This is a genomic window from Isoptericola croceus (assembly GCF_029382255.1).
GTDB lineage: Bacteria > Actinomycetota > Actinomycetes > Actinomycetales > Cellulomonadaceae > Isoptericola > Isoptericola croceus.
Map to the genome: position 1 here is coordinate 853,002 of NZ_JARLLG010000001.1, position 55,573 is coordinate 908,574.

Below are 55,573 nucleotides of genomic sequence, written 5' to 3' on the forward strand. Positions count from 1 at the left end.
AACTCCCAGCTGCGGGACATGGCCGCCGAGCGGTGTGCCGCCGCGGGCATCGACCTGCGCATCCCCCCGATCCGCTACTGCACGGACAACGGGGCGATGATCGCCGCGCTCGGCTCCGCCGTCGTGCGGGCCGGTGTGGCGCCGTCGGACCTGGACATCGGGGTCGACTCCTCGATGCCGCTGACGGCCATCACGGTCTGAGCACATGCGGGCGCTGTACGTGGAGGTCGTCGTCCGCACGACGCTGGACCGGCTCTGGGCACTGACCCAGGACCCCGAGCAGCACGTGCGCTGGGACCTCCGGTTCAGCCGGATCGTGCCCACCGGCGAGCTTCCCGGTGGAGGCACCCGGTTCAGGTACGAACGCGCGATCGGTCCCCGCACGATCCGCGGCACCGGCACGTCCCTGGGCGAACGGCACGCCCCCGACGGCACGTGCACGTCCGCGTTGCGCTTCGACACCGACGACCGCACGTCACCCCTGCGCGACGGGCGCGGGTACTGGCGGTACACCCCGGTCGACGGCGGGGTCCGCTTCGTGACCGGCTACGACTACACGCCGGGGTTCGGCCGCGCGGCCGACCGGTTGCTGCGTCCGGTCGTGCTGTGGATGACGGCGTGGAGCTTCGACCGGCTGCGGATCTGGGCCGAGACCGGTACCCCGCCCGAACGGTGGCCGCTCGTCTCCGTGCTGGCGTTCTGGCGTCGGAGCCGGCCTCGGGCCTCACACTGCGTGACCCGGCGCCCGGGCCGTGACCCGATGCGTGACGCCCCGGGCTCCCTCGACACCCTGGAGGCCCCGTGATCGACGTGCCGTCCGAGACCGGCGAGAGCATCTTCCGGAGGGCGCTGGGTGCGGACTTCGACCGGTTGCACCCTCAGCTCCAGCGCCGCTTCGGGGTGTCGACCGACGGCGGGTACGCCTGCGTGGGCCGGGGAGTCATGCGTCGGGTCCGCCGGGGTCCGTGGTGGACGGTGCCGTTCCTGCAGATCGGCCGGCTGCGCAACATCCTCGTCGCGGACGTGGGCGAGGACGTGCCCTTCACCGTCGAGAACTACCCCTACCGGGATCCGCTGGGGCGGGAGACGGTCACGTTCGTCCGGGAGTACCGCGTCCCGGGGCGGCGGCGCCCGAGCCGGTTCGACGCGACGATGGTCCTGGACGCGGGCCGCGGCACGGTCGTCGACTACCTCGGTACGCACCAGCACCTCGCCGTCGACCTGGACCTGCGGGTCGAGCCGGACGGGTCGCTGCTCCTGCGGTCCGGCGCCCAGCGCTTCTACGAGGGGCCGTTCGGCTTCCGCTTCCCGATGCTGTTCTCCGGGCGGGCGACGCTGCGTGAGCGCTATGACGACGAGGCCGGGGTGTTCCGGATCGACCTCGAGGTCCGCAACCGGCTGTTCGGCTTCCTCTTCGGGTACGACGGCACCTTCACCTGCGAGTACCCGGAGGCGACGACGGCGCCCGACCGGCTCCGGCCCGTCCGGCACGAGCGGCGGCTCTGAGGCGGGGACGCGGGACGACGGCTCAGCGAACGGGCAGGGGCCGGCCGGCCCGCAGCTCGGCCACCAGGGCCCGCACCACGGCCTCGAGTCCGGGCTGTCCACCGCCGTGCGCGGCGGCGACGGCCCGCTGGCGCTGGTAGGAGGCCCCCGCCCGCAAGATCTCGTGGACGCCGTCGAGCTCGGTGGCGCAGCCCAGTCGTTCCGCGACGGGGGCGAGCTCGTCCAGCAGGCGCGGCAGGGCGTCGGTGATCAGCTCCTCGTTGCCCTCGGCGTCCAGGATGATGATCGCGTCCATGCCGTACCGGGCGGCCCGCCACTTGTTCTCGTGCACGAACCAGCGTGGCATGGTTGGCAGCGGGCGGCCCTCGTCGAGCAACGTGGAGAAGTGCTCCACGAGGCAGTGGACGAGTGCGCCCAGCGCCGCCAGCTCCAGCACGTTGGACGTGCCGTCGCAGATCCTGACCTCGATCGTGCCGAAGTGGGGCGCGGGGCGTACGTCCCAGCGCACCTCGGTGAAGTCGTCGATGACGCCGGTCTTGAGCATGTCGTCGACGTACTGCTCGAGCTGGCTCCACTCGGCGAACTGGTAGGGCAGGCCCGCGGTGGGCAGCTGCTGGAAGATGAGTGCCCGCATCGAGGCGTATCCGGTGTCGTCGGCGCCCCAGTAGGGCGACGACGCCGAGAGCGCCTGGAGGTGCGCGACGTAGACCAGCAGGGACCGCACGATCGGCAGCACCTTGGCGCGGTCCTCGATCCCGACGTGCACGTGCACGCCGTAGACGACCTGCTGGCGACCCCACACCTGGGTGCGGTCGACGACGGTGGCGTACCGCTGCTTGTCGGTGACCTGCTGCTGGGACCAGTGCGCGAACGGGTGGGTGCCGGCGCCCATGATCTCGGCGCGCATCGGGGTGATGACGTCCTGGATGACCGCGATGCCGGCCTCGAGGTCGGTGATGGCCTGACCGACGGTGTCGCACACGTCGGAGACGACCTCCAGGGTGTTGCGGAGGAACTCGGGCTTCACGTGGCGTGCCCGGGCGTCCGGACCGAGCGCCTCCATCACGGCGGGGGCGACCTGCCGCAGGTTGCCGGAGTCGGCGTCGACGAGCGCGAGCTCCCACTCGAGGCCGACGCTCGAGCGACGGGACGGCGCAAAGTCCAGCGTCATGAGGTCATGCTTCCACGCCGCGATGCGGCGTGCGAACCTCAGTGCCTGCGCGTCTCAGCGCGCCAGGGGTTCGACGACGAGCACGTGCTGGCGTCCGGCCACCCGGGTGAGGACGAGGGTGGCCGCCGCGTCCCCCTTGAGCGCGAGCTGCGAGCGCAGCTGCTCGGGCGTGACAGCCGTCCCGCGCTTCTTCACCGTGAGCCGCCCGACGCCCCGCTCGCGCAGGTAGGCCTTGAGCCTCTTGAGACCGAACGGCATGACGTCCAGCACCCGGTACCCGGTGGCGAGCGCCGCGGTGCCCGACGGCGGCACGGGAGCGGGGGAGTCCGTGGTGACGTAGGCGATGGTGCGGTCCACGAGCCGGCCGCCGAGCTCGGCGGCCGCGTGGGCGACCAGCCCGGCGCGGACGACGGCGCCGTCGGGCTCGTAGAGGTAGCTGCCGACCGCCCCCACGTCGGGGACGAGGTCGGCGTCGTCCGGTCCCGTCCGCAGGGTGCGTGACACGGTGCCGGACCGGTCGGTGCCCTCGGACGAGCTGCCGTCGGGCACCGCGCGGACGTCGGAGCGCAGGACGTGCGCGGAACGGCCGGGGCCCTCCGGGGCGAGCGGGCCGAACCAGAGTCCTGCCTCGACGACGTCGCCGTCGACGGAGACCCACTGCGTCTCGGCGTCGGCCGGCAGGCCGTGGTGCGGGATCCCGGGGCCTACTTTGATGCCGAGCGCGGGCACCCGGTCCCGCAGGTCCCACACGGCGTCGAGCGGTGGCGCGTAGGCGGCCGGGTCGAAGATGCGCCGCCCACCCCGGGTGCGGCGCGCGGGGTCGGCGTACACGCCGTCGACCCCCTCGGTGGCGAGGTCGAGGGTCAGCCCGTCGGCGTGCCGGACCTCCGCCTCGGGGAAGGCCCGCAGGTTGACGGTCGCCAGGGCGGCGGTGACCTCGTCGACGTCGGTGGCCAGGACGTCCAGTCCGACCCCGGCGAAGGCCAGGGCGTCCGCGCCGACGCCGCAGGTGAGGTCGGCGACCTTGGTGACTCCCGCGGCGAGGTAGCGGCGGGCGTGCAGGGCGGCGACGAGGAGGCGGGTGGCCTGCTCGAGGCCGTCGGGGGTGAGGAGCATCCCGTCGGCGAACGCCCCGAGCTTGGCCCGGGCTCGGGCGCGCAGCCGCGACTGGGTGAGTGCGGCAGCGGCGAGGTCGGGATCGACGCCCTCGGAGCGCAGCCGGGTGGCCAGCGCCATCGCCTGCTGCTCGTCGTACGGCGGGAGGGCGTTGAGCAGCGCCCAGCCCTCGGGGCTGAGCAGCTTGGTGAGCGAGGCCACGTCCATCAGGCCATCGTCTCAGGTGGCGGGCAGGCGGTGCGCCGATGACGCCTGCAGAGGAATCCTGGCACTCGACTTGTCAGAGTGCTAACGGCTGCCTAGATTTGGTCCCAGCGCTCACGCTGAGCCGGCACCCGCGACGACGGCCAGCGACAGGGCGCGTCCCAGTCCAGCTAGTCATCGCGAACAAGGAGGTCCGACGTGTCGGTCCCCATCAAGCCGCTCGAGGACCGGATCGTCGTCAAGGCCATCGAGGCCGAGACCACGACCGCTTCCGGCCTGGTCATCCCGGACACCGCCAAGGAGAAGCCCCAGGAGGGCGAGGTCCTGGCGGTCGGCGACGGCCGTTTCGACGACCAGGGCAACCGTGTCCCGGTCGACGTCAAGGTCGGCGACAAGGTCATCTACAGCAAGTACGGCGGCACCGAGGTCAAGTACGCGGGCGAGGAGTACCTGGTGCTCTCGGCGCGCGACATCCTCGCCGTCGTCGTCAGCTGACGACCAAGGCCTGACCGTCGGCTGAGCCGACGGATCCAGCAGGGGCCCCGCACCAGCACTGGTGCGGGGCCCTTGCTGCGTCTTTGTGCCGACTCAGCCGACCTGGCGCTCGCGGCCGGCGAGCGCGGCGCTGCGCTCGTCCTCGCTGAGCCCGCCCCAGACGCCGTACGGCTCGCGGACGCGCAGCGACTGCTCGCGGCACTGCATCATCACCGGGCACGAGTGGCAGATCGCCTTCGCCGCCTCGGCTCGTCGTCGCCGGGTTGAACCACGTTCGCCCTCGGGGTGGAAGAACAGGGTGTCGTCCGCGTCGCGGCACGAACCCTGGTACTGCCACTCCCACAGCTCCATGACCGGCCCAGGCAGTCTCGAGATTTCCGTCATGCCGAACAACCTACAAGTTGTGCAGAAGTTGTTCAAGGGGTTGGCACAAGTTGGGCGTAGCGAATGTTCGCCAGGCCTTTGACCAGGTCATGAACCGCTTTCTCGGAGCGATGACCTGCTTTGCTCGGGGATCCTGCCTCGGTTCGTGACGCGCCGGAGGTCGCAGTGGCGGACGCGCGAAGCCCTGGCAGAATCGACGCATGACCTCCTCGCGACCGGCCCAGGACTCGGGCGGGTCACGCCCGTCCGGCCCCGGGCTCGCCGTCGCGGCCGTCGCCCGGCGTCTCGGAGTCGCCCCGGCGACGCTGCGCACCTGGGACCGGAGGTACGGCCTCGGTCCTTCCGGCCGCACGGCGGGCTCGCACCGGCGCTACACCCCGGACGACGTCGCCCGCCTGCTCGTCATGCGGCGGCTGACGCTCGAGGGCGTCGCGCCCGTCGACGCCGCCCAGGCAGCGCTGGAGGCCGATGTCGAAGAGCTGGACCGTGCCCAGAAGTCCGGGCCGCCGGCGCCGGCGGAATCCTCCGAGCCCGAGTCCGGATCCTCGTCGACGGCGGACGACAACGCCGCGCGCCCCGGGCGCGCGCACCTGCGTGCCCTGCCCGGCGGGGGGCAGGGCGGGCACAGCGCCGCTCCCGGGAGCAGCAGCGCGGGCCAGAACGCCTCCGGCAAGGTCTCCGCGGTCGTCGACGCGGCACTCGCCTATGACCAGAGCCGGTGCGACGACCTGCTGCGCATCCCCGCGCACGGCGATCCTGCGCTCTGGTGGGCCCACCTCCTCGAGCCGGCCTGGAACCGGGTCGCGGAGCGCACCGTCCTCGCCGGTCCCGGCGCTGTCCCCGAGGTCGTGCTCGCCACCGCCGCGCTGCACGCGCTGCGCTCCTTCACGGAGGCGTTCGAGCAGGCCGTGGTGCAGAACGGCGGGCCACCGGCCAACCACCCGAGCCGGATGCGCAACATCGTGCTCATCTTCGCGGCGCCGGACGAGGTCGTGCCGCTCTCCGCTCACGCACTGGCCGCCGCCCTGACGGCCAAGGGCAAGACGGCGAGGATCGTCACCGGGCCGGCGAGCACCCGGCGCTCGCTTGAGCTCGTCACCATGGTGCGGCCCGCGGCCCTGGTGCTGGCGACGACGCAGCGGCGACCGGACCTCGACGTCGTCCACGCCGTGCACGAAGGGTTTCCCGACCTGCCGATCTTCGTCGGGCTGCGCCGTGACGACGCCGCGACCGAGATCCCGCTCGCTGCCCAGGTGCAGCGCGTGCGGTCCTTCACCGGTCTCCTGCACGAGGTCCTGGCGGTCGTCTCCTCCTGAGCGGCCGGGTGACGGACGGCACCACCGGAGGTCGTGCCGCGCGCCGTAGACTCGGGACATGACGGAGACGACCTCGCCCGCGCACGACCCGTTCGGATTCCTCGGCCTGACCTACGACGACGTCCTGCTGCTGCCGGGGTACTCGGACCTCGCGCCCGCGGACATCGACACCACGTCCCGGCTGACGCGGGAGATCTCCTTGAAGGTCCCGCTGGTCTCGGCCGCGATGGACACCGTCACCGAGTCCCGGATGGCGATCGCGATGGCCCGTCAGGGCGGCCTCGGCGTCCTGCACCGCAACCTGTCGATCCAGGACCAGGCCTACCAGGTCGACCTCGTCAAGCGGACTCAGACGGGCATCATCTCGAACCCGGTCACCATCGGCCCGGACGCCACGCTCGAGCAGCTCGACCAGCGTGCCGGCCAGTACCGGGTCTCCGGGTTCCCCGTCCTCGACGACGCCGGCAAGCTCGTCGGCATCGTCACCAACCGCGACCTGCGGTTCACCCCCGTGGCCGAGTGGGCCACGACCACCGTGGCCGACGTCATGACCCCGCAGCCGCTCATCACCGGCCGCGACGGGATCTCGCGCGAGGACGCCACCGCGCTCCTGCGCAAGCACAAGCTCGAGCGCCTGCCCCTGGTCGACGACGAGGGTCACCTGGCCGGGCTCATCACCGTCAAGGACTTCGTGAAGTCCGAGCAGTTCCCGGACGCGTCGAAGGACGCGCAGGGGCGCCTCCTGGTCGGTGCTGCCATCGGCTACTTCGGCGACGCCTGGGAGCGGGCGACCACGCTCATCGACGCCGGTGTCGACGTGCTCGTCGCGGACACCGCGCACGGCAACGTGCGGATGCTGATCGACATGGTCCGTCGGCTCAAGTCCGACCCCGCCACCCGCGACGTGCAGGTCATCGGCGGCAACGTCGCGACCAAGCAGGGCGCGCAGTCGTTCGTCGAGGCAGGCGCGGACGGGATCAAGGTCGGCGTCGGGCCGGGCTCCATCTGCACCACACGGGTCGTCACCGGCGTCGGGGTCCCGCAGATCACCGCTGTGCACGAGGCGTCGCTGGCCGCGCGCGAGGCCGGGGTCCCGGTCATCGCCGACGGCGGCATGCGACACTCCGGCGAGATCGGCAAGGCCATCGTGGCCGGTGCGGAGGCGGTGATGCTCGGCTCGATGCTCGCGGGCACCGAGGAGGCGCCGGGCGACCAGATCCTCGTCAACGGCAAGCAGTTCAAGGCCTACCGTGGCATGGGTTCGATGGGGGCCATGTCCTCGCGGGGCAAGAAGTCCTACTCCAAGGACCGCTACTTCCAGGCTGAGGTCGCCAGCGACGACATGATCGTGCCGGAGGGGGTCGAGGGGCAGGTTCCCTACAAGGGGACCCTCGCCACCGTGGCGCACCAGCTCGTGGGGGGCCTCCACCAGACGATGTTCTACGTGGGCGCCCGCACCGTGCCGGAGCTGCAGGCCAACGGCCGGTTCGTGCGGATCACGTCGGCCTCCCTGAAGGAGTCTCACCCGCACGACATCGTGATGACCGTCGAGGCGCCCAACTACACGGTGTCCTGAGGGTTCAACCCGCCACGGGAGGTTCGACCGGCCAGGCCGTCGAGGCTCCCGGGCCCGGGAGGCCCTTGGTGCGGCGCCACGCGTTGAAGCTCGTCGCCCAGCGGCGGTGGGCGTCCCGCTGCGCCGAGTGCAGGGCGTCCAGGGCGACCGCCCGCAGCTCCGGGTAGCGGTGCAGCTGGGCGTCGAGGACGTCGAGAGTCGCCAGGACGTCGACGTCGGCACTGTGCAGCTCGCCCTCACCGACGATCCCGTACAGCTCGACGAGGTCGCCGAGGCGCCGCTTGCCCTGCCGGTAGCGGTCCTGCCACCGGTCGATGACGAGCGGGTCCAGGACCGGGGACACGGGGCGCCCGAGCCGGTCGGGCAGGGTGGGGAGCCCGTGGCGTACCAGCTCGGCGTCCAGCAGCGTGAGGTCGAACGCGGCGTTGTACGCCACGACCGGGACCCCGGCACGGGTGTGCTCGGCCAGCACCGCCGCGATCTCGGCCAGCGCCTGCCCGGGCGGCACGCCGTGGGCACGGGCGTGCTCCGTCGTCACCCCGTGGATGGCCGCGGCCTCCGCGGGGATCTCCACGCCGGGGTCGATCAACCAGGTGCGCACGTCGGTGGTGGTCGCGGTGCGCAGCACGACCGCCGCGGTCACGATGCGGTCTGACCGCACGTCCACCCCGGTGGTCTCCGTGTCGAATCCGAGCAGCGGGCCACCGGTCCAGGTGGTGTCGTCCATCGGGGTTCCTTCCTCACGTCCTTGCTGCGGACGATGCCACCAGCCACCGACAGCCGGTCCGGCCGTCGCGGCCGGTAGGCTTGCGGGGTGAGCAACGAGATCGAGATCGGACGTGGCAAGCGCGGTCGCCGCGCGTACTCCTTCGACGACATCGCGGTGGTGCCCTCGCGCCGGACCCGCGACCCGGAGGACGTCTCCACGGACTGGCAGATCGACGCCTACCACTTCGACCTGCCGATCCTGGCCGCACCGATGGACTCGGTCATGAGCCCGGACACCGCGGTCGCGCTCGGGAACCACGGTGGTCTCGGTGTGCTGGACCTCGAGGGCCTGTGGACCCGGTACGAGTCCCCGGAGCCCCTCCTCGCCGAGATCCACGATCTGCCCGCCGACCAGGCGACGCGTCGCATGCAGGAGATCTACGCCGAGCCGATCAAGCCCGAGCTCATCACCCAGCGGCTCAAGGAGATCCGTGCGGCCGGCGTCACGGTCGCCGGCGCGCTGTCCCCGCAGCGCACGCAGGAGCACTACCAGACGGTCGTCGACGCCGGCGTCGACCTCTTCGTCATCCGCGGCACGACGGTCTCGGCCGAGCACGTCTCGGGCAACGCGGAGCCGCTCAACCTCAAGCGGTTCATCTACGAGCTCGACGTGCCCGTCGTGGTCGGCGGCGCCTCGACCTACACCGCGGCCCTGCACCTGATGCGCACCGGTGCCGCGGGCGTGCTCGTCGGCTTCGGCGGCGGGGCGGCCCACACCACCCGCGTCAGCCTCGGCATCCACGCCCCGATGGCCACCGCCGTGTCCGACGTCGCCGCCGCCCGCCGGGACTACCTCGACGAGTCCGGCGGCCGGTACGTGCACGTCATCGCCGACGGCGGGGTCGGCCACTCGGGCGACATCGTCAAGGCGGTGGCCTGCGGCGCCGACGCCGTCATGCTCGGCGCCGCCCTCGCCCGGGCGTCCGAGGCCCCTGGTCAGGGCTGGCACTGGGGTCCCGAGGCCCACCACTCGCAGCTTCCGCGCGGCGAGCGGGTCTCCGTGGGCACCGGCGGCACCCTCGAGGAGATCCTCTTCGGGCCGGGCCGCCAGGCGGACGGGACCACGAACCTGGTCGGCGCCCTGCGCCGGGCGATGGCCACGACCGGCTACTCCGACCTCAAGGAGTTCCAGCGGGTCGAGGTCGTCATGTCGCCCTACCAGCCGCGGTGACCGCTCCTGACCTGCAGCAGACGGTCCTGCGGGAGATCACGGACGACGACGTGGCGCAGGTCGTCGCGCTGTGGCGCGAGTGCGACCTGACACGGCCGTGGAACGATCCCTACCGCGACATCGCCGACGCGCGGCGCAACCCGACGTCGACGGTGCTCGTCGCTCGCGACGCGGCCTCCGCCGTCGTCGGCTCGGTCATGGCCGGGTACGAGGGGCACCGCGGGTGGCTCTACTACGTGGCCGTCGCGCCCGGGCTGCAGGGCACGGGCCTGGGGCGACGGCTCGTCGAGGCCGCCGAGGAGTGGCTGCGGGATGCCGGGGCAAGCAAGGTCATGCTCATGGTGCGCACGACGAACGAGCACGTTCGTGACTTCTACGGGCGGTTGGGCTACTCCGTCCAGGACGTCGCCGTCCTCGGTCGATGGATGGACGGGTCGCGCTGAGAGCGAACGACACGGACATCTGACGCATCGTTCACCAGGCCGTCACCCGCGCCGCATAGAGTGTCGCCCATGGCAACCGCGCACGAGAGCGACGGCGCTCTGGGCGATCTCATCGATCCCGAGCTGCCCTCGTCCACCTACGTCCTCGAGCCCGAGGTCGTGTCCCCGCTGGTCAGGAGGATCATCACCTCCCACGACGCCGGCACCCACCGCAGCACGTTGCCGTTCACGGGCGCGCCGCTCGCCGCGGTGCCGCTCTCGAGCCCCGACGACGTCGCCCACGCCGTCGAGCGTGCCCGCACGGCGCAGCACGACTGGGCCGCGACGCCGCTCGCGGACCGCGCCCGGGTGCTGGACCGGCTCGGATCCCTGGTGCTCGACCGGCAGTCGGAGATCCTCGACCTCATCCAGATGGAGTCCGGCAAGTCGCGGCGCAGCGCCTTCGAGGAGGTCGCCGACATCGCGCAGACCTGCCGCCACTACGTGGTGCGCGGGTCGCGCTACCTCGCCGACCGCCGCGTGCCGGGCGCGCTGTCCGTCCTGACGGGCGCTCGGGTGCACCGGCGTCCGGTCGGCGTCGTGGGCGTCATCGCCCCCTGGAACTACCCCCTCACGCTCGCCCTGGCGGAGGCGATCCCCGCGCTGCTGGCGGGCAACGCCGTCGTGCTCAAGCCTGACCCGCAGACCACCCTCTCGGCGCTGTGGGCCGCGGAGCTCCTCGCCGAGGCCGGGCTGCCCGACGACCTGCTCGCCGTCGTCGCCGGCGGCGGTGAGGTCGGGTCCGCGCTCGTGGACCACGTCGACCACATCGCGTTCACCGGCTCCACCGCGACGGGCCGCAAGGTCGCGGCGCGGGCGGGGGAGCGGCTCATCGGCGCCACCCTCGAGCTGGGCGGCAAGAACCCGCTCTACGTGGCTGCCGACGCGGACCTCGAGGCCACCGTGCCTGGTGTGGTGCGGGCATGCTTCTCCAACGCCGGGCAGCTCTGCATGTCGATCGAGCGCCTCGTGCTGCACGAGCGCATCGCCGACGAGTTCCTGGAGCGGTTCGTCCCCGCGGTGCGCGGGCTCGCGCTCGGCGCAGGCCTCGACTACACGGCCGACGTCGGGTCGCTGGTCTCCGGCGCCCAGCTCGAGAAGGTCGTCGCCCACGTCGACGACGCCCTGGCCCTTGGCGCGCGGGCGCTCGCCGGCGGTGTGCACCGCTCCGACGTCGGCCCGTACTTCTACGCGCCCACCGTGCTCGACGACGTCCCCGAGCACGCCGTCTGCCTGCGCGAGGAGACGTTCGGCCCGGTCGTGTCCGTCTCGCGGGTCGCCAGCGACGACGAGGCCGTGCGTGTCATGAACGACAGCGAGTTCGGGCTCAACGCGTCCGTCTGGTCGCGGGACGTGGCACGGGCCCGGGGCATCGCGGCGCGGGTCCAGGCGGGCACGGTCGTGATCAACGACGGCTACTCGCAGGCCTGGGGGTCCGCGGCGGCACCGATGGGTGGCATGAAGGCCTCCGGTCTGGGGCGCCGGCACGGACGCGAGGCCGTCGAGGCGGTCACCGAGACGCAGAGCGTCGTGGCCCAGCGCGGGCTGAGCGCAGGCTTCTCCCTGGACACTCTCTATGCCCTCGGTGGGGACGTGCCGAGCAAGGCTCTCACCGAGGCGATGCGGGTCATGCGGCGGCTGCGCCTGCCCTGATCAGAGCACCTCGCGCGCTGCCGCCCGCCACGAGGCGGGGATCTCCCGGAACCGCCACCACGCGGCCTGCACCGGTGTGACGCTCGCGGCGGAGACGCCGAGCCCGCTGGGTCGGATCCCCGCCCGGTCGCAGGAGAACAGGGCGCGGCGCAGGTGGTAGTCCTGCGTGACGACGACGGCGGTGCGCACCCCGTACTCCTCCCGCGCCCGGCGGCAGGTCGCCGTCGTGTCGAACCCCTCGCGGTCCAGGACGAGCACGTCGGCGGGCACTCCGCGGTCGAGGATCCAGTCCCGCATCGCGGCCGGCTCGTCGTAGGGCGTGCCGTCGGCGCGGTCCGCCCCGTCGCCGGAGAGGATCACGCGCGTCGCGGCGCCGGCGGCCCACAGCTCCGCGGCGGCCTCGACCCTGCGGCGCAGGTAGGTCGACGGCGTGCCGTCGGGGCGCAGCCCGGCACCGAGCACCACGATCGCGTCGACCGGTGTGCCGGCCGCCTCCTCCACGGAGGCGCGGACCCGGCTGTGCCCGGTGCCCTGGACCCAGGCGACCGGCACGACGAGGGCCAGGAGGAGTGCGGCAGCACCGAAGCCGAGCAGGCGGCGCGAGGGTCGGGTCACGAGGTCGAACGCTACTGGGCGGCACGCAGCCCGGCGAACCCGGCGCGGCGATGCAGGATCGCCGTCCACCCCGCCCCCACGAGAGCCACGGCAGCCGCGACGACGAAGGCCGTCGGGATGCCGGCCGCCCCGGCGACCAGCCCGAGCATGATCGGTCCGCCTCCGAGGCCGAGGTCGAGGGCGATCGATGCCGTCGCCGACGCCGCGCCGCGCTCGGACGGCCGGGCCGTCGCGAACACCGCTGCGAAGAAGGCCGGTGTGCTGAACGTGACGCCGAGCGCCAGGACGACCGCGCCGAGGACGAGTCCGACTGTCGTGGGGATCGCGGCCATCACCACCAGTCCGGCCGCGATCAGGCACAGCGCAGCCGCGCCGAGCGCGAGCGGCGGGAACCTGTCGGGAATCCGGGCGAAGGCGATCCGGCACACCACGACGACCGCGCCGTAGGCGGCCAGCGGCACGCCGGTCGCGACCATCCGAAGATCTGCTGCGTGCAGCGCGGCGAACGCCAGGAACCCTCCCATGGCGACGATCGAGGCCAGCAGGCCCAGGGTCGGGGCGATGGCCCCGCGATGGATCAGCGCGGAGGGCTCCGCGTCGGCTGCTGCGGGGTCGCGCGTCTCGCCGATGGTGAGTACGACCGCTGCGGCGACCAGCGCCAGGACGGCGGCGCCGTACCAGGCCCCGGTGAATCCCCAGACGGCGATGAGCAGGCCGCCGAGCAAGGGCCCGCCCGTGATGCCCAGGTAGAGGCCCAGCGAGTTGTAGCTGAGCGCCTCGCCCAACCTCTTTGGGGGAGCGATGTCGACCAGGGCGGCGAACCCGGCGACGAAGAAGGCTGCCTCACCGACGCCGGCCAGGAGCCTGATGCCCACCACCAGGGCCAACGACTCGACGTGCGCGGTCGCGACCATGCCGACCGCGCACAGCAGCGCTCCGCAGAGCAGGAGCGGCCGACGTCCGATCGTGTCGGCGAGGCGCCCGGCCAGGGGCCGCAGGATCAGTGCGGTGATCGCGAAGGCGCCGAACGCGAGTCCTGCCCCGGCGGTGCCCGCGCCGACCGGTCCGGTGACGTAGAGCGGCAGAGCCAGGATCGACACGCCGACGGCGGTGAAGTAGGCGAGATCCGCGACCGCCAGACCGACGAAGGCCGGGGTCAGCAGGCGTTCCCGGGCCGGTGCGGAGCCTGTCGAGGAGAGCGGGGTCGATGTGGTCATACCGCCAGGTTCGTCGCCGGGCGGCCAGCAGGGATGGGTAGACCTACCTATCTTCGTGTCAGCAGGCCGTGCTCCATCGCGTACAGGGCGGCGGCAGCACGGGTGGACGCGCCGATCTTGAGGTAGACGTCCTGCACGTGGTGCTCAGCGGTCCGCCGCGCGATCACGAGGGTGTCGGCGATCTGCTGGTTGGAGAACCCGCCCGCGACCAGCCGGAGGACCTCGACCTGGCGGTCCGTGAGTCCGTCCGGATGCCCCGGGCGGACGTGCGCCCGATGGCCGGCGGCATCGAGCACGGCCTCGACCGCCTCGCCGTCGAGCCGTCCGGCGCGCGCGGAGTCCCGCAGGTGGTTCGCAGCCTCCTGGGAGGTGGACCGTCCCCTGCCCGGCCGGTCCTCGAGGAGCGTGCAGTAGGCGTCTGCCGCTGCGAGGACGCGGGAGGGCAGGGCGATCCGGTCACCGGTGAGCCCACGGTGGTACCCGCTCCCGTCGCAGCACTCGTGGTGCTGACCGGCGAGCAGGGCCACGTCGGCCAGCTCGGGGATGCGGGCGAGGATGCGTTCGGAGTGGTAGGGGTGCAGCCGGGTCTGGTCGCGCTCCGTGGTGCTCAGAGATTCGGCCTTCGACCAGAGGCGGCTCGGGACGGCGACCCGGCCGATGTCGTGCAGATGGCCTGCGATGCGTACCGTCCGCACGGCCGCGCCGAGCCCGAGCCGTGCGGCGGCCGCGGCCCCGAGGCCGGCGACCGTCGTCGAGTGGCTCTGCAGGCAGGGTGCCTTCAGGTCGACGAGGTCGCCGAACGTGCGCGCCACCGCTTCCAGCTCCGAGTGGTCCACCCGTCGCACCGGGTCGGGTTCGCCGTCGAGGACCGCTTCGAAGGGATCGACGTCGGCGATGCCGTCGAGCAGGTCGTCGGCGTGCGTGAGGAACGAGCCGGCGATATCCGGGTCCAGGTGGGTGCCTGCACGGCGCCGGACCTCCGCGAGCGCGAGCCCTGGACCGGCGGAGAGGAGGAACAGCACAGCGACGGAGGCGACGTGCATCACTCGGGTGGGCAGCGGTATCTCGGGGCCGGAGAGCGGTGGGTGCCCGCTGCCGTTCCACATCGAGGTGGTGGTGGCGAGGCACTCCTGGACGGGTGCTGCCAGCCCCAGCCGACGAGATGCCTCCCGGGCCACCTCGCAGGTCGCGACGGGCGCCTCGGCGTCGACCGACCGGAGGTGGCGGGCCGTCGCCGCCATCGCGCTGAGCCGGGACCGTCCGGTCGCGGCGGCCAGGCCGGGGACCCAGACCCGGAAGAAGTCGCGCGGATCCGACTCGTCCATGCGCAGGGCGAGCCGGGTGACGGCGATGTCGTCTCCCAGCCCCTGGGAGAGCTCGTGTGCGTACGCGGTGCAGCCGAGGTGCTGGAGCAGCGAGGCGTAGAGGACCTCGCGCACCGTGTCGTCGTCACAGCCGATCGTCCGGGCCAGTCGGGTCGCGACCACGCACCGGCGCAGGGACTCGTCGGTCGCTGAGCCGGTGCCGAGGTCGGTGACCGCGGCGAGCCCTCCGAGCAGGCTGAGCAGACGGAACACATGACCACAGTGGCACCGTCGCCGGGCGGGCGCCATCCTCGCGGGGGTGTCCGCCGGGTGGTTCGCCCCGGTGGTTTCAGCGCCGGTCGTCCAGCGCGGCGAGCTCGGCGCGCAGGTTCTGCTCGGCCCGGTCACCCCAGCGGTGCCGCCCTGCCGGCGTGCGGTACAGCCCCGGCCCGGAGTGCAGCGTGAGGAGCTGTTCGAGCACCGCGCCTCGCCCGGACCGGAAGTCCGGGTCGGGGACGTGCCCGTACTCGGCGCGGACCTGGGCCACGTAGCGGCCGTAGCGCACCGGGTCGGCGCCGAGCACGGCGAGGTCGGCGTCGCTGACCAGGCATCCCGCGAGGTCGCCCGGGTCGGGGTCGTGGCCGGCGGTGAGCAGCACGAGCCGTTCGATCTCCGCGAGGTCCGGGCTGGTGAGACGTCCGCGTTCCGCGAGGGGCTCCAGGAGGGCACGGGTGAGCGCGGCCGAGCGTTGCTCGTCGTCCGGGGTGGCGCCGTCGTGCACCGCGTCGTGGAACCAGAGAGCGACCGCGGCACGCCACCCTGCCTCCTCGCGGCGGGTGAGCAGGAGCGGCAGGGCATCGAGGGCGTCGGCCAGGTGGAGCCGCCCGTGGTAGACGCGGTGGGGTTCGCGCCACCGGTCGACGACCTCCTCGCCGACGGCGTGGACCGTGGTCGACGGTGCGTGCGTGGCGGGGCCGGCGTCCGGCCACAGCCGTGCCCAACGGTCCAGCAGCACCGGGCGCTTCGCCCGCCGTCGCTCGTGGCCGGACACCCGCAGTCCGGAGGCCGCGAGTCGCCGGGCCAGGGTGCCGCCGTCGACGGGGGTCGCCCCGGCGGCGACCAGCTCGTCGTAACGTTCGGCGGGGACGTCGTAGTGGTCGAGGTCGAAGGCGCGGTCGGGGACGCCGGCGGCGCGGGCGAACGTCCGCAGCTCGTGCAACGAGGAGTCGGAGACCAGGTGCGACCAGAGGTGGTCGTGCGCGGGCCAGGCGGGCGGGTCGACGAGGACGGTCATGGGGAGGTGCCGTCGTGCGAGGTCGCCGCGTCGAGCGCCGCGCGCACCTCGCGGACGAGCGCGGCCATCGCGGCCTCGGCGGCGGGGGCGTCGCCGTCGGCCACCGCGTGCGCGACGGCCTCGTGCTGGTCGAGCGCCTCCGGGACGGGCGCGGCGGGCATGAGGCCGAGGTGGGTACGGCCGGTGAGCACCTCCGCGACGACGCCGGCCAGCGCGCCGAACATCTCGTTCCCGCTCGCCTGCAGCAGGAGCTGGTGCATCCGGATGTCGAGGGCGAGGAACTCGGTGAGGTCGCCGCGCGCGCCGAGCACCCGCATGCGGGCGGCGAGGTCGACGAGCTCGGCGCGCTCCTCGGGGGTCGCGTGCCGCGCCGCACCGGCGGCCGCGAGGGGCTCGACGGCGTGGCGCAGCTCGGTGAGGGTGCGCAGCTGGTCGTCACGCCCGGGGCCGGCGAGCCGCCAGCGGATCACCCGCGGGTCCAGCACGTTCCACTCGGTCATGGGCAGCACGACGAGCCCGACGCGGCGACGGGACCGCACCAGCCCGAGCCCTTCCAGCAAGCGCATGACCTCACGGGCCACGGTGCGAGAGACCTCGTGCTGTGTTCCGATCTTCTCGAGGGTCAGCGGGGTACCGGGGGCGATGTCGCCGCTGGTGACGGCCCGCCCGACGGCGTCGAGGACGGCGCTGTGCAGCGCGGGGTTCGACATGGGGCGAGCCTACCGAGGCCTACGCCGTCCGCAATTGGTCATACCATTCGCTTGCCAAAGGTGCTACCAATGAGGCATCCTCGACTGACCGAACCACCGACACGGAAGTCGAGCCGATGGACACCGACGTCACACCTGCTGAACAGGGTCGCGAGCAGAACACCCGCCACGAGACGGTCCACGATGTCGCGCACACCGTCGTCATGGGGGTCGCCGGCTCGGGCAAGACCACCGTCGCCCGGATGCTGGCCGAGCGGATCGGCGTCGAGTACGCCGAGGCCGACACGTTCCACTCCGAGGCGAACATCGCCAAGATGAGCACCGGCACCCCGCTCACGGACGCCGACCGGGCCCCGTGGCTCGAGGCGATCCGCGACTGGCTGACGGCCGAGGCCGACGCGGGGCGTCCCACCGTCGTGACGTGCTCCGCCCTCAAGCGCTCCTACCGCGACGTGCTGCGCACCGCGCGCGGACGGGTCAGGTTCCTGCACCTGCACGGTTCGCCCGAGATGCTCGCCGAGCGGATCACGGGACGGTCCGGCCACTTCATGCCCACCTCGCTGCTGCCCTCGCAGCTCGCCACCCTCGAGCCCCTGGACGACGACGAGGACGGACTCACCGTCGACGTCGCCGCGCCGCCCGAGGAGATCGTCGACGACGTCGTCGCGCGATACTTCACCCCACCGTCGACGAGGACCCCATCATGACGCCTGACGACTGGACACAGACCCTCACCGCCGGACCGCTGCTCGTCATCGCGGCCGTCGCTATCGCGCTGCTGCTCTTCCTCATCATGAAGGTCCACCTGCACGCGTTCGTCGCCCTGATCGTGGTCAGCCTGCTGACCGCCGTGGCGGCGGGCCTGCCGACCGGCGGCATCGTGGACGTGCTGCTGGACGGCTTCGGCTCGACGCTGGCCGCCGTCGCCCTGCTCGTGGGGCTGGGCGCGATGCTCGGCCGGCTCGTCGAGACCAGCGGCGGCGCCAAGGTCCTCACCGACGTGCTCATCGCCCGCTTCGGTGAGCGCCGCGCCCCCCTTGCGCTCGGCATCGCCTCGCTGATCTTCGGCTTTCCGATCTTCTTCGACGCCGGCCTCGTGGTCATGCTCCCGATCGTGTTCGCCGTCGCCCGGCGCCTGGGCGGCTCCCTCCTGCTGTACGGGCTTCCCGTGGCCGGTGCATTCTCCGCGATGCACATCTACGTGCCCCCGCACCCCGGACCCGTGGCCGCGTCGGAGTTCCTCGAGGCGAACGTCGGGATCGTCATCCTGCTCGGCCTGGTGGTGGCGATCCCCACCTGGTACGTGACCGCCTACCTGTTCGGACGTTTCGCCGGACGTCGGATCACCCTGCCCGTCCCGGACATCCTCGGTCGCGCCGACGAGGCGCAGGCCGCGAACCCGCCGCGCTTCGGCGTCGTCGTCGGCATCCTGCTCCTGCCGCTGGTGCTCATCTTCGCGAACACAGGTCTGGAGACTGCAGCCACTGCCGAGCTGATCGACGCCGACCACACCGCGGTGGTCGTGGCGGGTGCCGTCGGCTCCACGCCCGTCGCGCTGCTGATCACCCTGCTCGTCGCCGCGTGGGCCCTCGGTCGCCGGCGCGGGATCGGGGGCACCGCCCTGGAGAAGACTCTCGACTCCGCGCTCGGACCGGTCGCGTCGGTCATCCTCATCACCGGCGCGGGCGGCATGTTCGGCGGCGTGCTGCGTGCCTCCGGCATCGGCGACGCCCTGGCGGACGTGCTGGGCGACCTGGGCATGCCGGTCATCGTGGCAGGGTTCGTGATCGCCGCGGTGCTGCGCGTGGCGCAGGGTTCGGCGACGGTCGCCCTGACGACCGCGGCCGGGCTCATCGCCCCGGCCGTCGCTGCGGGTGGCTACAACCCGGTCGAGCTCGCTGCGATCGTGCTCGCCGTGGCCGCCGGTTCCGTGGTGCTCAGCCATGTCAACGACTCGGGCTTCTGGCTGGTCGGCCGGTTCTTCGACATGGACGTGCGCACCACCCTGCGGACCTGGACCGTCATGGAGACCGGGATCGGCGTGATGGGCTTCGCGATCGCCGGGGTGATCTTCGCCGTCGCCTGAGCCTGAGGCGGAGTCACGGGCTCGCGCGGCCACGGGTCTGTGCACCGGGGGATCGGCGGGGTCTGACCGCCCTTGCGGGCCTCCGCGGAGACCGGAAGGCATCCGAAGAGTGTCGGCGCCACGGGATCTGTGCGTCTTTCGCGTGCGCCACTCACGCTCCGCGTGAACTTCACGCCTGGCGTGAGTGGCGCGCGTACCGCAGGAGCTCGTCCCGCTGGGCGGAAAGCGTCGAGGGGCACTCTCTGACCCGGGCATACGGATGGTCGCCGACGAGAGTCCGGGCAGCATCGTGGCCGGCGCCTCGACCCCCGGCACCGGCGACCCGGCCGCACGGGGGTGAGCGGCTCAGCCGGTGGTGAGCGCCGCCGTCGGCTCCCGGCCGTCGACCGCCTCGACGCACTGGCGGGCGATCGCGAGCTCCTCCATGGTGGGGACCACCATGACCAGGGTCGGCGTCCAGTCGGGCGAGACGATCCGCTCCCCGCCGCGCGCCGCGTTGCGGTCGGCGTCGACGGCGATCCCGAAGCCCTCCAGGCCTGCGCAGACGGCGGCCCGCACCACCGGGTCGTTCTCGCCGACACCCGCGGTGAACGCGACCACGTCCACCCGCCCCAGTAGCGCGGCGTAGGCGCCGACGTACTTCTTCAGGCGGTGGACGTAGACGTCGAACGCCAGCGCCGCGTCCTCGTCGCCGTCGTCGATGAGCCGGTGCAGCTCGCGGAAGTCGTTGACGCCCGACAGTCCGAGCATGCCCGAGCGCTTGTTGAGCAGCGTGTCGAGCTCGTCGATGCTCATGCCGGCGTTGCGCGCGAGGTGGAAGACGACGGCGGGGTCGACGTCGCCCGACCGCGTGCCCATGACCAGGCCCTCGAGCGGGGTCAGGCCCATGGAGGTGTCGATCGGGACGCCGCCACGCACCGCCGAGGCGGAGGCCCCGTTGCCCAGGTGCAGCACGATCGTGTTCAGGTCCTGCACCCGCCGGCCCAGCACGCGGGCCACCTTGCCCGCCACGTACTGGTGGCTGGTGCCGTGGAAGCCGTACCGGCGGACGTCGTGCTCGCGGGCGACCTCGCGGTCGATGGCGTAGGTGTAGGCCTGGGCGGGCAGGGACTGGAAGAACGCCGTGTCGAAGACGGCGACGTGCGGCACCTGCCCGAGCAGCTCGCGAGCCACCCGGATGCCCTGGACGTTCGCCGGGTTGTGCAGGGGAGCGAGCGGGACCAGCGCCTCGATCCGGTCCACGACGCCGTCGTCCACGACCACCGGCCCGGAGAACTCCGCACCGCCGTGCACCACCCGGTGCCCGACGGCGTAGATCCCGGCGTCGGCCAGCCGCGGCCCGATCTCGTCGAACATCCCCAGGGCCAGCCGCAGCGCCTCGCCGTGGTCCGGCACCTCGAGCTCGCGGCGGGTGCGGTTGCCCGCGAACGTGTGCGTCACGATGCCGGTCGAGCCGCCACCCGACTCGCCGATGCGTTCGATCGTGCCCGCCGCGACCGCCTCGCCACCGACCGGGTTGACCAGCTGGTACTTCAGCGACGACGACCCCGAGTTGAGCACCAGCACCGAGCCGTGCGCCCCGTAGGCGCTGTACGGGTTGGGGCGGTCGGACGCGGGGACGATGCTCATGCGGGGGCTCCGTTCGCGGAAGTGCTGGTGGACTGCGCCTGGATCGCGGTGATCGCCACCGTGTTGACGATGTCCGCCACCAGCGCGCCGCGGGAGAGGTCGTTGACCGGCTTGTTCAGACCCTGCAGCACCGGCCCGACGGCGACCGCACCGGCCGAGCGCTGCACCGCCTTGTAGGTGTTGTTGCCCGTGTTGAGGTCCGGGAAGATGAAGACGCTCGCGCGCCCCGCCACCGAGGACTCAGGCAGCTTGGAGGCCGCCACCGAGACGTCCACCGCGGCGTCGTACTGGATCGGGCCCTCCACGCTCAGCTCCGGGTGCCGTTCCCGGACCAGGTCGGTGGCGGCGCGGACCTTGTCGACGTCGGCCCCCGTGCCGGAGGTGCCGGTCGAGTAGGACAGCATGGCGACCTGCGGCTGGACCCCGAACTGCTGGGCGGTGGCCGCGGAGGACACGGCGATGTCCGCGAGCTGCTCCGCCGTCGGGTCCGGGTTGACCGCGCAGTCGCCGTAGACCAGCACCCGGTCGGTCAGGCACATGAGGAACACCGAGGACACCACCGAGACGCCCGGCATGGTCTTGATGATCTCGAACGACGGCCGGATCGTGTGCGCGGTGGTGTGGGCCGCGCCGGAGACCATGCCGTCGGCCAGCCCGAGGTGGACCATCATCGTGCCGAAGTAGGACACGTCGGTGACGATCTCGCGCGCCCGCTCCACCGTCATGCCCTTGTGCGCCCGCAGGCGGGTGTACTCGGCGGCGAACCGTTCCACGTGCTCTGTGTCGGTGGGCGCCAGGACCACCGCCGCGTCGATGTCCAGCCCGAGCTCGGTGGCTCGTGCCCGGATCGCGGTCTCGTCGCCGAGGATCACCAGGTCCGCGATCCCTCGGGCCAGCACCGTGGAGGCGGCCCGCAGGATCCGGTCGTCGTCGCCCTCGGGCAGCACCACGCGACGGCGGTCCCCGCGGGCCCGCTCGACCAGCTCGTGCTCGAACATCAGCGGGGTGACCACGGGGGTCCGTTCGACGGCGAGCCGGGCCAGCAGCTCCTCGCCGTCGACCCGCTGCTCGAACATGGCACGGGCGACGTCGTGCTTGCGCTGCGCGTCCGCGGTCATCGCGCCCCGGGTCCGTGCGGCGACCCCGGCCACCTCGTAGGTGTCCATCGCGGTGGCGATGATCGGCACGTGCGGCTCGAGGGCGGCGGCGAGCTGCCCGGACCTGCCCGACGGCCGGTACCCGCCGGTGAGGATCAGCCCGGCGAGCGACGGGAAGCGCTGTGCGGCCTGCACGGACAGCAGCCCGAGCAGGACGTCGGTGCGGTCACCGGGGGTGATGACCACGGTGCCGTCCGCGAGGTGGCTGAGCATGTGCTCGAACGTCATGGCACCGACGATCACGTCGAGCGCCTCGCGGGCGAGCAGGTCGCGGTCGCCGAGCAGCAGGGTGCCCTCGACCGCGTCCGCCAGCTGGGCGACCGTCGGCGCCCCGAGGAACGGCTCCTCAGGGATGACCCACGTGGGCAGGTCCTCCCCGCTGACGCTCTGCCGGACCGCCGCGGGGGCGTCCGTGACGGCCTCCTCGGCCCGGTTCACCACGACGGCGATCGGCTGGGCATGGCTGGCCCGGAGCTCGGCGAGGCTCAGCCGCGCCAGCGTCGTGACGTCGTCGACCCCGCGGCCGCGGCCCGAGACCACCAGCAGCACCGGGGCGTCGAGGTTGGCCGCCACCCGGGCGTTGAACGCGAGCTCGGTCGCCCCCGAGACGTCCGTGTAGTCGGTGCCGAGCACGACGACGGCGTCGCACCGGCCGGCGACGGCGTGGTAGCGCGCCACGATCCGCGCCAGCGCCGCCTCCGGGTCGGCGTGGACGTCGTCGTACGTCACCCCGACGGCGTCCGCGTAGTCCAGGTCGACGCCGTCGTGCGCGAGCAGCATCTCCAGGACGTGGTCCCGCACCGCCGGTCCGGAGGGCCGGGGACGCTCGGGGACCCGGGAGACGGCCCGGAAGACCCCGACCCGCTGCACCTGCCGGACCAGCAGGTCGAGGACGCCGAGCGCGACCGTGGACTTGCCGGTGTCCCCCTCGGGGGACGCGATGTAGATGCTGCGTGTGCTCACTGCCTGCCTGTTCGCTCGCGTCGGGCTGTGGTCACGTCCATTCCATCGCAAGGAGGCGGCCGACGCACCGATTCGGGGCGTCAGGTGCGTCACGCTTGTCCGGGGTCGTGTCGCGTCCGCGGCCATCGACCCCAGAGCTCAGGACCAGATCGCTGCGATCGGCGCCGCCCAGATGCGGTCGGAGACCTTGTACGTGAGATCGCCGGTGTGGAAGACCACACCACAACGGAAGCTGTCTCCGATCTGGTCGCGCAGCCACGACAGATGCCGCGCATCCTTGGGCGTGACGTCGGCCGCTCGTCGATGAGCACCGGCGGTTCCAGCCGAGCGAGGGTGGCGTCCGGGTCGCCACGGAACAGCGCCGCCTGCGCCGGGACGTCCAGGCGCAGGGTGGAGGCTGCTCGGCGCGATGCGGTGGTCGTCGCAGCTGGTGATGCTACTCGTTGTCCCCGCCGGTGGCCGTGGCGGCGTCGTACATCGGACCGGCCGCGTGGGTGGCCGTCTGCCCGGCGTCCGGCCACACCCAGTCACGCACCGCGGGGATGTCCTCGCCGTGCTCGCGCGTGTACTGCCGGGCCGCGAGGCGCGCGTCCACCATCCGCTGGCGCAGGCCCGCGACCTTCGAGCCCAGGCCCGGCACGCGGTCGATGACGTCGAGCACCAGGTGGTACCGGTCGATGTCGTTGAGCATCGCCATGTCGAACGGCGTGGTGGTGGTGCCCTCCTCCTTGTAGCCCCGCACGTGGATGTTGGGGTGATTCCGGCGGCGGTACGTGAGCCGGTGGATGAGCCACGGGTAGCCGTGGTAGTTGAAGATCACCGGCCTGTCCGGGGTGAAGAGGCCGTCGAAGTCCTTGTCCGACAGTCCGTGCGGGTGCTCCTGCGCGTCCTGCAGGCGCATGAGGTCCACGACGTTGACGACCCGCACCTTGAGGTCGGGCAGCTCGCGGCGCAGGATGTCGGCAGCGGCCAGCACCTCGAGCGTGGGGACGTCGCCCGCGCACCCGAGCACGACGTCAGGATCCTCGCCCGGGACCTCCGTACCGGCCCACTCCCAGATGCCCAGGCCCCGGGTGCAGTGGGCGATCGCGTCGTCCATGGGCAGGAACTGCGGTGCGGGCTGCTTGCCGGCCACCACCACGTTGACGTACTGCCGGCTGCGCAGGCAGTGGTCGTAGGTGCTGAGCAGGGTGTTCGCGTCCGGCGGCAGGTACACCCGGACGATCTCGGCCTTCTTGTTGACCACGTGGTCGATGAACCCCGGGTCCTGGTGGGAGAACCCGTTGTGGTCCTGGCGCCACACGTGGCTCGACAGCAGGTAGTTGAGGGACGCGATCGGACGGCGCCACGGGATGTGGTTGGTGACCTTCAGCCACTTGGCGTGCTGGTTGAACATCGAGTCGACGATGTGGATGAACGCCTCGTAGCTGGTGAACAGGCCGTGCCGCCCGGTCAGGAGATATCCCTCCAGCCAGCCCTGGCACTGGTGCTCGCTGAGCATCTCCATGACGCGGCCGGCGCGTGCGAGGTGCTCATCGACGTCGGGCCCGTAGAAGTCCGCGTTCCACTGCTTGTCGGTAACGTCGTAGACGGCCTGCAGCCGGTTCGACGCCGTCTCGTCGGGCCCGAAGATCCGGAAGTTGTCAGGGTTGCGGCGCACGACCTCGGTGAGCCAGGTGCCGAGCACGCGGGTGGACTCCGCGATGGTGGCCCCCGGTTCGGGGACGTCGACGGCGAAGTCACGGAAGTCCGGCATCCGCAGGTCCTGCAGGAGCAGGCCGCCGTTGGCGTGCGGGTTGGCACCCATCCGCAGGTCACCGGACGGCGCCTGCTCGGCGATCTCCTCGCGCAGCCGGCCGGAGGAGTCGAACAGCTCGTGCGCCCGGTACGACTCCAGCCAGCCGCGGAGCACCTCGAGGTGCTCCGGCGTGTCCCGGGCGCTCGCGAGCGGCACCTGGTGGGCGCGCCAGGAGTCCTCGGTCTTGTGCCCGTCGATCTCGGGCGGGCAGGTCCAGCCCTTGGGGGTGCGGAAGACGATCATCGGCCAGGCAGGGCGTTCGTCGTTGCCCGCCTCGGCTTCCGCCTTGATCCGCGCGATGTGGTCGAGCACCTCGTCGAGCAGCGTCGCGAACCGGCGGTGCACCGCGGCATGGTCCTCGCCGTCGAACCCGCCGGTGAAGAAGTACGGCGTGTGCCCGTAGCCGATCATGAGGTCCCGCAGCTCGGCGTCGCTGATGCGCGCGAGCACGGTCGGGTTGGCGATCTTGTAGCCGTTGAGGTGCAGGATCGGCAGGACGACACCGTCCGTGCGGGCGTTGACGAACTTGTTCGAGTGCCAGCTCGTGGCCAGCGGCCCGGTCTCCGCCTCGCCGTCGCCCACGACGGCCGCCACCAGCAGGTCCGGATTGTCGAACGCGGCGCCGTAGGCGTGCGAGAGCGCGTACCCGAGCTCACCACCCTCGTGGATCGAGCCGGGCGTCTCCGGGGCGACGTGCGACGGGATGCCGCCGGGGAACGAGAACTGCCTGAAGAGCCGCCGCATCCCCTCGTCGTCCTGGGTGATGTCGCTGTAGATCTCGGAGTAGGTGCCTTCGAGGTAGGTGTTCGCCACCAGCCCGGGCCCGCCGTGGCCGGGGCCGGCGACGTAGACGGTCGACTGCCGGCGCTCGCGGATGACTCGGTTGAGGTGGGCGTAGAGGAAGTTCAGGCCCGGCGTCGTGCCCCAGTGGCCGAGCAGGCGCGGCTTGACGTGGTCGCGGTCCAGGGGCTCGCGCAGGAGAGGGTTGTCGTGCAGATAGATCTGGCCGATCGAGAGGTAGTTGGCGGCGCGCCACCACTGGTCGAGACGTTCGACGTCGGTGTCGGAGAGCTCCGCGACACCCGTGGCAGGCCAGGTCGTGGAGTCGGTGGTCGAGGTGCTCATCTGACGCTCCTGCAGGAAGAGGGCGGGACGATCGTGCTCGATCCTCATTCCACCGCACGGTGGGTCCTGGCGCAGCGTGGGGCGCTGCGTGATGTTCACCACCGGATTCCTGGTCCGTCCCAGCCTCCGGATACCGTGGACCTCGTGCCGACCCCGCCTGTGCGCCGCTCCTTCTGGGCGGTTGCTCGCCAGCCACGCATGATCGCGATCCTGCTGGTCTTCCTCGCCGCGGCGGCCGTGTGCGGGAGGCTCGGCGTCTGGCAGATCGACCGGGCGTACGAGCGGGCCAACCTCGCCTCGGAGCAGGCGGCCGCCGAGCAGGCTGCTACCGCACCCGTCGACCTCGGCGACGTGCTCGCACCGCAGTCCTCGTTCCCCGGCGAGCTGGTCGGGCGCGAGGTCGGGGTCGCCGGCACGTACGAGGCGGACGGGCAGATGCTGGTCGCCGGACGGTCCTTGGACGGCGTCGACGGCTATCTCGTGCTCACCCCCCTGCGGGTGTCCGACGACGGCCGGGGCGGAGCGTCGTGGGCGTCGCTGTCCGGGCCCCCCGTGCTCCCGGTCGTGCGCGGCTGGGTCGACTCGGCGACACCGCAGGACGCTGCCCTGGAGGTGCCCGCCGGCGAGGTGCTGCTGCACGGCTGGTTGCAGGCCTCCGAGTCCACCGTGCGCACGGGGACCGTCCCGGAGAACCCGGACGGGCCTTCGCTGACGCAGGACATCGCCGCGAGCGCCCTGGCCAACACGTGGGACGGGCCGATCTACACGGCGTACGTGGTCCTCACCGACTCCACACCCGTGCAGCCTGCTGCCGCCGAGGGCGGGCCTGCGCCGTTGCCACGCCCGGTGCTGGAGGGCGGCACGGACGTGAACCTGCAGAACTTCTTCTACGCCCTGCAGTGGTGGGTCTTCGGGCTGTTCGCGGCGGCCCTGTGGGTGCGGCTGGTGCGCGACGAGATGTCGGGCGGCGCGCGTGCCTCGCACCACCAGGCTCGCGGCGACGACGACCCGGTGGGTACGGGGATCGCGGGACTGCCGGCCGGGTAGGTGCAAGGCTGATCTCATGGCCTCCATCGACCTGAAGAAGACCTACCGCGAGCACTACACCGCACGGACGACGCCGTCCCGGGTGGCGGTGCCGCCGCGGCCTTATCTGCTCGTCGACGGTGCGGGGGACCCGAACACGTCGCCCGTCTACCGCGGGTGCGTCGAGACCCTGTACCCGCTCGCCTACGCGGTGCGGTCCGCGATCAAGGACGCGACGGGCGACGCGTACACGGTGATGCCGCTCGAGGGGCTCTGGTGGTCCGACGACATCAGCCGGTTCAGCGTCGAGGCCAAGGGCGACTGGCTCTGGACGCTGATGATCTGCCTGCCCGACGCCTCGGCGGCGCTGGACGTCCCGGAGCTCGTGGCACGGGTGACCGGCGAGAGGGCGCTGCCCGCCGGGAACCAGGTGCGGTACGAGCACTACGGTGACGGCGAGGCGGCGCAGGTGCTGCACCGGGGTCCGTACGCCACCGAGGCGCCGACCGTCGAGGCGCTGCACGCCTTCATCGCCGCCGAGGGCCTGGCACTGCGCGGGCGGCACCACGAGATCTACCTGTCGGACCCGCGCCGGGTCGCCCCGGAGCGGATGCGCACGATCATCCGCCAGCCGGTCACCCCGTCCTGACCGTCGCCGGGAGGCGCTCGCGCAGCTCGCGGGCAGCCCGCTCGGGGTCCGCGGCCTCGGTGATCGCCCGCACGACGACGACCCGTTCGGCCCCGGCTTCCAGCACGGCGTCCAGACGCCCGGCGTCGATGCCGCCGATGGCGAACCACGGGGATGTCGGCCTTGACGCCGCCACCTGACGCAGCAGGTCGAGGCCGACGGCGGTGCGGCCCGGCTTCGTGGGGGTGGCCCACAACGGGCCCACGCAGAAGTAGTCGACCCCCGGGTCGCCGTCGGCGGCGGCCGCCTGGGCAGCGGAGTGGGTGGAGCGGCCGAGCAGCGGCTCCGCACCGAGCAGGGTCCGCACGGCGTGCGTCGGCAGGTCGCCCTGGCCCATGTGCACGACCGGCGCCCCGGTCAGCGTCGCGACGTCCGAGCGGTCGTTGACCGCCCACAGCGCCTGGTGCTCGGAGGCGACACGCGCCACCAGCTCCTGCAGCTCGAGCTCGCGCGCCACGTCCAGCGACTTGTCCCGCAGCTGGACGACGTCGACGCCGCCGCGCAGGGCGGCGTGCAGGAAGTCCTCCAGGTCGGCAGGGGACGACCGGGCGTCGGTGCACAGGTACAGGCGGGCGTCGGCGAGCCGCTCGCGCGGCGTGAGGGTGGGCACCGACCCAGCGTAGCCAGCCCCCGCAGTACAGTGGCGGCAGCACGGGAGCCCCGCTCGGGGGCTGAGAGGGCGAAGGTCGCCGACCGTCGAACCTGATCTGGGTCATGCCAGCGAAGGGAGCACACATGAGTCTGTCGGAGGCGTCGTCGGACGTGGTAGTCGTCGGTGGCGGGATCGTCGGCACGGCGGTGGCGTGGAGAGCCGTCGAGGCCGGGCTGAGCGTCACGCTGCTCGACCCGAGCCCGGGGGACGGCGCCACGCACGCCGCCGCCGGGATGCTCGCACCGGTCAGCGAGTCGTGGTTCGGCGAGTCCGCCCTCGCCCGGCTCGGGATCGCCGGGCTCGCGGCCTGGCCGCGGTTCGCGGCGGACCTGGCGCGAGCCACGGGCATCGACGTGGGCCTGCGGGAGACGGGCACGCTGGTGGCGGCCTACGACGCCGACGACGTCGCCCACCTGCGCCGCTGGCTCGCCCTGCACGCCGAGCTGGGGCTGGAGCCGACCGAGCTCACCGGCACCCAGGCGCGGCGCCGAGAACCGCTGCTCGGGCACCATGTCGCCGGCGCCGCCTGGGTGCCGGGCGACCACGTCGCCGACCCGCGCACGACCCGTGCTGCCCTGAGCGCCGCCCTGCACGCCCACCCGGGTGCCGCCGTCGTCCGGAGCGCTGCCGTGCGGCTCGAGCGTGACGCCGGTGCCGTCGTCGGCGTCCACGACGACGCGGGGACGCTGCACCGGGCCGGTGCCGTCGTGCTCGCCGCAGGGTGGCGGTCCGGCGAGCTCGCCGCGGCCCCCGTGCGACCGGTGCGGGGCCAGACGCTGCGGCTCGACGCCCCGCCCGGGACGGCGCCCGAGCACGTCGTGCGGGGCCGGGTGCAGGGCCGGCCCGTCTACGTCGTGCCGCGGCCACCCGGCACCGGGTCGGGACCGGGGACGACGGCGGAGCACCGGGAGGTCGTCGTCGGCGCGACCAGCGAGGAGGGCCCGGCCGACCGCCGGCCGTCCGCCGGGGGAGTGTTCGCGCTCCTGCGCGACGCCCGCGCCCTCGTCCCGGCCCTCGATGAGGCCGCGTTCGTCGAGGCGACCCTGCGGGCGCGGCCCGCGACCCCCGACAACCTGCCCCTCGTCGGCCCGTCGGCCACGCCCGGTCTGCACCTGGCGACCGGCCACCACCGCGGCGGCGTGCTGCTCGCGCCGCTGACCGCCGAGGCCGTGGTCGCCGGCCTGACCGGCGCCGCCCTACCGCCCGCGCTGAGCGTCGCGGACCCCGACCGGTTCACCCCCCTCCTCGAAGGAGCATCGTGATGTCACGGACCCTGCCCACCACGCACGCCGTCGTCAACGGTGAGCCGTACCCGCTCGATTCTCCGCTGCCGCTGACCGAGCTCGTCGCGCGGCTGGTGCCGGGCAGCGTCGTCGACGGCGTGCCGCAGGGAGTGGCCGTCGCGATCGACGACGCCGTCGTGCCGCGTGGCGCCTGGGACGCCACCACCGTCGGGCCAGGCGAGCGGGTCGAGGTCGTCACCGCGGTGCAGGGCGGGTGAGCGGCGTGCTGACGATCGGTGGTGTGGAGCTCGGCTCACGGCTCGTCATGGGCACCGGCGGAGCACCCAGCCTGCTGGCGCTGGAGGACGCGCTCGTGGCGTCCGGGACCGAGCTGACCACGGTCGCGATGCGACGCGTGGCGCGGCAGACCTCGGGCGGCGCGGCCGGGGACACCTCGATGTGGGGGCTGCTCGAACGGCTGGGGATCCGCGCGCTGCCGAACACTGCGGGCTGCTTCTCGGTGCGGGAGGCGGTGCTGACCGCGCAGCTCGCCCGCGAGGCGTGCGGCACCGACTGGGTCAAGCTCGAGGTGATCGCCGACGACGTCACGCTGCTGCCCGAGCCGCTCGGGCTCGTCGAGGCCGCCGAGGAGCTGGTGCGCGACGGCTTCACCGTGCTGCCGTACTGCGGTGACGACCCGATCGTGGCGCGGCGCCTCGAGGACGTCGGGTGTGCCGCCGTCATGCCGCTGGGTGCGCCGATCGGGTCCGGCCTCGGCATCCTCAATCCCCGCAACATCGAGGCGATCGCGGCGGCGGCGTCCGTCCCGGTGATCCTGGACGCAGGGATCGGGACGGCCTCGGACGCGGCGCTCGCCATGGAGCTCGGCTGCGACGGCGTGCTCCTCGCCACCGCGGTGACCCGTGCGGCGGACCCGGTGCGCATGGCGCGGGCGATGCGGCTGGCCGTGGAGGCCGGGCACGAGGCGGCCGGTGCCGGCCGCATCCCGCGCCGGGAGCGGGCGCTGGCGTCGTCGTCCCCGGAGGGCCGTCTCGACCTCGCCCTCTGAGGTCGCTCTGTTCGGCAGCTTCAGCTCCGTTCGGCAGTTCAAACTGCCGAACGGAGCTGAAACTGCCGAACGGAGCCCGGGTCAGTACGTCGGGATGGACGGATCGACGTCGTTGGACCACGCGAGGATGCCGCCGGCGATCTCGCGGGCCGGCAGCCCCGCGTCGCGGAGCACGGCAGCGGCCTGCGCGGCGCGGCCACCCATCTTGCACAGCACGTGCACCGGGCGGCCCTGGGCGCGGTCCGCCACCCGCCGGACGGCCTCGGCCCGGTCCGGTCCGAGGAGCTCGCCCAGACCCACGAGGTCCGCCCCGGCGATCGCGGCGATCGTCACCTCCCACGGCTCGCGCACGTCCACGATGTACGGCTCGTCGCCGTCACCGTCGGCCGCCGCCGCCCGCAGGGCCGCCACCGTCGCGGGCGTGACAGGTCCGTCCTGGGCGGCGACCGGCTCCACGGGACCCAGGCCGCACAGCGTGGCGTAGGCGGCGTCATCGGGCAGGGTGGTGACCGGCTCGCGCGAGGGGTCGGCCCGCACGTCGAGGTGCCGCCAGGAGGCGTCCAGGGCGTCGTGCACCGCGAGGCGCCCCAGCAGGGTGCGGCCCGTCCCGGTGATCAGCTTCACCGCCTCGGTGGCCATCGCCGAGCCGATCGTGCCGCAGAGCGAGCCGAGCACGCCGCCGGTCGCGCAGTCCGGGGCGAGTGCCGCCGGCGGCGGCTCGGGGAAGACGTCCCGGTACGTGACTCCCTCGCCCACGGGGGGCGCCGCCCAGAACACCGACACCTGCCCCTGGAACTGGTAGAGCCCGCCCCACACCACCGGCAGACCGAGGATCTCCGCGGCATCGGCGACGAGGTACCGCGTGGCGAAGTTGTCCGAGCCGTCGAGCACCAGGTCGTAGTCGCGCAGCAGGTCGAGCGCGTTGGCCGGGGTGAGGCGCTCGGCGTGCTCCACGCACCGCACCCCGGGCGCGACGTCGGCCACCGCCTCTCGCGCGGACGTCGTCTTGGCGCGCCCGACGTCGCCGGTGCCGTGCAGCACCTGGCGCTGCAGGTTGGAGGCGTCCACGACGTCGTCGTCCACGACGCCCAGCGTCCCGACGCCCGCCGCCGCGAGGTAGAGCAGCGCGGGGCTGCCGAGGCCGCCGGCGCCGACGACCAGCACCCGGGTGGCCGCCAGGCGCCGCTGGCCGTCCGCACCGAGACCGGGCAGCGCCAGGTGTCGCGCGAACCGACCGATCTCCTCGACGGTGAGCTCGGGGCCGGGGTCGACGAGCGGCGGCAGGGACGGGGTCGTGATCTCAGGACTGCGCACGCGTCGAGCCTACGAGGTGCGCGCCTACTCGTGCTGCCAGGAGTGCCACAGCCGGGCGTAGTCCCCGCCGGCGGCCACCAGCTCGTCGTGCGGCCCGATCTCCGCGATCCGCCCGTCGTCGACCACGGCGACCCGGTCGGCGTCGTGCGCGGTGTGCAGCCGGTGCGCGATCGCCACGACCGTGCGCCCGGTGAGCACCGCGTTGAGCGAGCGCTCGAGGTGTCGGGCGGCGCGCGGGTCGAGCAGCGACGTCGCCTCGTCGAGCACGAGCGTGTGCGGGTCGAGCAGCACGAGCCGGGCGAGCGCGACCTGCTGCGCCTGCGCCGGGCTCAGCGGGTGCCCGCCGGAGCCGACCTCGGTGGCCAGTCCCCCGGGCAGCGCGTCCGTCCAGGCGCGGGCGTCGACCGCCTCCAGCGCCTCCCAGAGGGCGTCGGTGGAGGCGGCGGTGTCCGCCAGGCGGAGGTTCTCCGCGAGGGACCCGACGAACACGTGGTGCTCCTGGGTGACCAGCGCGACGTGCCCGCGCAGGTCCTCCAACGGCAGGTCGACCAGCGGCACCTGGCCCACCGTGACCGAACCGCCGGTCGGCGGGTGGATCCCGGCGAGCATCCGCCCGAGCGTGGACTTGCCCGCGCCGGAGGGGCCCACGACCGCGAGCCTCTCGCCGGGTCGCAGGTCGACGGATATCCCGTGCAGCACGTCGTGCCCCTCGCGGTAGGCGTACCGGACCTCGTGGGCGTGCACCTCCTCGGAGGTCGGGACCTCGCCCGTGGCGACGCGGTCCGGCCCGACCAGCCCGACGCCGACGACGCGAGCCAGCGCCACGGCGGCGACCTGCAGCTCGTCGAGCCAGAACACCAGGTCGAAGACCGGCCCGCCCATCTGGTGCGCGTACAGCGCGATGGTCGCGACGGTGCCGACGCTCGCGAGGTCCTGCGAGGCGAGCCAGGCGCCCCACAGCACGACGGCGATCGGCGCGACCGCCACCGCGGTGTCCAGGGACGGGATGAGACGCAGCCGCAGCCCGAGCGTGTACTTCTCGGCGGCGAACGCCTCGGACAGGTCGCGGCGCAGCCGACGGCGTACCCGCGACCCGAGCCACAGCACGTCGGTGGTGCGCGCGCCCTCGACGGCCTCGGTGATGGTGCCGTTGAGGGTGGCGTACGCGGCGGACTCGCGCAGGTAGCCCGGCGTGGCCCGCTGGAGGTACCACCGGGTGGCGAGCCAGATGATCGGGACACCGACCAGCAGGCCGAGCGCCACGAGCGGGTCCGTGAGGAACGACGCCACCAGCGTGAGCCCGATCGTCACGACGCACACGAGCACCCGCGGGACGCCGAAGCGCACCGCGTGCTGCAGCTTGTTGACGTCGTTGGTGGTGCGGGCGACGAGGTCGCCCGTGCCGGCCTTCTCCACGGTGGACAGCGGCAGGCGGGTGACGGTCTCCATGAACTCCTCGCGGAGCTCGGCGAACACCCGCTCGCCGAAGATCATGGACAGCCGCTGCGCGTACCGGGTGACCACCGCCTGGACCACGACGGCGCCGACCAGGATCAGCGCGAGCGTGTCGACGCGTGCCAGCGTGGTCCCGCCCGAGACCTCGTCGATGAACCGGCCGAGCAGGAACGGCCCGGCGAGCCCGGCGACCGCCGCGACGGTGTGCAGGGCGGCGACGCCGCCGAGCGAGCCGCGGTGGCGGCGGAACAGGCGCCCGACGGTGCGCTTGACCTGGGTGCCGTCGGCGATGGGCAGGCGGCGCGGGTCGGCCGCGGGCGGTGGGGCGGTGGTGGCGCTCATCGCGCGGCTCCTTCCAGGTCGTGGTCGTCGGACGGGTGGGGTTCCTCCGCCATGCTGCGGCCGACGACGGAGCGGTACGCGGCGCCGTCGTCGTCCGGGCGGGCGAGCAGCTCGCCGTGCGTCCCGGAGGTGACGACGGTCCCGGCGGGGGAGAGCAGCACGACCTCGTCCACGTGGTCGAGCACGAGCGGGCTCGCCGTCACGACGAGGGTGGTGCGGCCGCGCCGCGCCTCCGCGACGCGTTCGGCGATCCGGGCCTCGGTGTGTGCGTCGACGGCGCTGGTCGGCTCGACGAGCACGAGGATCTCCGGGTCGGTGAGCAGTGCGCGGGCCAGGGCCACGCGCTGGCGCTGGCCGCCGGAGAGCGACCTGCCCTTCTCCGGCAGCTCGCCGGCCAGGCCGTCCGGGACCGAGTCCAGCACGTCCTGGGCGTCGGCGACGAGGACGGCGGCCATCAGCTCGGCCTCCGTGGCCCGGCCGCGGGCGTCGAGCTCCTCGCCCAGGATCCCCGAGAACAGGTGCGGGGTCGCCTCGGCGACGACGAGCCGGTGCCGCAGCATCTCCTTGTCGAGCTCGGCGAGCCGCACCCCGCCGAGCGTCACGGGCGTCCCCGCCTCGGCGTCGTCGTCGACCCGGCCCAGTCGCGTCGCGAGCGCCGCCGAGACGTCCGGGTCGGCGCACACGAGACCCACCACCCGGCCGGGGCGCAGCACGAGGCCGCTGGCCTCGTCGGCGAGGTCGCTGCCCGACGGCGGCTCGGGAGCCGTCGTCGCGGCCTGCGGCGTCGCCTCGGTCACCCGCAGCACGTCGAGCATCTTGCGCGCCGACACCACGGCGTTGGTGGTCATCTGGAGCATCTGGGTGGCCATCTGCACCGGCCAGGCGAGGAAGGCGGCGTAGCCGTAGAAGGTCACGAGCTGGCCGCTGGTGAGATCGCCGCGCACCACGGCGCGCGCGCCGAGCCACAGGACCAGTGCGACCAGCAGGCCAGGCAGGAGCACCTGGAGCCCGTCCAGGACGGACTGCACGGCGGCGACGCGGACCCCGCGGCGGCGCACCTCCTGCGACTGCTGGGCGTAGCGGCCGGCGAAGACGTCCTCGCCACCGATGCCGCGCAGGATGCGCAGGCCGGAGACGGTGTCGGCGCCGAGCGCCGTCAGCCGTCCGGTGGCCTCACGGTGCACGCGCTGGCGGGCCTGGAGCGGCCTGACCAGCAGGGCGAGGATCGCGGCGACCACGGGGATCCCGATCGTGACGACCAGTCCGAGGACGAGGTCCTGCGACAGCATGTACACCGCGACGACGGCGTAGGTCACCACACCGCCGGTGAAGCGGCCCGCCATGGCGAACATGTCGCCCGCGCGCAGCGCGTCGTTGGCGACCGCGGCGACGACCTCCCCGGTCGGCAGGCGCTTCGTGATGGCGTGCCCGGCGCGCGAAGCCTTGTCCCCGACCAGCCCGGAGAAGGCGAACGACGCCCGCAGCCAGCTCTCGACGTCCCAGGTGTGGCTGAAGACGCCGGAGACGACGATGGCGGCGGCCGCCGCGAGCATCCACCCGCACCAGATCAGCAGCTCGCGACCGAAGCCGGAGGCCAGGCCCGAGTCGATGGCTCCACCCAGCAGCAGCGGTGCGGCGGCGGACGCCAGCATGGAGACGATGCCCACAGCCATCGCCTTGAGCAGCACGTCGCGCTGACGCCACGCCTGCCAGGTGAGCAGCCGTGACGCGGACGTCAGGGGAGGGTTGCCCAGGTCGGGCAGGGGAAGGGGTCGCACAGTTCTCGAGCCTAGGCAGGTCCACCGACACGGGGCACGGGAATTTCCCGCCTACCATCGTGGGGTGACCGCCACGCCCGAGCCCGCCTCCCCGCCAGCCAGCTCGCCCACCACCGACCAGGCCGCCACGGCGATCCGCAAGGCCCGCGGCTCGCTGACCCGCTACCGCTGGCTCGCGTTCGTCACCGGGGCGATGCTGCTGGTCCTGTGCGTGGAGATGTTCTTCAAGTACGTCGTGCCGGTCGACGCCGTCATCGACTACATGTTCTGGGTGCCGTTCGCGCACGGCTGGATCTACGTCGTCTACCTCGTCACCGTGCTGGACCTGTGGGCCAAGATGCGTTGGGGCTACGGTCGCCTGGCCACGTTGGTGTTCGCCGGCGTCGTCCCGGTGATGTCGTTCGTCCTGGAGAAGAAGGTGCACGCCGAGGCCGACGCGAAGCTGGACGCGCTCGCCGAGCGGTACGGGGTCTGACCGCCGCGGGATGGCCATTATCCTGGTGCGGTGACATCTCCCGCCGCTGCATCCGCGGAAACCCCTCGCCCTGTCCTCGTCGTGGACTTCGGCGCCCAGTACGCCCAGCTCATCGCCCGGCGCGTGCGCGAGGCCAAGGTCTACTCCGAGATCGTCCCGCACACGTTCTCGGTGCAGCAGATGCTCGCCAAGGACCCGGCGGCCATCATCCTCTCGGGTGGCCCGTCCTCGGTGTACGCCACCGGGGCGCCGTTCGTGGACCCGGAGCTGTTCGACGCCGGCGTGCCGGTGCTGGGCATCTGCTACGGGTTCCAGGCGATGGCCAAGGCGCTCGGCGGGGAGGTCGCCCAGACCGGCCAGCGGGAGTACGGCGGCACCGAGGTCGAGGTCTGCTCGGCCGGTGTGCTGCTGGCCGGCACCCCGGTCAACCAGACGACGTGGATGAGCCACGGTGACTCCGTGCACGCCGCGCCGGAGGGCTTCGAGGTGCTCGCGACGTCGTCCGGCTCGCCGGTGGCGGCCTTCGAGGACTCCGATCGCCGGCTCTACGGCGTGCAGTGGCACCCGGAGGTCAAGCACTCGGCGCACGGTCAGGCGGTGCTGGAGCACTTCCTCTACTCCGGTGCGGGCCTGGCGCCGGACTGGACGCCGGGCAACGTCATCGCCGACCAGGTCGCCGCGATCCGTGCACAGGTGGGCGACGCCCGGGTGATCTGCGGGCTGTCGGGTGGCGTGGACTCCTCGGTCGCCGCGGCACTGGTGCAGCAGGCGGTGGGGGACCAGCTCACCTGCGTGTTCGTGGACCACGGTCTGCTGCGCGAGGGCGAGGTGGAGCAGGTCGAGCGCGACTTCGTGGCCGCCACCGGTGTGAACCTCGTGGTCCGCGACGAGCGGCGGCGGTTCCTGGACGCGCTCGCCGGGCACAGCGACCCGGAGACGAAGCGCAAGATCATCGGCCGCGAGTTCATCCGGGTCTTCGAGGATGCTGCCCGCGATGTCGTCGCGGCCGCGGGCGAGCACGGGGAAGAGGTCAAGTTCCTCGTCCAGGGCACGCTCTACCCCGACGTCGTGGAGTCGGGCGGCGGCGAGGGCGCCGCCAACATCAAGAGTCACCACAACGTGGGCGGCCTGCCCGACGACCTGCAGTTCGACCTGGTGGAGCCGCTGCGCACACTGTTCAAGGACGAGGTGCGCGCGGTGGGCCGCGAGCTCGGGGTGCCCGAGGAGATCGTCGCGCGCCAGCCGTTCCCCGGCCCCGGCCTAGGCATCCGCATCGTGGGCGAGGTCACCGCGGAGCGCCTGGAGACCCTGCGCACGGCGGACGCCATCGCCCGCGAGGAGCTCACCCGGGCCGGTCTGGACGACGACATCTGGCAGTGCCCGGTCGTGCTGCTCGCCGACGTCCGCTCGGTGGGCGTGCAGGGGGACGGGCGCACGTACGGCCACCCTGTGGTGCTGCGCCCCGTGTCGAGCGAGGATGCCATGACGGCGGACTGGACGCGGCTGCCCTACGACGTGCTGTCGGTGATCTCGACCCGCATCACCAACGAGGTGAGCGAGGTCAACCGGGTGGTGCTCGACGTGACGAGCAAGCCGCCGGGCACCATCGAGTGGGAGTGATCCCGACGGGTCGACCGCCGGCAGGGCGCAGGGACCGGGTGTGACCTGAGGGTTCGCCGTGCCGTCCGGTGATGGTGACGCTACGTTGGCTGTGATCTCACTCACGTCACCAGCGTGACCGACGGAAGGCGCAGCCATGTCGAGCACTGTCACCGTCCGACCCGCCAAGGGGGTCCGCGGGATCGGGATGGTCACCCTCCTCGCCGGCATCCTCCTCGTCCTGGCAGGGGTCGCCGTCTGGATCGTGGTCGCGATGACCCTGTCCGACGAGAAGATCACCGTCGCGGACGACGCCAGCATGTTCGCCGGCCAGCAGGTCGCCGGGCCGTTCACGGCGTACGCGCAGGCCGAGGTGATCGACCAGCACGCGCTCGAGGCCTCGGGTGGAGCCACCTACGCCGAGCTGGACCGGGACGACCCGACCCGCGAGACGGTCATGAACGCGTCGTTCCTGCGCGCCTCGTTGTTCACCTCGGTCGTCGCGTTCGGTGTCTGCGCGCTCGTCGTCGGTCTCGGCCTGTTGTTCATCCTCGTCGGTGCCGCGCTGCGGCGCCTGGCCGGCGGGCCCGCGGTCGCGGTCGAGACGCCGGGCCGCAGCTCGCACGGCGACCTGTCCACGCCGCCGCGGCACAGCGCGGAGTCACCGGTGGGCCACGCCACGCCTCCGGAACGGCACACGACCCGCCCGACCGATGCGCCGCCGTCGTCCGGGCGGACGGACACGCCGAACGCCTGACGGCAACGCGCGAGGCGCGGCTCCACCTGGACGGTGGGACCGCGCCTCGCCCGTGCGCCGGGTGTCAGCCTGCTGTCACGCTCGCGCGGCGGCGACGCCGGACGGCGCCGGCCACGGAGCCCACGACGAGCAGCAGCCCGGCCGTGGCGAGCAGCAGGATCGTGGCGAGCTCGACGTCGATGGTCGCCCCCGCGGTGCGCGCCAGGATGCCGACACCGACGGCGACGACGATGAGTCCCCACACGATCGTCGTGGTCCGTGGCCCGGACCGGACGAGGGGCGGTGCAGCGATCGTCGCGGTGGCGGGACCGGGGCCCGGTTCCGGACCGCTGTCCGCGGAGCGGACGGGCTCGTCGAAGACGGCGAGCGGGTCGTTCGACGCCGGCAACGCCTGCGTGGGCGGCACCTCGTCCGAGGGGATCTGCTGGGTGGCCGGCACCGCGCTGTCGGCGGTGCGTTCGTCCTGCTCCGGTCGGTCCTGACGGTCCTGGTGGTCGTTGCTCATCGTTCCTCCTTGATGAAGATCTCACCGGCGCGGCCGTCGACCTCGAGCCGCAGCACGGCACCTCCGAGCTCTGAGACCTCGTCGGTCTGATAGGTGCGGGGGCCACCGGAGAAGCCGGACGTCACCGTGTGCTCGCCGTCGATCTCGACCGCGAGGTTGCCGGCGTTGATCTCCGCGACGATCTCCACGGCCGTGTCGGCCGGGATCTCCACGACCGTGCGGCCTCCCGTCATGTCGACGGGCACCACCACGGGCTCGCCCGGCTCGACGTCGGTCAGATCGAGCTTGGTGAGGTCGACGTAGGCCTCGCCGAACTGGACCCGGACCCCGTCCTCGGCGGCTTCGATCGACCGCGGGGTCAGCGTCCCCTCGCCGATGAGGGCGCCGGACTGCGTGGTGACCTGGTGATCCTGCCACTGCCAAGCGCCGCGGTCGGCGGCGAACGGCCACACCGCCAGGGCGGTGACGAGGCCGCCCCAGGCGAAGGCGGTCAGCCAGCCTCCGCGCAGCCCGCGCACGCCGGCGACGACGATGCCCGCTCCCACGATGACGATGGTGCTACCCACCCAGACAGGCCAGACGGGCACGGCGAAGCCCAGGACGAGATCGGCCGCGAGCAGGCCGGCCCCGGCGAGCAGGGCGAGCCCGACGACGATCCCGACGGCGTTCCCGCCGACGGTGCGCCGGGGGCGCGGAGGGAGCGGGGCCGGTGGTACCGGAGGACCTGGGTACGGCTGGGCGCCGTACCCACCACCCGTCGGGCCTGCTGGACCGGCCGGAGGGAAGGGAGCGGTGGAGGCTTCCGGCATGCTCCCTGGGACGGGTGCCGCCGCCGGGGGGGCGTAGTGCGCCCGGGGGGCGGGGACGTACGGATCGGTGGAGCTCACGGGGACCTCGCTCTGGTTCGGGGACGACGGCGGTCCGTGGACCGGGTTCACCGCTGCGGCCGGGGCGCCGTACGCCGCCGGGGACGTGCTGCCCGCCGGCGGTGGCGGCGTCGGGCCGACGGGTCGACCGCGCGAACGCACGAGCTTGACGATCAGCCACACGACGGCGACCCAGAAGGCGATCCACAGGAGGGCCGAGACCCACTCGGCGGGGCCGATCCACCACGGCCAGAAGCCGCCGCCCCAGATGAGACCCAGCAGGACGGCGATGCCGGCGCCCAGCATGGCGACGTCGAAGGTGCCACGGATCGCCTCCTGGAAGTGGATCCGCCCGTCGGACCGCTCGGGGAGCAGGGCCCAGGCGACGCCGTAGAGGACCAGACCGGCTCCGGAGACGAAGAAGCTGAGGATCAGCAGGCCGCGCACGAGCAGGGGGTCGAGGCGCAACCGCTCGGCGATGCCGGCCGCGACACCGCCGACCCAGCGGTCGTCGGACCGGGCGATGCCGATGTGGCGCACGGAGTCGAAGAACCCGTCGCCGGCTGCGCGCCGGGGCGGCGGAGAGGGTGGTGCGGCGCCGCCGTCGGTGCCACCGGCTCCGGGGGCACCGCCCGGGGCGTCCGGGGCAGGGGTGTCGTTCGTGGTCATGTCTCCATGCTGGCCCGCCGCGGGGCCGGCGACCATCGGGTGTACCCCTGAAACCAACCCTGAGTCCGTCGCCGAGAACCCTGGATCCTGCTCCGGAGGCACCCCTGACGTGCCACGATCAGGGGGTGATCACGATCGAGGCGCCCGCACGGCTGCCGCTGCGCCGTCCTCGGCGAGGGCGGTGGCTCGGTGGCGTGTGCGCGGGGGTCGCGGCGCACCTGGGTGTCTCGGTCCGGCTGGTCCGCCTCGCGATGGTCGGGCTCGCGCTCGTCGGCGGCATCGGGCTGGCGCTCTACGTCTTCTGGTGGCTCACGATCCCGGCCGGCGACCCGCACGACGTCGCGCACCAGGGCCGTCCCGCTGCCCTGGCGCGGCTCGCGCCCCGGCTGCGACGCGGTGGTCCCGTCGCAGGGCTCTCTCGTCGCGACGTCGGGATCGGGCTCGCGCTCCTCGTCGGGGCCGCGGTCCTGGTCGCCCTGCGCTGGGGCTGGGACCTGCCCACGATGTGGCTGCCGCTGCTCGTCGTCGCCGGTGGCGCGGGCCTTGCCTGGAGCCAGCTCGACGCGGTGCAGCGCTCGCGGGAGACCGGCGCGCCGCCGTCGCGCTCCAGCACGCTGCTGCGGCTGATTGGTGGGCTGGTGCTCGTGACCGCCGGTGTGCTGCTGCTGTTCGTCCAGGGCACCCCGCCCGCCGAGCTGCTGACCGTCACGCTGGCGTCGCTCGCGGTCCTGGTGGGTGTCGCCCTGGTCCTGGCCCCCTGGTGGCTGCGCCTCGTCCGCGAGCTCGGCGACGAGCGCGCCGCCCGCGAACGGGAGGCCGAGCGTGCGGACATCGCCGCCCACCTGCACGACTCCGTGCTGCAGACCCTGGCGCTCATCCGTGCCCGTGCGCACGACGCCGAGGAGGTCGCCCGCATGGCGCGGGCGCAGGAGCGTGAGCTGCGCGAGTGGCTCTACGACGACCGGCACGCCCCGGGCACGTCGCTGGCCACCGAGCTGCGCGACCTGGTCGGGGAGGTGGAGGACGGCCGTGCCGCGGAGATCGAGCTCGTGTCCGTCGGTGACTGCCCGCCCACCGCCACGACGACCGCGTTGCTGAAGGCCACGCGCGAGGCGTTGGTCAACGCCGTCGTGCACGGTGCGCCACCGGTGACCGTCTACCTCGAGGTGACGGACGCTGCCGCGCAGGTGTTCGTCCGCGACCGCGGTGACGGGTTCGACCTCGACGACATCGCCCCCGACCGGTTCGGGGTGCGTGAGTCCATCTGTGGCCGGGTGCGCCGGCGCGGCGGTACCGCCGAGGTCGTCAGCCGGCCTGCCTGGGGCACCGAGGTGCGGCTGTCCGTCCCGCGGGCGGCCGGCCAGGAGCACAGCGCGGGCACGCCACCGGAGGGCGTGCCGGGAACGACTGCCGATGACGAAGGAGCCCCACCGTGAGCGATACCCCCGTCCCCGTGGTCCTGGTCGACGACCACCACATGTTCCGCACCGGGGTGCGGGCCAGCCTCGACGGCCGGGTCCGCGTCGTCGGGGAGGCCGCCGACGTCGACGAGGCGGTCGCCGTCGTCCACGCCGAGACGCCGCCCGTCGTCCTGCTCGACGTGCACCTGCCCGGCGGCAACGGCGGTGGTGGGGCCGAGGTGGTGCGCCGGTGCGCGGACCTGCTGGGCGGCACGCGGTTCCTCGCGCTGTCGGTGTCGGACGCGGCCGAGGACGTCGTCTCGGTGATCCGTGCGGGCGCGCGGGGCTACGTGACCAAGAACATCTCGGCGGCCGACCTGTCGGCGGCGGTCGTGCGCGTGGCCGGGGGCGACGCGGTCTTCTCGCCGCGGCTGGCAGGGTTCGTCCTGGACGCGTTCGGAACCGCCGCGGGGGACGTCGCGGTCGCCGACGACGAGCTCGACCGGCTCTCGAAGCGAGAGCAGGAGGTCATGCGACTGATCGCGCGCGGATACACCTACCGCGAGGTCGGGGGCGACCTGTTCATCTCCGTCAAGACGGTCGAGACCCACGTCTCGGCGGTGCTGCGCAAGCTGCAGCTGTCCAACCGCAACGAGCTGACGCGCTGGGCGGCGGCACGCCGGCTGCTCTGACCGCGGGGCTCCCGATCAGGCCGACACGTCGAGCAGCAGTTTCCCTGTCGCGATGAAAGCTCCGACGAGACCGACGACGGCTGTCAAGGAAGGAAGGAGGCTCTCCCATCTCTTGCTGGTCGAAGAGTCGCTCTTCCAGTGCAGTACCTTCTTCAGGTAGTTTTCTCCCACCGTGGAGTTCACGACCTCGCCACGGATGGTGCTGAGGGCACACGTTCGTGCAAGTCTAGCGAAATGCTCCAGGGCGTCGCGGTCGAGAGACTCGCGATCTGCGATCCGGTGCATGGCATCGATGGGACCTGAGCAATCGGCACCAGATGCTTCGGCAAAATGTGCCAGAGTCGCTGACCGTCCGGCGAGGAGCTCCCTGGACTGCAACGTCCCCGGCTTCATCTTTCCTACGTCGGCTGCAAGCCGGCACTGGACCCCGAACTGGTGAAACTGGTCAGCACTACGGGCCGATTTCTGGTCCAGTGAGAGCCCGAGGACGAATGCCCAGACAGGAACAACGAGCAGGGCAAGGGCGGTTCCTAGGAGTAGGCCCCAGTGGACGGATAAGTTCTGCGCCAAGGCGACGTAGGTAATCAATATAGCGACAACAGAATACATTCCGGCAAGGAACCCAAGAATTCCCGAGGTGTGCCACCAGCTCCAGAGCCGTCTGAGGTCCTCCAGAGGAATGTCCTGCAGCTCGTCGGTTGAGAATCCGTGCTTGCACAGGAGCCGGTACGGCCGCCGTCGCCACCAGTCTCGAACGTTTGGTAGCGCAGTTTTCACGAGGCTTCCCGGAGGTGCTTCACCATATGGTGCGGAGGCTCTTCAGGGTCGCGAACGCCGGATCTGCGGTGACGAGTGCGATGTTCTCGATCATCGCTTGCGCCGCGAGGAGTCGGTCGAACGGGTCGCGGTGGCCCCATCTCATCGACCCGGCATGGAGCGCATGAGCCGTCGTGAGGTCAAGGGGCTCGGCGTCGAGGTCGTCGACCCGGCGTTCCCAGGCGTCGACGAGTGCGGCGGCGTCGTCCAACTTTCCCAGGCGGACCTTGGTGGCGATCTCCATCGCGGAGACGGCCGAGACGAGCAGTCGGTTCTCGGTAGTGGCGAGCGTCGCGCGGAGGTCGTCTGAGAGTCGGTCGGGAGATCCCAGCAGCCAGACGAAGGTGTGTGTGTCGAGCAGGTAGGTCACTCCCACGCGGCGAGCTCCTCGTCGTCGAGCGCGGCGAAGAAGAACTCATCGGGTAGCACGAGCGGGACTGCGCCGAATGTCCGCTCGGCGACCGGCTCGACCGGGGTGAGCCGGACGGCCGGCTTGCCGGCCCGCGCAACGACGATGTCTTCACCGTGCTGTGCGCGTGCGATCAGCCGGGAGAGGTGCGTCTTCGCCTCCTGGATGTTCACGGTGGTCATGAACTCAGTGTGCTGGGATGACCTGGTCTGGTCAAGGTGACCAGACCAATCAGCCAGCCAGCCTCGGGCAGTCGGTCTCGACCTGGTGCTCACCCCGCAGTAGGCGGCGGTCAGAGCGCGGCGCGGTAGCGCTCGACCACGACGTCGACCAGCTCGTCGGGAGCCTCGGCGCCGGGCAGGAGCAGCGGTCCGGTGGTGACGTCGCCGCCGGCCCGTTCGGCCAGGGCCTGGAAGTAGCCGGGGGCGAGGAGGTAGCTCGCGGTGACCACCCGCGCGCCCGGGTGCTCCGCGCGCACGGACGTGACGACGTCGGGCACCCGCGGGGTGGCGTTGGCGATGTAGCCCACGCTCACCGGGTGCCCGGTGCGCGCGGCGAGCAGCTCGCCGGTGCGCTCGCAGTCGGCGACGGCGCGCGCGTCGGACGAGCCGGCGGCGGCCAGCACGACGACGTCGCCGTCGGCCAGGCCCGCCTCGGTCAGCCGGTGCTCGAGCAGGTCGACGAGCCGGGGGTCGGGACCGAGCGCGCCGCCGAGCGTCACGTCGATCCCCTCCGCGCGTGCCTTGTCGACGTCCTCGCGCAGGTCGACGTGGACGTGGAAGCCGGCGGAGAGCAGCAGCGGCACGATCACCGTGCGCTCCTCGCGGAGCGCGTCGAGGCAGGTCGGCACGTCAGGCTGCTGGACGTCGACGAACCCGGCGTGCACGGGCGCCTCGTGCTCGAGCCGTGCGGCGACGGCGTCGGCCAGGGTGGCGACGGCTCCGGCGCCCACGGGCGACGAGGTGCCGTGCGAGATCGCGAGGAGGGTCGGTGCGGCCATGCCTGCCACGCTACGCGCCGGATCGAACGCCGGGATGACGGGTGCGTGACGATGCGTCACGGCTTGCTCACGGACTCGTCGTCGGTGGTGTGAGCATCCCAGCCGGGGGCGAGGCGCACGACGTCGCCCACCACGGTGACCGCCGGCGGGCGCACCTCGGCCGCAGCGGCGCGTTCGGCGATGTCGGCCAGCGTGCCGAACGTCGCGCGCTGGCGGGGGCCGTAGCCGTCCTCGACCACGGCCACGGGGGTGGACGCCGGCCGCCCGGAGGCGACGAGGGCCTCGGCGGTCCGCGCCAGCCGTGTCACGCCCATGAGGAGCACGAGGGTGTGGTCCGTGCCCGCCGGGACGTGGGCCACCGCCTCGTGGGCGGTCAGCACGCTGAACCCGGCAGCCACACCGCGGTGCGTCACAGGGATGCCAGCGGCGGCCGGGACGGAGACGGCGGACGTGACACCCGGCACCACCTCGACCTCGATCCCGGCGGCCCGGCAGACAGCGAGCTCCTCGCCGCCGCGGCCGAACACGTACGGGTCGCCGCCCTTGAGCCGCACGACGTCGCGGCCCGCGAGGGCGTGCTCCACCAGCAGCTCGTTGATGCGTTCCTGCGGCACCGGGTGGTTGCCCGCGGTCTTGCCGACGTCGATCACCTCCACGTCGTCCGCCAGGGTGCCCAGCAGCGACCGAGGCCCCAGCCGGTCCACGACGACGACGTCGGCACTCGCCAGGAGTCGGCGCCCTCGGCCGGTGACCAGCCCCGGGTCGCCGGGCCCACCGCCCACCAGAGCGACGCGACCCGTGCGCGTGCCGCCGCCCTCACCCCACGAGGCATCCTCGCTGCGCTGCGGGCCCTCGCGGGGGCCCCGAGAGTCGTCGGGCCGGGTACGGACCCGCCGCAGCGGGAGCTCGCCGGCCTCCAGTGCGGCAGCGATGCCGTCGCGCAGGCGCATCGCGCGGCGCGGGTCGCGGCCGGCGTGCACGGCGACCACGACCTGCTCTCCTGCCAGCGCGGTGACGGCGGGTACCCAGGCCGACGCGGCCGCTGCGTCGGCGGCGACGACGCAGAACGTGCGTGACGTCTCCGCGTCGCGTGCCACGGCGGTGTCCACCGCTGGCACGCCGGTCGCGCTGTGCACGAGCCAGGCCCCGTCGAGGTCACCTGCGGCGTAGGCGCGCGCGAGGTGCTCGACGCCACCGCCCGCGACGAGCCCGGCAAGCTCGTCGCTCAGGCCGGGGGACACGACGCGCACCCGGGCGCCGGCGTCGAGCAGGCCTCGCACCCGGCGCGTGGCGACCGGCCCGCCGCCGACCACGACGACGAGCCGGCCGCGCACGCGCAGGCCGAGGGGGTAGAGGTCGCTCACAGGGCTGATCCTCGCAGGTTCAGATGTGCAGGCCGCACTCGGACTTGTCGGCGCCCGCCCAGCGGCCGGCGCGCGCGTCCTCCCCCGGGGCGACACGACGGGTGCAGGGCTCGCAGCCGATCGACGGGTAGCCGTCGTTCAGCAACGGGTTCACCGTCAGCCCGCGGGCCAGCGCGTACCCGACGAGCTCGTCGTCGGACCAGGCGGCGATCGGGTTGATCTTCACCAGGTTGTTCGACGCGTCCCACGAGACGAGCTCGGCCGAGGCGCGCGAGCCGGAGTCGGCCCGGCGCACACCCGTGGCCCAGGCCTCGTACCCGGTGAGGATGTCGCGCATGGGCTCGACCTTGCGGATGCGGCAGCAGGCCTCGGGGTCCCGGGCGAACAGGTCCGGCCCGTACGCCTCGGCCTGCTCGGCGACGCTCAGGCGCGGGCGGACGTCCACGATCGTCACGTCGAGCGAGTGCGCGACGGCGTCACGGGTGCCCAGCGTCTCGGCGAAGTGGTAGCCGGTGTCGCCGAAGAGGACGTCGACCCACGGCAGCTGCTCGCTGACCAGCGCGGACAGCACCGAGTCGGTCATCGAGGACGCGACGGCGAGGGAGTCGCCGAACTGCTCGACGGCCCAGGCGATGACGTCGTGCGCCGACGCCTCGTCCGGCGAGCCGATCCCGGACCCGCCCAGCTCGCGACGGCCGCGGGCGGCGATCTGCGACAGCTCGGCGTCGGAGCGACGCCGCCGCTCCCGTCCGTCGACGCGCGCGCGCCGTCGGGCCCGGGACTGCTCCCGTTCGGCGGCACGGCGCTTGGCCGCCGCAGCGGCACCGGCCAACGAGGAGCTGGCCCCTGCGGGAGCGCCGGTGGCGTTCGGCCCCACCCCGAGGGCGACGGAGACGGCCGTCACTGCAGTGCCTCCTCGTCGGCCCGGTGCGCCCACTGGGCGAACGACTCGGTGCCGTCGCGGTCCGACTCGTAGCGGCGCACGACGCGCTCGACGTAGTCGGCCAGGTCGGTGGACGGCACCTTGAGCCCACGCACCGTGCGGCCCAGCTCGGCGGTGTCGCGCCCCTGCTCGACGAGGCCACCGCCCAGGTGCACCTGGAACCCGGGCACCTGTTCGCCGTCGACGGTGATGATCTGGCCCTTGAGGCCGATGTCCGCCGTCTGGATCCGGGCGCACGAGTTCGGGCAGCCGTTGACGTTGAGGGAGATCGGTCGGCCCAGGCGGGCCTCGACGTCGCCGAGCCGGTCCTCGAGCTCACCGATGACCCGGGCCGCCGTGTCCTTGGTCTCCACGATCGCCAGCTTGCAGTACTCGATGCCGGTGCAGGCGATGGTCGATCGTCGGAACAGGCTGGGCCGGGCTGTCAGGCCGAGCGGGTCCAGTCCCGCGACCAGCTCGTCCACGCGGTCGGCCGGGACGCCGAGGATGACGACCTTCTGGTGGGCGGTCAGCCGGGCGGCCTCCGCGCCGACCTTCTCGAGCAGGTCGGCGAGGCCGGTCAGCGTGCCGCCACCGACGCGGCCGACGACGGGAGCGGCGCCGACGTAGAACCGGCCGTCCTTCTGCTCGTGGACGCCCACGTGGTCGCCCGGGCGGGTAGCGGGTGCGGGCGGGGGCCCGTCAGGGAGCTCGTAGCCGAGGTACTCGTTCTGGAGGACTTCCCTGAACTTCTCGGTGCCCCAGTCCTTGAGCAGGAACTTCAGGCGTGCCTTGTTCCGCAGGCGCCGGTACCCGTAGTCACGGAAGATCCGGACCACCCCGTGCCAGACGTCGGGCGCCTGCTCGGCGGTCACGAAGACCCCGAGGCGTTCGCCGAGCCGGGGGTTCGTCGACAGCCCGCCGCCGACCCACAGGTCGAAGCCCGCGCCCAGCTCGGGGTGGCGGACACCGACGAGCGAGATGTCGTTGATCTCGTGCACGACGTCCAGGCTCGGGTGCCCCGTGATCGCGGTCTTGAACTTGCGGGGGAGGTTCGCCAGCTCCGAGTCGCCGATGTAGCGCTTCTTGATCTCGAGGATCACGGGCGTCGGGTCGATGATCTCGTCCGCCGCGACGCCGGCCACCGGGCTGCCGAGGAACGGGCGCGGCGAGTCACCGCACGCCGTCGTCGTCTCGAGGTTCACGGCGTCGAGGCGCCGCCAGATCTCCGGCATGCTCTCGACCTCGATCCAGTGGTACTGGATGTTCTGCCGGTCGGTGATGTCGGCGCTGCCCCGGGCGAAGTCGGTCGAGATCTCGCCGAGCACGCGCAGGGCGTTCGCGTCGAGAGCCTGTCCGTCGGTGCGGACGCGGAGCATGAAGTAGCGGTCCTCGAGCTCGTGCGGCTCGAGCGTGGCGGTGCGGCCGCCGTCGATCCCGGGCTTGCGCTGCGTGTAGAGCCCCCACCAGCGGAAACGCCCGTGCAGGTCGTCGCCGGGGATGGAGTCGAAGCCCTCGTGGGCGTAGATGCTCTCGATCCGCTCACGCACGGCGAGCGAGTCGGACTCCTGCTTGAACTCCTCGTTGTGGTTCAGCGGGGTCTTGCCGTCGATCTTCCACTGGCCGTTCGGGCGCGCGGCACGCGCCGGGCGGGCAGGAGCGTCGGTGGTGGCCTGCGCGGCGGGGGTGGTCTGCGTCGTCATCCTGGGGGGTTCCTCGGGTCCTCGGGGGGCGGGACGCGCGACGACGATGGCTCAGCAGGGGTGGGCCGAGACCGACGGCGCGCGCCGATGCTCAGGGTCCGCAGGTGCGGTGGGGGCTGAGGTGGGGCGCGATCAGCGACAGGAGCACTGACAGCTGCACATGCGCATGCGCAGGCTGGGGCGCGCCGACATCTCACGACGGGTGGTCGTGAGGAGGTGGGGCGCAGCCGTGGTCATGCCGAGGAATCTAACCCGGGGGGACCATCTCGCGAAACCCCCGGTCCGCATGCTGGGACACGTGTCACACGTTGAGACGACAGAAGGGACGAGACTGCGCGGATAGGCTGGCGGCATGGAATTTCTCTACAACGTCTTCACGGTGCTGCACTTCGTCGGGTGGGCGATCGTGCTCGGCGGCTACCTGGCCTCCCTGCGCAGCCCTGGTCTCTACCGCGGGGTCTTCCACGGCGCGGCGACGGCCCTCGTCGCCGGGGTCCTCATGGTCGGGATCGCGGAGATGGGCGACCTGTGGGCAGACGGCGGGCCGTCGATGGCGAAGATCGGCGTGAAGCTGTCCGTCGCCCTCGTCATCGCGATCCTGGCGTTCGCCGCCAAGCGGCAGGGGAGCAAGGCGGACAACGGCACGGGCGCGGTCAGCCCCGGCCTCAAGCACGCGATCGGCGCCCTGACGCTGGTCAACATCGTCGTCGCCGTCTTCTGGTGACCGCCCGAGGCACGACGACGGCGCTCGTCCCGGGTGATCGCAGGCGGTGAGCGTCCTCGGAGAGGTCCTCGTCGGCCTCGCGATCGCCGTGGGGCTCGTCGGCATCGTCGTCCAGATCCTGCCGGGCAACGCCCTCGTCCTCGGATCCGTGCTGGTGTGGGCCTGGGTCACGGGCGGGACCACGGCGTGGGTGTGCTTCGCCGTCGCGGCGCTGGTGATCGCCATCGCGGAGACCTGTCAGTGGTTGCTGGCCGGGCGGCACATGCGGCGTGCCGAGGTGCCCTGGTCGACCCTCGCCGTCGGCGGGCTCGCCGGCATCGTCGGGTTCTTCGTCGTCCCCGTGGTGGGGCTGTTCCTGTTCTTCATCCTTGCGGTGCTGGTGATGGAGTACCTGCGCCGGCGGGACGTGCGGGCGGCGTGGCGCGCGACGATCGCGGCACTGCAGGCGACCGCCATCACCATCGGCATCCAGCTCCTCGGCGGACTGACGGCGACCGTCATCTGGGTCGTCGGGCTCTTCGTCACGTGACTCGCGTGTGATCATGGCGCCGTGCACACCCTCACCCGGCCCTTCGAGGCGCTCGAGAACCGCACCGCCTACGGGATCTGGCGGCTGCGCCAGGACGTGTTCGTCGTCGAGCAGGACTGCCCCTACCCAGACCTCGACGGTCGTGACCTGGAGTCGGGCACGCGGCACGTCGTCCTCCTGGACGGGGACCGGGTCGTGGGCACCGCCCGGGTGCTCGACGACGGCGACGTCCGGCGCATCGGCCGGGTCGTGTGCCACCCGGACGTGCGGGGGACCGGCGCGTCGGGCGAGCTGATGCGCGCGGCCCTCGCCGCGGCGTCGGCCGCCGCACCCGAGACGGACGTCGTGCTCGGGGCCCAGGCACCGCTGGCCGGCTGGTACGGGACGTTCGGGTTCGCCGTCGACGGGCCCGAGTACCTGGAGGACGACATCCCGCACGTGCCCATGCGCCTGCGGCGCTGACCTCGCAAAGGACGTGACCGCACTGCGCCGGCCGTCCTAGCCTCGGGCTCATGACGACCGACGACCCTGACGACGGCTGGTTCGGTGAGTCCGTCGCGGCCAGGTATGACAGCTCCGACGACGACGAGTTCGACCCCCGGACCATCGCTCGCACGGTGGGCGTGCTCGCCGAGCTCGCCGGCGACGGCCCTGCGCTCGAGCTCGCCGTCGGCACCGGCCGCCTCGCCGCACCCCTCGCGGCCCGCGGCGTCCCCGTGTGCGGAATCGAGCTGAGCCGGGCGATGGCCCGGCGGATCGCGGGCAAGCCAGGGGCCGACGGCGTGCAGGTCACGATCGGCGACATGACCACGGTGCGGGTGCCGGGCGAGTTCTCGCTGGCCTACCTCGCGTTCAACACCATCGGGAACCTCACCACCCAGGACGCGCAGGTGGCGTGCTTCGTCAACGCCGCCGTCCACCTGCGCCCCGGCGGTTGCTTCCTGGTGGAGGTCGGTGTGCCGGACCTGCGTCGGCTGCCCCCGGGCCAGGACACCGTGCCCTTCCGCGTCGAGACGGGTGCGGGCGGCGGCTACGTCGGCTTCGACCGGTACGACGTCGCCACCCAGCGCCTCGAGTCCGTCCACGTCACCGTCGACGACGGCGTCGGTCGGGTGCTGCGCGTCCCGTTCCGCTACGCGTGGCCAACCGAGCTGGACCTCATGGCGCGGATCGCCGGCTTGCGGCTGCGTGACCGGTGGAGCGGCTGGGACCGGTCGCCCTTCACGGCCGAGAGCACCTCGCACGTCTCGGTGTGGGAGAAGCCCCTCGACGTCTGACGGCCGTCACTCGGACGCCGGCAGGTGCTGGGTCACCACCGGTGTCACGGCCACCTCGACGGCGTAGCCGCCGTCCAGCGCGTCCTTGAGCGCCGCCTGCAGGTCCTCGAGCGGGGGGAGGTCGTCCGACGGTCCTGCCAGCTCGACCGTCACCGTGGCGTCACCGACGGTCACGTTCGTCGGGCTGAGGGTCGAGTCCCTGCCGAGCCACTCGTGCACCGCCGAGTGTGCCGCGCGCCCGTCCGCGGACTTGCTGAGCAGCCCGTCGGTGGTCAGCAGGAGTGGGATGAGGATGAGCAGCGCGGCCGCGGCGAACGGCGTCAGGGTGAGCAGCACCCGTCGGCCGTCGCGGCGCAGGCGCTGCGCGTTGGTCAGTCCCGCCAGGACGAAGACCACCGAGGCCGACAGGACGATCGAGACGAAGTTCGTCGAGAACAGCAGCAGGGCGCCCGCGGCGTCTCCCGGCCGCGACGCGCCCAGCGCGACCCCGACCACGGCCAGCGGTGGCACCAGGGCGACGGCGATCGCCACCCCGGCGATCGACGGCGCGACGCGGCGGTCGACGGTGGCGAACGCCCCGGCCGCTCCGGCGGCCACCGCCACCAGCATGTCGAGGAGCGTCGGGTTCACGCGCGAGCTGATCTGGCTGTTCGTGTCGAACGGGACCACCGCGGGCACCCAGGAGCTGATGACGAACGCGATGGCCACGGCGACCGTGGCCCCGGCCACGATGAGCACCAGGGAGCCGACCGCCCGCCGGGCCCAGCCACTGACCACGGCGGCGGCGAGCCCCAGGATCGGGGTCATCAGCGGTGCGACGAGCATCGCGCCGATGACCACCGCCGTGGAGTCCTGCAGCACGGCGAGGGTGGCGATGCACACGCTCAGCACCAGCATCACCCACCACGCCGCCTGCTTCGCCGCCAGCTCGGGTCGTTCCAGGTAGAGCTGATCGGCCAGCCGGGTGCGGCGCTCGGTCCCGACGTCGACGTGCTCCACCCACGACCAGAGGATCTCGGTGAGCGAGGGGTACATGCCCTCCGGGGTCGCCACGGTGCCGGCCGCCACGCGGTAGCCGTGGGCCAGGGCGACGGCTCCGCCGCCGAGCGCCGCCAGGCCGAGCATGACGGTGAACCAGTCCGCGATGATCTCCGGCGCGGCGATCACGAGCACCGCGAGCAGGAGCCCCACCCCACCGCTCGCGAGGCGCGGCGCGCGCCGGGTCCGGTCCCGGCCGAGCACGGCGAGCACGAGGGACACCAGGCTGCGGAACAGCAGGTAGGCGCCACCGAGGACGAGCGTCGTGGTGAGCGCGTCCCGCCCGGTGAACAGGAAGACGACCGCGAGCGCGACGGATGCCAGCCCTCGCAGGACGCCCACGGCGCGGGTCGTCACACGAGCCCGGCGACGCCGCACCACGTTCCACAGGTCGTTGCCGCCCGAGACGAGCAGCCCGATGCCCACGACGGTCTCCGTCAGGCCGAGCGAGATCGCCGGGACCAGCACCAGGACGAGGCCGATGCCGACGGCGACCGCACCGCCCACCGTGGAGGGGTTGACCAGGCGCGCGGGGTTCCGCAGCAGGTCGGTGCCGCGGACCACGGGATCCATGGCGCGACAGTAGCGGAGTGCCGCCGCGGCGGCGCGCTGAGGTCCCGTCCTGTCGGCCCCGGCGCCTACGCTTGGTCCACGATGACCTCTCTCTTCGACAGCCTCTCGCTGCCCGGCTTCGACGCACCGCCGTCCGACGACACCGCCCGCCTGCCCCGGACCGCCCCGCGGTGGGACGACGACGGCGCCCCGGAGTGGGCGCAGCCTGCGGCCGGCCGGGAGGAGCCCCGCGAGCCGGAGGGAAACGAGGTCGCCGACGCCCTGCTGGACGGGCTCAACCCGAACCAGCGTGCCGCCGTCGTGCACGCCGGGTCGCCGCTGCTCATCGTGGCCGGTGCGGGCTCGGGCAAGACGCGGGTGCTGACGCACCGGATCGCCCACCTGCTCGCGACGCGACGCGCCCACCCGGGCCAGATCCTGGCGATCACCTTCACGAACAAGGCCGCCGCGGAGATGCGTGAGCGTGTGGGCCAGCTCGTGGGGCCGGCGGCGAGCCGGATGTGGGTCTCCACGTTCCACTCCGCCTGCGTCCGCATCCTGCGGCGGGAGGCGAAGACCCTCGGGCTGCGGTCGAGCTTCTCGATCTACGACGCGGCGGACTCCCAGCGGCTCATCACGCTCGTGTGCCGCGAGCTCGACCTAGACACCAAGAAGTACCCGGCGCGCTCGTTGGCGCACAAGATCAGCGACCTGAAGAACGAGCTGATCGACCCGGACACGTACGCCGAGCAGTCGGGCAGCGACGCCACCCCCGACGGTTGGCGAGAGCGGGCCCTGGCGGGTGGTGGGCTCGCCGACGCCGGCGCGGCCGAGTTCGTCGCCGTGCTCGCGGACGTCTACCGCCGTTACCAGGCGCGCCTGGCGCAGGCGAACGCCCTCGACTTCGACGACATCATCGCCACGACGGTCAACCTGCTCCAGGCGTTCCCCGCGGTGGCCGAGCACTACCGCCGCCGGTTCCGGCACATCATGGTCGACGAGTACCAGGACACGAACCACGCGCAGTACGTGCTGGTGCGCGAGCTCACCGGCGTCCCCGCGAGGAGTGAGCTTGCGAGCCCCGCAGGCGGGGCGCCCGACGAGACCGGCGTGGCCGGCGGCGTCGGTGGGGAGGACGAGGAGACCGGGCTGGACCCGGCCGAGCTCACCGTCGTGGGCGACGCGGACCAGTCGATCTATGCCTTCCGCGGTGCCACGATCCGCAACATCGAGGAGTTCGAGAAGGACTATCCCAACGCCCGGACGATCCTGCTCGAGCAGAACTACCGGTCCACCCAGAACATCCTGACGGCGGCCAACGAGGTCATCGCGCGCAACCCGGGACGCAAGCCGAAGCGGTTGTGGACGGATGCCGGGTCCGGGGCGAAGATCGTCGGCTACGTCGCCGACGACGAGCACCACGAGGCACGGTTCGTCGCCCAGGAGATCGACCGCCTCGGGGACAGCGAGGGCGTGCGGCCCGGCGACGTCGCGATCTTCTACCGCACCAACGCCCAGTCCCGGGCGCTGGAGGAGGTGCTGATCCGCGTCGGGCTGCCGTACAAGGTGGTCGGCGGCACCCGCTTCTACGAGCGCAAGGAGGTCAAGGACGCCGTCGCGTACCTGCGAGCGCTGGCCAACCCGGACGACGACGTCAGCCTGCGGCGCGTGCTCAACGTGCCCAAGCGTGGCCTGGGCGACCGCGCGGAGTCGCTCGTCGCCGGGTTCGCGGACGCGGAGCGGATCTCCTTCGGCGCGGCGCTGGACCGTGTCGACGAGATCCCCGGCATGACCACGCGCTCGCTCAAGCCGTTGCGGGTGTTCGCCGCGATGATGGGTGAGCTGCGTGCCCTGGTGGACGACGGCGCCACGCCGGCCGAGGTCCTCGGTGCGGTCCTGGACCGCACCGGATACCTGGCCGAGCTCCGGGCGAGCGACGATCCTCAGGACGCGACCCGGGTGGAGAACCTGGCGGAGCTGCACGCCGTCGCGGCCGAGTTCACCGAGCTCGACCCGGAGGGCGACCTGACCGACTTCCTGGAACGGGTGTCCCTGGTGGCCGACGCGGACCAGATCCCTGACGAGGACGTCGCGGACGGGGGCGCCGAGCACGAGCACGACGAGGCTCCCCAGGAGGACCCGGGGGTCGTCACGCTGATGACGCTGCACACCGCGAAGGGCCTGGAGTTCCCCGTGGTGTTCCTCACCGGTATGGAGGACGGCACGTTCCCGCACATGCGGTCCCTGCACGACGACGGCGAGCTGTCCGAGGAGCGTCGTCTCGCCTACGTGGGGATCACCCGGGCGCGGGAGCGTCTGTACATCTCCCGGGCGGGCACCCGGTCCGCGTGGGGCATGGCGAACGAGTTCCCGCCCAGCCGGTTCCTCGACGAGATCCCGGACGAGCTGTGGGACTGGCGGCGGGCCGAGTCCGCCACGCAGGCCCTGCGGCGCGGCGGGTCGGCCTGGGGTGGCGGGCACGGCGGGCCGCGGGCCGGCCGGTCGACCGGGCTGTCGTCGGGCGAGCGACGTGCCGACGTGATCCGGTCGGCCCGTACGGGTGCGCCGTCGTCGGGCACGGGTGCGCGGCCGAGCGGGACGGCGAGCTTCGGGTCCGCGACGCCGCGCCGGGACGCCGACATCCCGTCGTTGAGCGTGGGGGACCGGGTGACCCACGACGCCTACGGGCTCGGCACGGTGGTGTCGCTCGAGGGTGCCGGGCACAACGCGGTGGCGAAGATCGACTTCGGGGCCGACGGCACCAAGCGTCTGCTGCTGCGCTTCACCCCGGTCACCAAGCTCTGACCGCGGTCCCCCGGCTGCCGCGGTGAGGTGGCGCGGGTGCCGTCAGACGGCCCGGTGCTGCTCCTCGACGGCGGTGCGCAGCGTGGCGACGTCGTAGCCCGCATCGTGCAGGGCTCGCTCCAGCGCCCGGCCTCCCGTGCAGTCGGCACGCAGGATGCCGAGCAGCACGTGCCGTCCGTCGATG

General features: G+C 72.9%; 53 protein-coding genes and 1 riboswitch (2 of these 54 only partly in view). Of the genes, 26 read left to right on the forward strand and 27 right to left on the reverse strand.

All coding sequences use genetic code 11. The features are described 5' to 3' along the window. The 3 genes in view from tsaD to PZC42_RS04040 are tightly spaced (at most 4 nt apart) and all read left to right on the forward strand, a layout consistent with a single transcriptional unit that may run on beyond the window. Window positions 1-201 carry the 3' portion of a tRNA (adenosine(37)-N6)-threonylcarbamoyltransferase complex transferase subunit TsaD gene (gene tsaD, locus PZC42_RS04030; RefSeq protein ID WP_277208671.1) on the forward strand. 858 nt of this gene lie to the left of the window's left edge, so 201 of the gene's 1,059 nt are visible here — the last part of the coding sequence; its start codon lies off the left edge, out of view; the stop codon is at window positions 199-201. Window positions 202-205: 4 nt separating this feature from the next. Then, window positions 206-805, forward strand: a complete 600-nt coding sequence (locus PZC42_RS04035) for an SRPBCC family protein (RefSeq protein ID WP_277208672.1) — start codon at window positions 206-208, stop codon at window positions 803-805. Beyond that, entirely contained in the window at window positions 802-1,506 is a 705-nt protein-coding gene (locus PZC42_RS04040; protein WP_277208674.1) for a DUF4166 domain-containing protein, read from the forward strand. The genes PZC42_RS04035 and PZC42_RS04040 overlap by 4 nt, the downstream gene beginning before the upstream one ends. 22 nt (window positions 1,507-1,528) lie before the next feature. On the opposite strand, the gene PZC42_RS04045 is transcribed toward PZC42_RS04040, so the two are convergent. Next, the gene (locus PZC42_RS04045) at window positions 1,529-2,677 is read right to left on the reverse strand and encodes a glutamate--cysteine ligase (RefSeq protein ID WP_277208676.1); all 1,149 of its coding nucleotides are present in this window, start codon (window positions 2,675-2,677) and stop codon (window positions 1,529-1,531) included. A 54-nt stretch (window positions 2,678-2,731) separates the two neighbouring features. After that, complete coding sequence (locus PZC42_RS04050) at window positions 2,732-4,000, reverse strand: class I SAM-dependent methyltransferase (protein WP_277208678.1); 1,269 nt, start codon at window positions 3,998-4,000, stop codon at window positions 2,732-2,734. A 195-nt stretch (window positions 4,001-4,195) separates the two neighbouring features. Between PZC42_RS04050 and groES the strand changes: the two genes are divergently transcribed. After that, window positions 4,196-4,492 carry a co-chaperone GroES gene (groES, locus tag PZC42_RS04055; protein WP_277208680.1) on the forward strand — a complete coding sequence of 99 codons (297 nt, stop codon included), beginning with the start codon at window positions 4,196-4,198 and terminating at the stop codon, window positions 4,490-4,492. A 93-nt stretch (window positions 4,493-4,585) separates the two neighbouring features. Here the strand turns inward: groES and PZC42_RS04060 are convergent, their stop codons facing one another. Then, window positions 4,586-4,876, reverse strand: coding sequence for a WhiB family transcriptional regulator (locus tag PZC42_RS04060; protein ID WP_277208682.1), 291 nt, complete (start codon window positions 4,874-4,876; stop codon window positions 4,586-4,588). Between the two features lie 200 nt (window positions 4,877-5,076). Here PZC42_RS04060 and PZC42_RS04065 point away from each other — a divergent pair, with 200 nt between their 5' ends. Together PZC42_RS04065 and guaB are read left to right on the forward strand one after the other, a co-directional pair. Further along, window positions 5,077-6,192 (forward strand): MerR family transcriptional regulator, encoded by a 1,116-nt coding sequence (locus PZC42_RS04065; RefSeq protein WP_277208683.1) that lies wholly within the window; start codon window positions 5,077-5,079, stop codon window positions 6,190-6,192. Between the two features lie 58 nt (window positions 6,193-6,250). Next, window positions 6,251-7,768, forward strand: a complete 1,518-nt coding sequence (gene guaB / locus PZC42_RS04070; RefSeq protein ID WP_277208684.1) for an IMP dehydrogenase — start codon at window positions 6,251-6,253, stop codon at window positions 7,766-7,768. A gap of 4 nt (window positions 7,769-7,772) precedes the next feature. Here the strand turns inward: guaB and PZC42_RS04075 are convergent, their stop codons facing one another. Next, the gene (locus PZC42_RS04075; RefSeq protein ID WP_277208685.1) at window positions 7,773-8,495 is read right to left on the reverse strand and encodes an exonuclease domain-containing protein; all 723 of its coding nucleotides are present in this window, start codon (window positions 8,493-8,495) and stop codon (window positions 7,773-7,775) included. 87 nt (window positions 8,496-8,582) lie between these two features. Between PZC42_RS04075 and PZC42_RS04080 the strand changes: the two genes are divergently transcribed. The 3 genes from PZC42_RS04080 (at window position 8,583) to PZC42_RS04090 (ending at window position 11,842) form a co-directional block, all read left to right on the forward strand. Beyond that, a complete protein-coding gene (locus PZC42_RS04080; RefSeq protein WP_277208686.1) occupies window positions 8,583-9,707 on the forward strand; it encodes a GuaB3 family IMP dehydrogenase-related protein in 1,125 nt (374 codons plus the stop codon). Beyond that, window positions 9,704-10,150, forward strand: coding sequence for a GNAT family acetyltransferase (locus tag PZC42_RS04085; protein ID WP_277208687.1), 447 nt, complete (start codon window positions 9,704-9,706; stop codon window positions 10,148-10,150). Before PZC42_RS04080 ends, PZC42_RS04085 begins: the two co-directional genes overlap by 4 nt. A 69-nt stretch (window positions 10,151-10,219) precedes the next feature. Beyond that, window positions 10,220-11,842: a succinic semialdehyde dehydrogenase gene (locus PZC42_RS04090; protein ID WP_277208688.1), complete on the forward strand. Its 1,623-nt coding sequence runs from the start codon at window positions 10,220-10,222 to the stop codon at window positions 11,840-11,842. Here PZC42_RS04090 and PZC42_RS04095 read toward each other — a convergent pair whose 3' ends face one another. The 5 genes from PZC42_RS04095 to PZC42_RS04115 all read right to left on the reverse strand — a co-directional run bounded on the left by PZC42_RS04095 (window position 11,843) and on the right by PZC42_RS04115 (window position 16,982). Beyond that, on the reverse strand, window positions 11,843-12,457 hold the full coding sequence (locus PZC42_RS04095; protein ID WP_277208689.1) for a SanA/YdcF family protein: 615 nt from the start codon (window positions 12,455-12,457) through the stop codon (window positions 11,843-11,845). An 11-nt stretch (window positions 12,458-12,468) separates the two neighbouring features. Further along, entirely contained in the window at window positions 12,469-13,674 is a 1,206-nt protein-coding gene (locus PZC42_RS04100; protein WP_277208690.1) for an MFS transporter, read from the reverse strand. 47 nt (window positions 13,675-13,721) lie between these two features. Then, on the reverse strand, window positions 13,722-15,251 hold the full coding sequence (locus PZC42_RS04105; protein ID WP_277208691.1) for an HD domain-containing phosphohydrolase: 1,530 nt from the start codon (window positions 15,249-15,251) through the stop codon (window positions 13,722-13,724). Window positions 15,252-15,327: 76 nt separating this feature from the next. After that, window positions 15,328-16,272, reverse strand: a complete 945-nt coding sequence (locus PZC42_RS04110; protein WP_277208692.1) for a DUF4031 domain-containing protein — start codon at window positions 16,270-16,272, stop codon at window positions 15,328-15,330. After that, window positions 16,269-16,982, reverse strand: coding sequence for a FadR/GntR family transcriptional regulator (locus PZC42_RS04115; protein WP_277208693.1), 714 nt, complete (start codon window positions 16,980-16,982; stop codon window positions 16,269-16,271). Before PZC42_RS04115 ends, PZC42_RS04110 begins: the two co-directional genes overlap by 4 nt. Window positions 16,983-17,185: 203 nt before the next feature. Here PZC42_RS04115 and PZC42_RS04120 point away from each other — a divergent pair, with 203 nt between their 5' ends. Beyond that, on the forward strand, window positions 17,186-17,689 hold the full coding sequence (locus PZC42_RS04120) for a gluconokinase (RefSeq protein WP_277209281.1): 504 nt from the start codon (window positions 17,186-17,188) through the stop codon (window positions 17,687-17,689). After that, on the forward strand, window positions 17,686-19,068 hold the full coding sequence (locus tag PZC42_RS04125) for a GntP family permease (protein WP_277208694.1): 1,383 nt from the start codon (window positions 17,686-17,688) through the stop codon (window positions 19,066-19,068). Before PZC42_RS04120 ends, PZC42_RS04125 begins: the two co-directional genes overlap by 4 nt. Window positions 19,069-19,413: 345 nt before the next feature. On the opposite strand, the gene PZC42_RS04130 is transcribed toward PZC42_RS04125, so the two are convergent. The 3 genes from PZC42_RS04130 to PZC42_RS04140 form a co-directional block, all read right to left on the reverse strand. Further along, entirely contained in the window at window positions 19,414-20,697 is a 1,284-nt protein-coding gene (locus PZC42_RS04130) for an acetate/propionate family kinase (protein WP_277208695.1), read from the reverse strand. Further along, window positions 20,694-22,817, reverse strand: a complete 2,124-nt coding sequence (pta, locus tag PZC42_RS04135) for a phosphate acetyltransferase (protein ID WP_277208696.1) — start codon at window positions 22,815-22,817, stop codon at window positions 20,694-20,696. The genes PZC42_RS04130 and pta overlap by 4 nt, the downstream gene beginning before the upstream one ends. A gap of 436 nt (window positions 22,818-23,253) precedes the next feature. Next, window positions 23,254-25,740 (reverse strand): phosphoketolase family protein, encoded by a 2,487-nt coding sequence (locus PZC42_RS04140; protein ID WP_277208698.1) that lies wholly within the window; start codon window positions 25,738-25,740, stop codon window positions 23,254-23,256. Window positions 25,741-25,884: 144 nt separating this feature from the next. Between PZC42_RS04140 and PZC42_RS04145 the strand changes: the two genes are divergently transcribed. Beyond that, entirely contained in the window at window positions 25,885-26,787 is a 903-nt protein-coding gene (locus PZC42_RS04145; RefSeq protein ID WP_277208700.1) for an SURF1 family protein, read from the forward strand. 16 nt (window positions 26,788-26,803) lie between these two features. Further along, window positions 26,804-27,415, forward strand: coding sequence for a GyrI-like domain-containing protein (locus PZC42_RS04150; RefSeq protein ID WP_277208701.1), 612 nt, complete (start codon window positions 26,804-26,806; stop codon window positions 27,413-27,415). On the opposite strand, the gene thiE is transcribed toward PZC42_RS04150, so the two are convergent. Beyond that, window positions 27,402-28,064: a thiamine phosphate synthase gene (gene thiE, locus PZC42_RS04155; protein WP_277208703.1), complete on the reverse strand. Its 663-nt coding sequence runs from the start codon at window positions 28,062-28,064 to the stop codon at window positions 27,402-27,404. The two genes, PZC42_RS04150 and thiE, sit on opposite strands and share 14 nt — an antisense overlap. Before the next feature lie 31 nt (window positions 28,065-28,095). Then, a riboswitch (TPP riboswitch) is annotated at window positions 28,096-28,200 on the forward strand. On the opposite strand from thiE, the gene thiO reads away from it, so the two are divergent. From thiO to PZC42_RS04170, 3 genes are all read left to right on the forward strand, one after another. Then, a complete protein-coding gene (thiO, locus tag PZC42_RS04160; protein WP_277208704.1) occupies window positions 28,190-29,368 on the forward strand; it encodes a glycine oxidase ThiO in 1,179 nt (392 codons plus the stop codon). (Overlaps the previous riboswitch by 11 nt.) Beyond that, window positions 29,368-29,607 (forward strand): sulfur carrier protein ThiS, encoded by a 240-nt coding sequence (gene thiS / locus PZC42_RS04165; protein ID WP_277209282.1) that lies wholly within the window; start codon window positions 29,368-29,370, stop codon window positions 29,605-29,607. Before thiO ends, thiS begins: the two co-directional genes overlap by 1 nt. A gap of 47 nt (window positions 29,608-29,654) precedes the next feature. Then, on the forward strand, window positions 29,655-30,398 hold the full coding sequence (locus PZC42_RS04170; RefSeq protein WP_438802919.1) for a thiazole synthase: 744 nt from the start codon (window positions 29,655-29,657) through the stop codon (window positions 30,396-30,398). Window positions 30,399-30,479: 81 nt separating this feature from the next. Here the strand turns inward: PZC42_RS04170 and PZC42_RS04175 are convergent, their stop codons facing one another. The 3 genes from PZC42_RS04175 to PZC42_RS04185 are packed head-to-tail and all read right to left on the reverse strand — an operon-like array spanning window position 30,480 to window position 35,287. Continuing rightward, on the reverse strand, window positions 30,480-31,712 hold the full coding sequence (locus PZC42_RS04175; protein WP_277208708.1) for a ThiF family adenylyltransferase: 1,233 nt from the start codon (window positions 31,710-31,712) through the stop codon (window positions 30,480-30,482). Window positions 31,713-31,736: 24 nt separating this feature from the next. Further along, the gene (locus tag PZC42_RS04180) at window positions 31,737-33,509 is read right to left on the reverse strand and encodes an ABC transporter ATP-binding protein (RefSeq protein WP_277208710.1); all 1,773 of its coding nucleotides are present in this window, start codon (window positions 33,507-33,509) and stop codon (window positions 31,737-31,739) included. Continuing rightward, complete coding sequence (locus PZC42_RS04185) at window positions 33,506-35,287, reverse strand: ABC transporter ATP-binding protein (protein ID WP_277208711.1); 1,782 nt, start codon at window positions 35,285-35,287, stop codon at window positions 33,506-33,508. The genes PZC42_RS04180 and PZC42_RS04185 overlap by 4 nt, the downstream gene beginning before the upstream one ends. A 64-nt stretch (window positions 35,288-35,351) precedes the next feature. Between PZC42_RS04185 and PZC42_RS04190 the strand changes: the two genes are divergently transcribed. The 3 genes from PZC42_RS04190 (at window position 35,352) to PZC42_RS04200 (ending at window position 38,118) form a co-directional block, all read left to right on the forward strand. Beyond that, on the forward strand, window positions 35,352-35,762 hold the full coding sequence (locus tag PZC42_RS04190) for a DUF3817 domain-containing protein (RefSeq protein ID WP_277208713.1): 411 nt from the start codon (window positions 35,352-35,354) through the stop codon (window positions 35,760-35,762). Between the two features lie 30 nt (window positions 35,763-35,792). Further along, the gene (guaA, locus tag PZC42_RS04195; protein ID WP_277208715.1) at window positions 35,793-37,382 is read left to right on the forward strand and encodes a glutamine-hydrolyzing GMP synthase; all 1,590 of its coding nucleotides are present in this window, start codon (window positions 35,793-35,795) and stop codon (window positions 37,380-37,382) included. A 136-nt stretch (window positions 37,383-37,518) separates the two neighbouring features. Beyond that, entirely contained in the window at window positions 37,519-38,118 is a 600-nt protein-coding gene (locus PZC42_RS04200; RefSeq protein ID WP_306573546.1) for an aromatic ring-opening dioxygenase LigA, read from the forward strand. A gap of 64 nt (window positions 38,119-38,182) precedes the next feature. Here the strand turns inward: PZC42_RS04200 and PZC42_RS04205 are convergent, their stop codons facing one another. After that, window positions 38,183-38,623, reverse strand: coding sequence for a hypothetical protein (locus tag PZC42_RS04205; RefSeq protein ID WP_277208717.1), 441 nt, complete (start codon window positions 38,621-38,623; stop codon window positions 38,183-38,185). Next, entirely contained in the window at window positions 38,620-40,158 is a 1,539-nt protein-coding gene (locus PZC42_RS04210; RefSeq protein ID WP_277208719.1) for a PspC domain-containing protein, read from the reverse strand. The genes PZC42_RS04205 and PZC42_RS04210 overlap by 4 nt, the downstream gene beginning before the upstream one ends. A gap of 125 nt (window positions 40,159-40,283) precedes the next feature. Between PZC42_RS04210 and PZC42_RS04215 the strand changes: the two genes are divergently transcribed. Both PZC42_RS04215 and PZC42_RS04220 read left to right on the forward strand, forming a co-directional pair. Next, entirely contained in the window at window positions 40,284-41,594 is a 1,311-nt protein-coding gene (locus PZC42_RS04215) for a PspC domain-containing protein (protein ID WP_277208721.1), read from the forward strand. Window positions 41,595-41,635: 41 nt separating this feature from the next. After that, window positions 41,636-42,250 carry a LuxR C-terminal-related transcriptional regulator gene (locus PZC42_RS04220; protein ID WP_277209283.1) on the forward strand — a complete coding sequence of 205 codons (615 nt, stop codon included), beginning with the start codon at window positions 41,636-41,638 and terminating at the stop codon, window positions 42,248-42,250. Window positions 42,251-42,265: 15 nt separating this feature from the next. Here PZC42_RS04220 and PZC42_RS04225 read toward each other — a convergent pair whose 3' ends face one another. The 7 genes from PZC42_RS04225 to PZC42_RS04255 all read right to left on the reverse strand — a co-directional run bounded on the left by PZC42_RS04225 (window position 42,266) and on the right by PZC42_RS04255 (window position 48,464). Next, a complete protein-coding gene (locus PZC42_RS04225; RefSeq protein WP_277208723.1) occupies window positions 42,266-43,027 on the reverse strand; it encodes a hypothetical protein in 762 nt (253 codons plus the stop codon). A gap of 19 nt (window positions 43,028-43,046) precedes the next feature. Next, complete coding sequence (locus PZC42_RS04230) at window positions 43,047-43,442, reverse strand: type II toxin-antitoxin system VapC family toxin (protein ID WP_277208725.1); 396 nt, start codon at window positions 43,440-43,442, stop codon at window positions 43,047-43,049. Further along, complete coding sequence (locus PZC42_RS04235) at window positions 43,433-43,657, reverse strand: type II toxin-antitoxin system Phd/YefM family antitoxin (protein WP_277208728.1); 225 nt, start codon at window positions 43,655-43,657, stop codon at window positions 43,433-43,435. Before PZC42_RS04235 ends, PZC42_RS04230 begins: the two co-directional genes overlap by 10 nt. Window positions 43,658-43,767: 110 nt before the next feature. Then, window positions 43,768-44,475 (reverse strand): sirohydrochlorin chelatase, encoded by a 708-nt coding sequence (locus PZC42_RS04240; RefSeq protein ID WP_277208730.1) that lies wholly within the window; start codon window positions 44,473-44,475, stop codon window positions 43,768-43,770. Between the two features lie 56 nt (window positions 44,476-44,531). Further along, on the reverse strand, window positions 44,532-45,839 hold the full coding sequence (gene cobA / locus PZC42_RS04245; RefSeq protein WP_277208733.1) for a uroporphyrinogen-III C-methyltransferase: 1,308 nt from the start codon (window positions 45,837-45,839) through the stop codon (window positions 44,532-44,534). Between the two features lie 19 nt (window positions 45,840-45,858). After that, window positions 45,859-46,743, reverse strand: a complete 885-nt coding sequence (locus PZC42_RS04250; RefSeq protein ID WP_277208735.1) for a phosphoadenylyl-sulfate reductase — start codon at window positions 46,741-46,743, stop codon at window positions 45,859-45,861. Next, window positions 46,740-48,464, reverse strand: coding sequence for a nitrite/sulfite reductase (locus tag PZC42_RS04255; RefSeq protein WP_277208737.1), 1,725 nt, complete (start codon window positions 48,462-48,464; stop codon window positions 46,740-46,742). The genes PZC42_RS04250 and PZC42_RS04255 overlap by 4 nt, the downstream gene beginning before the upstream one ends. Before the next feature lie 352 nt (window positions 48,465-48,816). Between PZC42_RS04255 and PZC42_RS04260 the strand changes: the two genes are divergently transcribed. Genes PZC42_RS04260 through PZC42_RS04275 form a run of 4 tightly spaced genes read left to right on the forward strand, consistent with a single transcriptional unit; the run spans window position 48,817 to window position 50,994 of the window. Continuing rightward, entirely contained in the window at window positions 48,817-49,188 is a 372-nt protein-coding gene (locus tag PZC42_RS04260; RefSeq protein ID WP_277208738.1) for a hypothetical protein, read from the forward strand. Between the two features lie 46 nt (window positions 49,189-49,234). Next, window positions 49,235-49,717 carry a DUF456 domain-containing protein gene (locus PZC42_RS04265; RefSeq protein ID WP_277208739.1) on the forward strand — a complete coding sequence of 161 codons (483 nt, stop codon included), beginning with the start codon at window positions 49,235-49,237 and terminating at the stop codon, window positions 49,715-49,717. 21 nt (window positions 49,718-49,738) lie between these two features. Beyond that, on the forward strand, window positions 49,739-50,179 hold the full coding sequence (locus tag PZC42_RS04270) for a GNAT family N-acetyltransferase (RefSeq protein WP_277208741.1): 441 nt from the start codon (window positions 49,739-49,741) through the stop codon (window positions 50,177-50,179). A gap of 50 nt (window positions 50,180-50,229) precedes the next feature. Further along, window positions 50,230-50,994: a class I SAM-dependent DNA methyltransferase gene (locus PZC42_RS04275; RefSeq protein ID WP_277208742.1), complete on the forward strand. Its 765-nt coding sequence runs from the start codon at window positions 50,230-50,232 to the stop codon at window positions 50,992-50,994. A gap of 6 nt (window positions 50,995-51,000) precedes the next feature. Here the strand turns inward: PZC42_RS04275 and PZC42_RS04280 are convergent, their stop codons facing one another. After that, window positions 51,001-52,605, reverse strand: coding sequence for a DUF389 domain-containing protein (locus PZC42_RS04280; protein ID WP_277208744.1), 1,605 nt, complete (start codon window positions 52,603-52,605; stop codon window positions 51,001-51,003). Between the two features lie 81 nt (window positions 52,606-52,686). On the opposite strand from PZC42_RS04280, the gene PZC42_RS04285 reads away from it, so the two are divergent. Then, on the forward strand, window positions 52,687-55,389 hold the full coding sequence (locus PZC42_RS04285) for a UvrD-helicase domain-containing protein (protein ID WP_277208746.1): 2,703 nt from the start codon (window positions 52,687-52,689) through the stop codon (window positions 55,387-55,389). A gap of 42 nt (window positions 55,390-55,431) precedes the next feature. On the opposite strand, the gene PZC42_RS04290 is transcribed toward PZC42_RS04285, so the two are convergent. Continuing rightward, on the reverse strand, window positions 55,432-55,573 hold the final stretch of the coding sequence (locus tag PZC42_RS04290) for a Clp protease N-terminal domain-containing protein (RefSeq protein WP_277208748.1). 404 nt of this gene lie beyond the right edge of the window; the window shows 142 of its 546 coding nt (coding positions 405-546); its start codon lies off the right edge, out of view — the gene reads right to left on this strand; it ends in the stop codon at window positions 55,432-55,434.

What these genes read in the sequence shown, in the direction of transcription:
- PZC42_RS04035 (WP_277208672.1), top strand. Translation starts at nt 206, where the DNA reads ATGCGGGCGCTGTACGTGGAGGTCGTCGTCCGCACGACGCTGGACCGG.
- PZC42_RS04045 (WP_277208676.1), bottom strand. Translation starts at nt 2,677, where the DNA reads ATGACGCTGGACTTTGCGCCGTCCCGTCGCTCGAGCGTCGGCCTCGAG.
- PZC42_RS04050 (WP_277208678.1), bottom strand. Translation starts at nt 4,000, where the DNA reads ATGGACGTGGCCTCGCTCACCAAGCTGCTCAGCCCCGAGGGCTGGGCG.
- PZC42_RS04060 (WP_277208682.1), bottom strand. Translation starts at nt 4,876, where the DNA reads ATGACGGAAATCTCGAGACTGCCTGGGCCGGTCATGGAGCTGTGGGAG.
- PZC42_RS04065 (WP_277208683.1), top strand. Translation starts at nt 5,077, where the DNA reads ATGACCTCCTCGCGACCGGCCCAGGACTCGGGCGGGTCACGCCCGTCC.
- guaB (WP_277208684.1), top strand. Translation starts at nt 6,251, where the DNA reads ATGACGGAGACGACCTCGCCCGCGCACGACCCGTTCGGATTCCTCGGC.
- PZC42_RS04075 (WP_277208685.1), bottom strand. Translation starts at nt 8,495, where the DNA reads ATGGACGACACCACCTGGACCGGTGGCCCGCTGCTCGGATTCGACACG.
- PZC42_RS04090 (WP_277208688.1), top strand. Translation starts at nt 10,220, where the DNA reads ATGGCAACCGCGCACGAGAGCGACGGCGCTCTGGGCGATCTCATCGAT.
- PZC42_RS04100 (WP_277208690.1), bottom strand. Translation starts at nt 13,674, where the DNA reads ATGACCACATCGACCCCGCTCTCCTCGACAGGCTCCGCACCGGCCCGG.
- PZC42_RS04110 (WP_277208692.1), bottom strand. Translation starts at nt 16,272, where the DNA reads ATGACCGTCCTCGTCGACCCGCCCGCCTGGCCCGCGCACGACCACCTC.
- PZC42_RS04115 (WP_277208693.1), bottom strand. Translation starts at nt 16,982, where the DNA reads ATGTCGAACCCCGCGCTGCACAGCGCCGTCCTCGACGCCGTCGGGCGG.
- PZC42_RS04120 (WP_277209281.1), top strand. Translation starts at nt 17,186, where the DNA reads ATGGGGGTCGCCGGCTCGGGCAAGACCACCGTCGCCCGGATGCTGGCC.
- PZC42_RS04125 (WP_277208694.1), top strand. Translation starts at nt 17,686, where the DNA reads ATGACGCCTGACGACTGGACACAGACCCTCACCGCCGGACCGCTGCTC.
- PZC42_RS04130 (WP_277208695.1), bottom strand. Translation starts at nt 20,697, where the DNA reads ATGAGCATCGTCCCCGCGTCCGACCGCCCCAACCCGTACAGCGCCTAC.
- PZC42_RS04140 (WP_277208698.1), bottom strand. Translation starts at nt 25,740, where the DNA reads ATGAGCACCTCGACCACCGACTCCACGACCTGGCCTGCCACGGGTGTC.
- PZC42_RS04150 (WP_277208701.1), top strand. Translation starts at nt 26,804, where the DNA reads ATGGCCTCCATCGACCTGAAGAAGACCTACCGCGAGCACTACACCGCA.
- thiO (WP_277208704.1), top strand. Translation starts at nt 28,190, where the DNA reads ATGAGTCTGTCGGAGGCGTCGTCGGACGTGGTAGTCGTCGGTGGCGGG.
- thiS (WP_277209282.1), top strand. Translation starts at nt 29,368, where the DNA reads ATGTCACGGACCCTGCCCACCACGCACGCCGTCGTCAACGGTGAGCCG.
- PZC42_RS04170 (WP_438802919.1), top strand. Translation starts at nt 29,655, where the DNA reads ATGGGCACCGGCGGAGCACCCAGCCTGCTGGCGCTGGAGGACGCGCTC.
- PZC42_RS04180 (WP_277208710.1), bottom strand. Translation starts at nt 33,509, where the DNA reads ATGAGCGCCACCACCGCCCCACCGCCCGCGGCCGACCCGCGCCGCCTG.
- PZC42_RS04200 (WP_306573546.1), top strand. Translation starts at nt 37,519, where the DNA reads ATGTCGAGCACTGTCACCGTCCGACCCGCCAAGGGGGTCCGCGGGATC.
- PZC42_RS04205 (WP_277208717.1), bottom strand. Translation starts at nt 38,623, where the DNA reads ATGAGCAACGACCACCAGGACCGTCAGGACCGACCGGAGCAGGACGAA.
- PZC42_RS04210 (WP_277208719.1), bottom strand. Translation starts at nt 40,158, where the DNA reads ATGACCACGAACGACACCCCTGCCCCGGACGCCCCGGGCGGTGCCCCC.
- PZC42_RS04220 (WP_277209283.1), top strand. Translation starts at nt 41,636, where the DNA reads ATGTTCCGCACCGGGGTGCGGGCCAGCCTCGACGGCCGGGTCCGCGTC.
- PZC42_RS04235 (WP_277208728.1), bottom strand. Translation starts at nt 43,657, where the DNA reads ATGACCACCGTGAACATCCAGGAGGCGAAGACGCACCTCTCCCGGCTG.
- PZC42_RS04240 (WP_277208730.1), bottom strand. Translation starts at nt 44,475, where the DNA reads ATGGCCGCACCGACCCTCCTCGCGATCTCGCACGGCACCTCGTCGCCC.
- PZC42_RS04255 (WP_277208737.1), bottom strand. Translation starts at nt 48,464, where the DNA reads ATGACGACGCAGACCACCCCCGCCGCGCAGGCCACCACCGACGCTCCT.
- PZC42_RS04260 (WP_277208738.1), top strand. Translation starts at nt 48,817, where the DNA reads ATGGAATTTCTCTACAACGTCTTCACGGTGCTGCACTTCGTCGGGTGG.
- PZC42_RS04275 (WP_277208742.1), top strand. Translation starts at nt 50,230, where the DNA reads ATGACGACCGACGACCCTGACGACGGCTGGTTCGGTGAGTCCGTCGCG.
- PZC42_RS04280 (WP_277208744.1), bottom strand. Translation starts at nt 52,605, where the DNA reads ATGGATCCCGTGGTCCGCGGCACCGACCTGCTGCGGAACCCCGCGCGC.
- PZC42_RS04285 (WP_277208746.1), top strand. Translation starts at nt 52,687, where the DNA reads ATGACCTCTCTCTTCGACAGCCTCTCGCTGCCCGGCTTCGACGCACCG.